56 protein-coding genes and 2 riboswitches (1 of these 58 cut by a window edge) are annotated in these 57,671 nt (G+C 52.2%); of the genes, 7 read left to right on the top strand and 49 right to left on the bottom strand.

Annotated features, from left to right (window positions below; translation table 11 throughout):
* The 34 genes from fhuB to BM200_RS26660 form a co-directional block, all read right to left on the bottom strand.
* Nucleotides 1-480: the start of a Fe(3+)-hydroxamate ABC transporter permease FhuB gene (fhuB, locus tag BM200_RS26825; RefSeq protein WP_091189929.1), read on the bottom strand. The gene continues 1,572 nt to the left of window position 1, outside the view; 480 of the gene's 2,052 nt are visible here — the first part of the coding sequence; it begins with the start codon at nucleotides 478-480; its stop codon lies off the left edge, out of view.
* Nucleotides 480-1,523 carry an ABC transporter substrate-binding protein gene (locus BM200_RS26820; protein WP_091189927.1) on the bottom strand — a complete coding sequence of 348 codons (1,044 nt, stop codon included), beginning with the start codon at nucleotides 1,521-1,523 and terminating at the stop codon, nucleotides 480-482. Before BM200_RS26820 ends, fhuB begins: the two co-directional genes overlap by 1 nt.
* A gap of 175 nt (nucleotides 1,524-1,698) precedes the next feature.
* Nucleotides 1,699-2,487, bottom strand: a complete 789-nt coding sequence (locus BM200_RS26815; RefSeq protein ID WP_091189926.1) for a tyrosine-protein phosphatase — start codon at nucleotides 2,485-2,487, stop codon at nucleotides 1,699-1,701.
* Nucleotides 2,488-2,636: 149 nt separating this feature from the next.
* Nucleotides 2,637-3,035: a F0F1 ATP synthase subunit epsilon gene (locus tag BM200_RS26810; RefSeq protein ID WP_091189924.1), complete on the bottom strand. Its 399-nt coding sequence runs from the start codon at nucleotides 3,033-3,035 to the stop codon at nucleotides 2,637-2,639.
* A 24-nt stretch (nucleotides 3,036-3,059) separates the two neighbouring features.
* The gene (gene atpD, locus BM200_RS26805; protein WP_091189922.1) at nucleotides 3,060-4,463 is read right to left on the bottom strand and encodes a F0F1 ATP synthase subunit beta; all 1,404 of its coding nucleotides are present in this window, start codon (nucleotides 4,461-4,463) and stop codon (nucleotides 3,060-3,062) included.
* A gap of 39 nt (nucleotides 4,464-4,502) precedes the next feature.
* Complete coding sequence (gene atpG / locus BM200_RS26800; protein WP_091189920.1) at nucleotides 4,503-5,363, bottom strand: ATP synthase F1 subunit gamma; 861 nt, start codon at nucleotides 5,361-5,363, stop codon at nucleotides 4,503-4,505.
* Nucleotides 5,364-5,621: 258 nt separating this feature from the next.
* Nucleotides 5,622-7,136 carry a F0F1 ATP synthase subunit alpha gene (gene atpA / locus BM200_RS26795; protein ID WP_091189918.1) on the bottom strand — a complete coding sequence of 505 codons (1,515 nt, stop codon included), beginning with the start codon at nucleotides 7,134-7,136 and terminating at the stop codon, nucleotides 5,622-5,624.
* A 23-nt stretch (nucleotides 7,137-7,159) separates the two neighbouring features.
* The gene (locus BM200_RS26790; RefSeq protein ID WP_091189917.1) at nucleotides 7,160-7,699 is read right to left on the bottom strand and encodes a F0F1 ATP synthase subunit delta; all 540 of its coding nucleotides are present in this window, start codon (nucleotides 7,697-7,699) and stop codon (nucleotides 7,160-7,162) included.
* A complete protein-coding gene (gene atpF / locus BM200_RS26785) occupies nucleotides 7,696-8,178 on the bottom strand; it encodes a F0F1 ATP synthase subunit B (protein WP_091189915.1) in 483 nt (160 codons plus the stop codon). Before atpF ends, BM200_RS26790 begins: the two co-directional genes overlap by 4 nt.
* An 89-nt stretch (nucleotides 8,179-8,267) precedes the next feature.
* Complete coding sequence (gene atpE / locus BM200_RS26780; RefSeq protein WP_091189914.1) at nucleotides 8,268-8,483, bottom strand: F0F1 ATP synthase subunit C; 216 nt, start codon at nucleotides 8,481-8,483, stop codon at nucleotides 8,268-8,270.
* Nucleotides 8,484-8,567: 84 nt separating this feature from the next.
* Nucleotides 8,568-9,326 carry a F0F1 ATP synthase subunit A gene (gene atpB, locus BM200_RS26775; RefSeq protein ID WP_091189912.1) on the bottom strand — a complete coding sequence of 253 codons (759 nt, stop codon included), beginning with the start codon at nucleotides 9,324-9,326 and terminating at the stop codon, nucleotides 8,568-8,570.
* A 22-nt stretch (nucleotides 9,327-9,348) separates the two neighbouring features.
* On the bottom strand, nucleotides 9,349-9,717 hold the full coding sequence (locus tag BM200_RS26770; RefSeq protein WP_091189910.1) for an ATP synthase subunit I: 369 nt from the start codon (nucleotides 9,715-9,717) through the stop codon (nucleotides 9,349-9,351).
* Nucleotides 9,710-9,949, bottom strand: coding sequence for an AtpZ/AtpI family protein (locus tag BM200_RS26765; protein WP_245773163.1), 240 nt, complete (start codon nucleotides 9,947-9,949; stop codon nucleotides 9,710-9,712). Before BM200_RS26765 ends, BM200_RS26770 begins: the two co-directional genes overlap by 8 nt.
* 182 nt (nucleotides 9,950-10,131) lie before the next feature.
* Nucleotides 10,132-11,280 carry a non-hydrolyzing UDP-N-acetylglucosamine 2-epimerase gene (gene wecB / locus BM200_RS26760; RefSeq protein ID WP_091189907.1) on the bottom strand — a complete coding sequence of 383 codons (1,149 nt, stop codon included), beginning with the start codon at nucleotides 11,278-11,280 and terminating at the stop codon, nucleotides 10,132-10,134.
* A 378-nt stretch (nucleotides 11,281-11,658) separates the two neighbouring features.
* Nucleotides 11,659-12,288, bottom strand: coding sequence for a uracil phosphoribosyltransferase (gene upp, locus BM200_RS26755; RefSeq protein WP_091189906.1), 630 nt, complete (start codon nucleotides 12,286-12,288; stop codon nucleotides 11,659-11,661).
* A 170-nt stretch (nucleotides 12,289-12,458) separates the two neighbouring features.
* Complete coding sequence (locus BM200_RS26750; RefSeq protein ID WP_091189904.1) at nucleotides 12,459-13,421, bottom strand: ABC transporter ATP-binding protein; 963 nt, start codon at nucleotides 13,419-13,421, stop codon at nucleotides 12,459-12,461.
* On the bottom strand, nucleotides 13,418-14,425 hold the full coding sequence (locus BM200_RS26745; RefSeq protein ID WP_091189903.1) for an ABC transporter ATP-binding protein: 1,008 nt from the start codon (nucleotides 14,423-14,425) through the stop codon (nucleotides 13,418-13,420). Before BM200_RS26745 ends, BM200_RS26750 begins: the two co-directional genes overlap by 4 nt.
* An 11-nt stretch (nucleotides 14,426-14,436) precedes the next feature.
* Nucleotides 14,437-15,372, bottom strand: coding sequence for an ABC transporter permease (locus BM200_RS26740; protein WP_091189901.1), 936 nt, complete (start codon nucleotides 15,370-15,372; stop codon nucleotides 14,437-14,439).
* Between the two features lie 3 nt (nucleotides 15,373-15,375).
* Nucleotides 15,376-16,305 (bottom strand): ABC transporter permease, encoded by a 930-nt coding sequence (locus BM200_RS26735; RefSeq protein ID WP_091189899.1) that lies wholly within the window; start codon nucleotides 16,303-16,305, stop codon nucleotides 15,376-15,378.
* 334 nt (nucleotides 16,306-16,639) lie between these two features.
* Nucleotides 16,640-18,286 (bottom strand): peptide ABC transporter substrate-binding protein, encoded by a 1,647-nt coding sequence (locus tag BM200_RS26730; protein ID WP_091189898.1) that lies wholly within the window; start codon nucleotides 18,284-18,286, stop codon nucleotides 16,640-16,642.
* A 392-nt stretch (nucleotides 18,287-18,678) separates the two neighbouring features.
* Entirely contained in the window at nucleotides 18,679-19,926 is a 1,248-nt protein-coding gene (locus BM200_RS26725; RefSeq protein WP_091189897.1) for a serine hydroxymethyltransferase, read from the bottom strand.
* 22 nt (nucleotides 19,927-19,948) lie between these two features.
* Nucleotides 19,949-20,542 (bottom strand): TIGR01440 family protein, encoded by a 594-nt coding sequence (locus tag BM200_RS26720; protein ID WP_091189895.1) that lies wholly within the window; start codon nucleotides 20,540-20,542, stop codon nucleotides 19,949-19,951.
* Nucleotides 20,543-20,575: 33 nt separating this feature from the next.
* On the bottom strand, nucleotides 20,576-21,034 hold the full coding sequence (gene rpiB / locus BM200_RS26715) for a ribose 5-phosphate isomerase B (protein WP_091189894.1): 459 nt from the start codon (nucleotides 21,032-21,034) through the stop codon (nucleotides 20,576-20,578).
* A 138-nt stretch (nucleotides 21,035-21,172) separates the two neighbouring features.
* Nucleotides 21,173-21,253, bottom strand: a riboswitch (ZMP/ZTP riboswitch).
* Nucleotides 21,254-21,339: 86 nt separating this feature from the next.
* Nucleotides 21,340-21,918 carry a low molecular weight protein arginine phosphatase gene (locus BM200_RS26710; protein WP_091189893.1) on the bottom strand — a complete coding sequence of 193 codons (579 nt, stop codon included), beginning with the start codon at nucleotides 21,916-21,918 and terminating at the stop codon, nucleotides 21,340-21,342.
* A 41-nt stretch (nucleotides 21,919-21,959) separates the two neighbouring features.
* On the bottom strand, nucleotides 21,960-22,472 hold the full coding sequence (locus BM200_RS26705; RefSeq protein ID WP_425434629.1) for a manganese efflux pump MntP: 513 nt from the start codon (nucleotides 22,470-22,472) through the stop codon (nucleotides 21,960-21,962).
* Nucleotides 22,473-22,587: 115 nt separating this feature from the next.
* A complete protein-coding gene (locus tag BM200_RS26700) occupies nucleotides 22,588-23,661 on the bottom strand; it encodes an L-threonylcarbamoyladenylate synthase (protein WP_091189891.1) in 1,074 nt (357 codons plus the stop codon).
* Between the two features lie 125 nt (nucleotides 23,662-23,786).
* Nucleotides 23,787-24,533, bottom strand: a complete 747-nt coding sequence (gene spoIIR, locus BM200_RS26695) for a stage II sporulation protein R (protein WP_091189889.1) — start codon at nucleotides 24,531-24,533, stop codon at nucleotides 23,787-23,789.
* Nucleotides 24,534-24,750: 217 nt separating this feature from the next.
* Nucleotides 24,751-25,704: a peptide chain release factor N(5)-glutamine methyltransferase gene (prmC, locus tag BM200_RS26690; RefSeq protein WP_091189888.1), complete on the bottom strand. Its 954-nt coding sequence runs from the start codon at nucleotides 25,702-25,704 to the stop codon at nucleotides 24,751-24,753.
* A gap of 48 nt (nucleotides 25,705-25,752) precedes the next feature.
* Nucleotides 25,753-26,823 (bottom strand): peptide chain release factor 1, encoded by a 1,071-nt coding sequence (prfA, locus tag BM200_RS26685; RefSeq protein WP_091189887.1) that lies wholly within the window; start codon nucleotides 26,821-26,823, stop codon nucleotides 25,753-25,755.
* A gap of 146 nt (nucleotides 26,824-26,969) precedes the next feature.
* Nucleotides 26,970-27,608, bottom strand: a complete 639-nt coding sequence (locus BM200_RS26680; protein WP_091189886.1) for a YcnI family copper-binding membrane protein — start codon at nucleotides 27,606-27,608, stop codon at nucleotides 26,970-26,972.
* Nucleotides 27,609-27,731: 123 nt separating this feature from the next.
* Nucleotides 27,732-29,348 carry a copper resistance CopC/CopD family protein gene (locus BM200_RS26675; protein ID WP_091189884.1) on the bottom strand — a complete coding sequence of 539 codons (1,617 nt, stop codon included), beginning with the start codon at nucleotides 29,346-29,348 and terminating at the stop codon, nucleotides 27,732-27,734.
* Nucleotides 29,349-29,511: 163 nt separating this feature from the next.
* Nucleotides 29,512-30,612 (bottom strand): redox-regulated ATPase YchF, encoded by a 1,101-nt coding sequence (gene ychF, locus BM200_RS26670; RefSeq protein WP_091189883.1) that lies wholly within the window; start codon nucleotides 30,610-30,612, stop codon nucleotides 29,512-29,514.
* Nucleotides 30,613-30,744: 132 nt separating this feature from the next.
* Nucleotides 30,745-33,045, bottom strand: a complete 2,301-nt coding sequence (locus tag BM200_RS26665; protein ID WP_091189882.1) for a methyltransferase domain-containing protein — start codon at nucleotides 33,043-33,045, stop codon at nucleotides 30,745-30,747.
* A 90-nt stretch (nucleotides 33,046-33,135) separates the two neighbouring features.
* A complete protein-coding gene (locus tag BM200_RS26660) occupies nucleotides 33,136-33,546 on the bottom strand; it encodes a hypothetical protein (protein ID WP_091189880.1) in 411 nt (136 codons plus the stop codon).
* Nucleotides 33,547-33,637: 91 nt separating this feature from the next.
* Here BM200_RS26660 and BM200_RS30155 point away from each other — a divergent pair, with 91 nt between their 5' ends.
* On the top strand, nucleotides 33,638-33,781 hold the full coding sequence (locus tag BM200_RS30155; RefSeq protein WP_015847389.1) for a hypothetical protein: 144 nt from the start codon (nucleotides 33,638-33,640) through the stop codon (nucleotides 33,779-33,781).
* Nucleotides 33,782-33,869: 88 nt separating this feature from the next.
* Here the strand turns inward: BM200_RS30155 and BM200_RS26655 are convergent, their stop codons facing one another.
* The 4 genes from BM200_RS26655 to BM200_RS26640 all read right to left on the bottom strand — a co-directional run bounded on the left by BM200_RS26655 (nucleotide 33,870) and on the right by BM200_RS26640 (nucleotide 38,215).
* Entirely contained in the window at nucleotides 33,870-36,221 is a 2,352-nt protein-coding gene (locus BM200_RS26655) for an S-layer homology domain-containing protein (RefSeq protein WP_175533039.1), read from the bottom strand.
* 206 nt (nucleotides 36,222-36,427) lie between these two features.
* Nucleotides 36,428-36,739, bottom strand: coding sequence for a thioredoxin (gene trxA, locus BM200_RS26650; protein WP_091189877.1), 312 nt, complete (start codon nucleotides 36,737-36,739; stop codon nucleotides 36,428-36,430).
* 64 nt (nucleotides 36,740-36,803) lie between these two features.
* On the bottom strand, nucleotides 36,804-37,229 hold the full coding sequence (locus tag BM200_RS26645; RefSeq protein WP_091189876.1) for an RrF2 family transcriptional regulator: 426 nt from the start codon (nucleotides 37,227-37,229) through the stop codon (nucleotides 36,804-36,806).
* A gap of 134 nt (nucleotides 37,230-37,363) precedes the next feature.
* Nucleotides 37,364-38,215, bottom strand: coding sequence for an aldo/keto reductase (locus tag BM200_RS26640; protein ID WP_091189874.1), 852 nt, complete (start codon nucleotides 38,213-38,215; stop codon nucleotides 37,364-37,366).
* Nucleotides 38,216-38,389: 174 nt separating this feature from the next.
* Between BM200_RS26640 and BM200_RS26635 the strand changes: the two genes are divergently transcribed.
* The 3 genes from BM200_RS26635 (at nucleotide 38,390) to BM200_RS26625 (ending at nucleotide 39,590) form a co-directional block, all read left to right on the top strand.
* Nucleotides 38,390-38,602 carry a hypothetical protein gene (locus BM200_RS26635; RefSeq protein ID WP_091189873.1) on the top strand — a complete coding sequence of 71 codons (213 nt, stop codon included), beginning with the start codon at nucleotides 38,390-38,392 and terminating at the stop codon, nucleotides 38,600-38,602.
* Nucleotides 38,603-38,739: 137 nt separating this feature from the next.
* Nucleotides 38,740-38,843, top strand: a riboswitch (guanidine-I (ykkC/yxkD leader).
* A gap of 79 nt (nucleotides 38,844-38,922) precedes the next feature.
* Nucleotides 38,923-39,276 (top strand): DMT family transporter, encoded by a 354-nt coding sequence (locus BM200_RS26630; protein WP_091189871.1) that lies wholly within the window; start codon nucleotides 38,923-38,925, stop codon nucleotides 39,274-39,276.
* A complete protein-coding gene (locus BM200_RS26625; protein ID WP_091189870.1) occupies nucleotides 39,276-39,590 on the top strand; it encodes a DMT family transporter in 315 nt (104 codons plus the stop codon). The genes BM200_RS26630 and BM200_RS26625 overlap by 1 nt, the downstream gene beginning before the upstream one ends.
* Nucleotides 39,591-39,726: 136 nt before the next feature.
* On the opposite strand, the gene BM200_RS26620 is transcribed toward BM200_RS26625, so the two are convergent.
* The 7 genes from BM200_RS26620 to BM200_RS26590 form a co-directional block, all read right to left on the bottom strand.
* A complete protein-coding gene (locus tag BM200_RS26620; protein WP_091189868.1) occupies nucleotides 39,727-41,406 on the bottom strand; it encodes a ribonuclease J in 1,680 nt (559 codons plus the stop codon).
* Between the two features lie 366 nt (nucleotides 41,407-41,772).
* Nucleotides 41,773-42,195, bottom strand: a complete 423-nt coding sequence (locus tag BM200_RS26615; RefSeq protein ID WP_091189867.1) for a hypothetical protein — start codon at nucleotides 42,193-42,195, stop codon at nucleotides 41,773-41,775.
* A complete protein-coding gene (hisC, locus tag BM200_RS26610; RefSeq protein WP_091189865.1) occupies nucleotides 42,195-43,259 on the bottom strand; it encodes a histidinol-phosphate transaminase in 1,065 nt (354 codons plus the stop codon). Before hisC ends, BM200_RS26615 begins: the two co-directional genes overlap by 1 nt.
* 79 nt (nucleotides 43,260-43,338) lie before the next feature.
* Nucleotides 43,339-43,839 carry a GNAT family N-acetyltransferase gene (locus BM200_RS26605; RefSeq protein WP_091189864.1) on the bottom strand — a complete coding sequence of 167 codons (501 nt, stop codon included), beginning with the start codon at nucleotides 43,837-43,839 and terminating at the stop codon, nucleotides 43,339-43,341.
* 198 nt (nucleotides 43,840-44,037) lie between these two features.
* The gene (locus BM200_RS26600; RefSeq protein WP_091189862.1) at nucleotides 44,038-44,445 is read right to left on the bottom strand and encodes an RDD family protein; all 408 of its coding nucleotides are present in this window, start codon (nucleotides 44,443-44,445) and stop codon (nucleotides 44,038-44,040) included.
* Nucleotides 44,446-44,667: 222 nt separating this feature from the next.
* Entirely contained in the window at nucleotides 44,668-46,329 is a 1,662-nt protein-coding gene (locus tag BM200_RS26595; protein WP_091190142.1) for a glutamine--tRNA ligase/YqeY domain fusion protein, read from the bottom strand.
* A gap of 102 nt (nucleotides 46,330-46,431) precedes the next feature.
* Nucleotides 46,432-47,799: a sodium-dependent transporter gene (locus BM200_RS26590; protein WP_091189860.1), complete on the bottom strand. Its 1,368-nt coding sequence runs from the start codon at nucleotides 47,797-47,799 to the stop codon at nucleotides 46,432-46,434.
* A 152-nt stretch (nucleotides 47,800-47,951) separates the two neighbouring features.
* Between BM200_RS26590 and BM200_RS26585 the strand changes: the two genes are divergently transcribed.
* The 3 genes from BM200_RS26585 to BM200_RS26575 are packed head-to-tail and all read left to right on the top strand — an operon-like array spanning nucleotide 47,952 to nucleotide 51,056.
* Nucleotides 47,952-49,151 (top strand): tetratricopeptide repeat protein, encoded by a 1,200-nt coding sequence (locus BM200_RS26585; RefSeq protein WP_091189859.1) that lies wholly within the window; start codon nucleotides 47,952-47,954, stop codon nucleotides 49,149-49,151.
* A 2-nt stretch (nucleotides 49,152-49,153) separates the two neighbouring features.
* Nucleotides 49,154-49,906, top strand: a complete 753-nt coding sequence (locus BM200_RS26580; RefSeq protein ID WP_091189857.1) for a glycosyltransferase — start codon at nucleotides 49,154-49,156, stop codon at nucleotides 49,904-49,906.
* Nucleotides 49,896-51,056 carry a glycosyltransferase family 4 protein gene (locus BM200_RS26575; protein WP_091189856.1) on the top strand — a complete coding sequence of 387 codons (1,161 nt, stop codon included), beginning with the start codon at nucleotides 49,896-49,898 and terminating at the stop codon, nucleotides 51,054-51,056. The genes BM200_RS26580 and BM200_RS26575 overlap by 11 nt, the downstream gene beginning before the upstream one ends.
* A 612-nt stretch (nucleotides 51,057-51,668) precedes the next feature.
* Here BM200_RS26575 and BM200_RS26570 read toward each other — a convergent pair.
* The 4 genes from BM200_RS26570 to BM200_RS26555 all read right to left on the bottom strand — a co-directional run bounded on the left by BM200_RS26570 (nucleotide 51,669) and on the right by BM200_RS26555 (nucleotide 57,581).
* Nucleotides 51,669-51,881 (bottom strand): hypothetical protein, encoded by a 213-nt coding sequence (locus BM200_RS26570; RefSeq protein WP_139230843.1) that lies wholly within the window; start codon nucleotides 51,879-51,881, stop codon nucleotides 51,669-51,671.
* A 157-nt stretch (nucleotides 51,882-52,038) separates the two neighbouring features.
* Nucleotides 52,039-53,961 (bottom strand): tetratricopeptide repeat-containing glycosyltransferase family 2 protein, encoded by a 1,923-nt coding sequence (locus tag BM200_RS26565; protein ID WP_091189853.1) that lies wholly within the window; start codon nucleotides 53,959-53,961, stop codon nucleotides 52,039-52,041.
* A 13-nt stretch (nucleotides 53,962-53,974) separates the two neighbouring features.
* Nucleotides 53,975-55,483 carry a tetratricopeptide repeat-containing glycosyltransferase family 2 protein gene (locus tag BM200_RS26560; RefSeq protein WP_091190140.1) on the bottom strand — a complete coding sequence of 503 codons (1,509 nt, stop codon included), beginning with the start codon at nucleotides 55,481-55,483 and terminating at the stop codon, nucleotides 53,975-53,977.
* Nucleotides 55,440-57,581, bottom strand: a complete 2,142-nt coding sequence (locus BM200_RS26555) for a glycosyltransferase (protein ID WP_091189852.1) — start codon at nucleotides 57,579-57,581, stop codon at nucleotides 55,440-55,442. Before BM200_RS26555 ends, BM200_RS26560 begins: the two co-directional genes overlap by 44 nt.
* Nucleotides 57,582-57,671: the final 90 nt, after the last annotated feature.

The raw sequence follows: 57,671 nt of genomic DNA, 5'->3' as shown, positions 1-57,671 counted from the left end.
TAAAGCGAGACGTACCGGTGAAGCCTTTGCTCCTCCAGCCATGACGAAGGCAGCACTGGCAGCTGCAATTGCTCCAATGAAAGTAAGCAGCAGCGGAAAGCCCATCGCAAGCCCGGGGAACATGATTGTTCCCACCGTAAGTGCAAGGAATGCACCCGCGTTAATACCCAGCGTACCCGCAGATGCCAACGGATTACGCGTCACATTCTGAAACAATGCGCCAGCCACTGCCAACGCTCCGCCTGTCAGAATACCAATAACGGTACGGGGCAGCCTGACTGTCCACAATATTTGATGCTCCAGCACAGGAGTGGATTCAAAGATAGCGCGCCATACCGTCTCTACAGGCATAACCGCTTCGCCAAGGGTCAGGTGATAAGAAGCTAAACCAAGGAGCAGCAGAAGACCCGCCGCTGATAACAGCAGCGGGCTCCAGTTGCCCTTACTCGTTTCCTTTGTTGTTTGTAGATTCGTATTCATTAGCCGAGAGCTTCAAGCGTGCGTTCTACAAGCAGTTTGGCAGACAACGGACCGCCAAACGGCCAAATGCCTTTCATATCGTACACGCGGTTTTCTTTTGCAAAATTAAGATTCTTGTAGACTTCATTATTAGGAAGCAGCTCGCTGAATACCGTATCCGTTGCGCTTGTTGTGTACAGTACGCTTGCATTTGGAGTTTTGGTCAAGCCTTCGATATCCGTCTCGGAGTAGCCGTACTGTTGGAACGCACTGTCCTGATGGGCGTTCTTCAGACCAACTTTAGCCAGGATCGCCATCGCCATCGAGTTGTCTGTGAACAGACGGAAAGTAGCTACGCCTTCATTTGTCCAAGCTTGCGTAAATACAATCTCTTGACCTTCTTTACCGGCACTTGCAAGCTTCGCTTTCGAGTCATCATAGAAGGTATGCAGATCAGCCAGTACTTTCTCGCCATCGGCTTTTTTGCCAAGTGCATCAGCAATCGCCGTGAAGGTTTGTTCCATCTCGCTGTATTGATCAAGTCCGCCCTCTTCAGGGTAAGGGTTAAAGATCAAGGTTGGAGCAATAGCGGACAGCTGGTCGTAGATCGCTTCATGACGGAAGCTTACGCCAATGATCAGATCCGGATCAAGGCTTGTGATTGTCTCGATGCTTGGCTCTTGGCGGGTGCCTACATCAACAACCGCAGCATCCAGCTTAGGGTCGATCGCGCCGTACCATTCGCCGTAGCCTTTTACATCAGCCACACCTGCCGGCTGTACGCCAAGTGCGATCAGATCTTCGGCATATGTCCATTCCAGAACAACCACTTTTTTCGGTGTTCCGGTGATTTTGGTCTCACCAAGGGCATGCTTAATGGAACGTTCTGCCGTATCCTCAGAAGCTGTATTTGTACTGGCATTCGCATTTGCATTTGTGCTCGCTTGCTCCGAAGCTTCCTTGTTGTTGCCTCCATTATTGGAGTTGTTGCCGCCACCGCACGCAGCCAGGAATACCATCATCGCTGCAAGAATCAAACCTGTCCATTTCATCTGTTTCTTCATCGTTAAACCCCCACAAAATGATTATCATTCTCAATAACTTTGATCTCAATGATAAGGATTATCAACATTCAAGTCAATAGAAATAAGATAACTTTTCCCACAAAATAAATAACCTGTCACAACATGATCATAATTTCCATCATGTGTAACAGGCCGCTTCGTATCTTGTTATGCCTTACTTGCCGAATAACGCTTTGATCTTGCCCCAGCCTGCAGCTTTCGCTGTCTGCTGTATAAGAGTAGGCTGATCCGTCAAATCTCTCCCGTCCCAGATCGCCTGTGCGTTGCGCTCAAAATACCGTCTCCAAGCCGGACCAAGCTCAGCCTCCACCCGCTCATAAGCATCCTTCATCCGAAAGCCCCGCCATTCCAGATGATGGGCATCGGAAGCGACAATGTGGATAAGTCCACGCCGGCATAAGGTCCACGAAGCCTTCTCAATCCCTCTGCCGAAGCCGCCAAGCAAGGAATGGGTTGTAACCTGTGCATATGCCCCAAGCTCCACCAGCTCGGCCAAACGGTCAGGATTCTGTACGACTTCTGCATTGCGCTCTGGATGCGCTATAACCGTGCTTACGCCCAACAGCCGCAGCTCGTACACAATCTGCTCCATTGACTTTGGGATTTGGGAGGAGGGCATCTCTATAAGGACATAAGAGGAATCGCCCATCGGCAGCAGCTTTCCGCTCTGCCAGTTGGACAGAAACTCGGAATGAACGCGGATCTCCTGCCCGGTCTGAATCTTCAGCGGAATATCCAGCTCGGTCAATTTGTTGTTTAACTCTGTAGTCAGCTCTCTTACCGTATTCGCATCATTGCTATATTTGCCATCGTAGTGATGTGGCGTTGCTACAATACCGGTTATCCCTTCGGCTGCAGCAGCGCGCGCCAGCTTGATAGAATAATCCCAGTCCGCAGCACCGTCATCAATCCCGGGCAAGATATGCGTGTGGATATCGATCATCGCCTACGCCCCCTTCTCTTGCGCTCATCTATTTAACCTCATTGTGAGAGATTGTTATATTGAAGTCAATGAGACACAAGTCGGCTTTATGATGAAAATATGAAAAAGCCGTTCAAATCTCTTTAGGCGAGATCTGAACGGCTTTGGTTTTAACGCTCTGTTACGTTGATGCGGTTCGTTGCACGCTGCAGAGCAAGCTCTGCACGCTTGAAATCGATCTCGCTCTGCTTCGCTGCCAGGCGCTCTTCAGCACGCTGTTTCGCAGCTTGCGCACGGTTCACATCGATTTCGGAAGCCATCTCCGCGCTTTCAGCAAGGATAACCACTTTGTCCTTACGGACTTCAATGAATCCTCCGCCTACAGCAAGAACATCAACTTTACCGTCACGCTTAATGGTTACCGGTGCAATACGCAGCGGTGTGACCAGCGGAATGTGGTTCGGCAAAATACCAAGTTCGCCTTCGACCCCTTTTACGCTGACCATATTCGCCGTCTCCGCATAAACCTTGCGCTCCGGAGTTACGATTTCAACCAGAAAAGTACTCATGTGGATTCCTCCCGCCTTTCGCTATTACAGCGTTTTGGCTTTCTCCACGGCCTCTTCAATCACACCTACATATCGGAAAGCTTCTTCCGGAAGGTCGTCATGTTTGCCCTCGAGAATTTCTTTGAAGCTGCGAACGGATTCTTTAACAGGTACGTATTTACCTTTGATACCTGTGAACGGTTCAGCAACGTGGAACGGTTGGGACAGGAACAATTGAATGCGGCGCGCACGCGATACAGTCAGCTTGTCTTCCTCTGTCAACTCGTCCATACCAAGGATTGCGATGATATCTTGAAGCTCTTTATAGCGCTGCAGAATTTTCTTAACGCCTTGAGCTACGTTGTAATGCTCTTCACCCAGAATTTCCGGGTTCAGGATACGGGACGACGAAGCAAGTGGATCTACGGCTGGGAAGATACCCATCTCGGAGATTTTACGCTCCAAGTTTGTCGTAGCGTCCAAGTGAGCAAACGTCGTTGCAGGAGCCGGGTCAGTGTAGTCATCGGCAGGTACATAGATCGCTTGGATCGAAGTTACCGAACCTTTTTTCGTCGACGTGATACGCTCTTGCAATTGACCCATTTCAGTTGCCAGCGTTGGCTGGTAACCTACCGCGGATGGCATACGGCCAAGAAGGGCCGAAACCTCGGAACCTGCTTGCGTGAAGCGGAAGATGTTGTCGACGAACAGAAGTACGTCTTTGCCTTCCGAATCACGGAAATATTCAGCCATGGTCAGACCCGTCAAAGCAACACGTTGACGTGCGCCTGGAGGCTCGTTCATTTGTCCGAATACCATTGCCGTTTTGCTCAGTACGCCGGAATCTTTCATCTCGTGGTAAAGGTCATTACCTTCACGAGTACGCTCGCCTACGCCAGCGAATACCGAGATACCGCCATGCTCTTGAGCGATGTTGTTGATCAGCTCTTGAATCGTTACCGTTTTACCTACACCCGCGCCGCCAAACAGACCGATTTTACCGCCTTTTGCGTAAGGAGCGAGCAAGTCGATAACTTTGATGCCTGTTTCGAGAATTTCCGATTGCGTGGACAATTCATCAAATGCAGGAGCTTGACGGTGAATCGGAAGGTTAATTTCCGATACTGCTTCACCAGCTTGGTCGATTGGTTCGCCCAATACGTTAAATACACGGCCGAGTGTTGGTGCACCAACCGGAATTGTGATTGGAGCTCCTGTGTCTACAGCTTCCATGCCGCGGACCAGACCGTCAGTTGTGCTCATCGCAACAGCACGAACCAGGTTATCACCCAGATGAACTGCTACTTCAAGCGTCAGATTAATATCGATGCCGCCCGCTGGTGCCTGTTGAACGATTTTGACGGCGTTCAAGATTTCCGGCAGGTTACCGCGTTCGAACTCCAAGTCGACGACCGGACCCATGACGGATACAACGCGTCCTTTTTTCATGGTTTTCCCTCCTGGTTCTTTCTAATACTTCTATATTCCTTATGCCTGTGCGTTTGCACCTGCAACGATCTCCGAGATCTCTTGCGTGATCGCCGCTTGACGTGCCCGGTTGTAGGTCAGGGTCAATTGGTTGATCATTTTGTTAGCATTTTTCGTCGCGCTGCCCATGGCAGTCATACGAGCGCCTTGCTCACTTGCTTTACCGTCAAGCACCGCACTGTAAATAAGCGTCTCCGCATATTTAGGCAGCAGTACTTCCAGAACACCTTCCGGGGACGGCTCGTACTCATACGAGGTTACCGGACCTTTGCCGCCTACTTCCTGCAACGGAAGCAAACGTAGTTCTGTTGGAATTTGAGTGATCGCGTTTACGAACTGGTTGTAGCAGATGTACAACTCGTCATATGCGCCTTCGGAGAACATTTTGACCGCATTGTAAGCGATCGACTTGATGTCCGCGAAGGTAGGCGAATCGGACAAACCGATTACTTCCTCGACGATCGGCATATTGCGGCGGCGGAAATAATCCCGGCCTTTCCGTCCAATGACGAACAATACGTAATCATCACTTGATTTATGCTTCTCGCGAATCGTTTGCGTCACTTTACGAAGCACGTTGGCGTTGTAGCCCCCTGCCAGACCACGATCGGATGTGATCACGAGATAACCCGTTTTCTTCACCGGACGCGTCTCTAACATCGGGTGCTTCACGTCTTTCGTACCTGCCGCGATGCTCGCTACAACTTCCTTCAGCTTATCCGAGTAAGGACGGGCTTTCGTCGAAGCTTCTTGTGCTCTTCTGAGCTTGGAAGCCGCAACCATCTCCATCGCTTTCGTGATTTGCTTCATGTTTTGTTTACTTTTGATTTCGCGCTTAATATCGCGCATGCCTTTAGCCATTGCATTGTCACCCGCCTTTGATGCTCTGTTGTCCGGTGGTATTGGACCGCTACCAGGCTTATTGTTACAGGAATCACCTCGCGGTGAGGATACAGATCCAAAGCGGAACGTAAACTCTGCGGCTTACGCAGTTCCTTTCACAAACGCCAAGCGCTCGATTCCAACAGCCATAGGACGAACAAAGCCTGGTGTTGGTAGGAGTAAGCGTCTCACGCCCGTTCTATAGGACGGGCGTTGGACATTTATTCATTAGGACGATTAAGCCGTTACAGAAAAGCTTTTCTTGAACTTCGTAATCGCGTCAACAAGCGCCTTCTCGTTGTCTGCAACGAGGTCTTTTGTTGTGCGAATGGACTCGCCGATTTCCGGATGGTTGGAATCCAGGAATGCCAGGAATTCTCTCTCGAAGCGCAGAATGTCCGCAACTGGAATTTCATCCAGATGACCTTTAACCGCAGAGTAGATCGAGATAACTTGCTTCTCAACCGGCATCGGCTGGTTAACGCCTTGCTTCAGAATTTCCATCGTACGAGCACCACGGTTCAGACGGGCAAGCGTCGATTTATCAAGATCGGAGCCGAACTGCGAGAATGCTTGAAGCTCACGATAAGCCGCAAGGTCGAGACGCAGAGTACCGGCAACCTTTTTCATTGCTTTAATTTGAGCGGCACCACCTACACGGGATACCGAGATACCTACGTTTACTGCCGGACGTTGGCCGGAGTAGAAGAGGTCTGCTTCGAGGAAGATCTGGCCGTCAGTGATCGAGATTACGTTCGTAGGAATGTAAGCCGATACGTCGGATGCTTGAGTCTCGATGAACGGAAGAGCCGTCAGCGAGCCGCCGCCGAGTGCGTCACTAAGTTTAGCGGCGCGTTCCAGCAAACGGGAATGCAAGTAGAATACGTCGCCTGGGTATGCTTCCCGACCCGGTGGGCGGCGGAGCAACAGGGACAATTCGCGGTATGCAGCCGCTTGTTTCGACAAGTCGTCATAAATAACGAGAACGTGCTCGCCTTTGTACATGAAGTACTCGCCCATCGAGCAACCCGCATAAGGAGCCAGGAAGAGCAATGGAGCTGGTTCGGATGCGCCTGCTGTTACGACGATCGTGTATTCAAGAGCACCGTGTTTGCGAAGGGTTTCAACAACGCCTGCAACAGTGGATTGCTTTTGACCAACGGCAACATAGATACATTTAACGCCGTTGCCTTTTTGGTTGATGATTGCATCGATTGCAATCGCAGTTTTACCGGTTTGGCGGTCACCGATAATGAGCTCACGTTGACCACGGCCAACTGGTACCATCGCGTCGATCGCTTTGATGCCCGTTTGCATTGGCTCATGAACGGATTTACGGTCGATTACGCCTGGAGCAGGCGACTCGATCGCGCGGAAATGAGTCGTGTTGATTGGTCCTTTGCCGTCAAGCGGCTGACCAAGCGGGTTTACTACGCGGCCCAAAAGTTCTTCGCCGACTGGAACTTCCATGATGCGTCCAGTACGCTTAACTTGGTCGCCTTCTTTAATGTCCGTGTATGGTCCGAGGATAACGACACCAACGTTGCTTTCCTCAAGGTTCAATGCCATGCCGACAACACCGTTAGCGAATTCGAGCAACTCGCCTTGCATCGCATTCTCCAAACCGTGTACGCGGGCGATACCGTCACCGACATTGATTACAGTGCCGACGTCTACGACTTGAATTTCGGATTTATAGTTTTCGATCTGCTGTTTAATCAGCGTGCTGATTTCATCAGGTCTGATACTCAATTCGTTCACCCCTATCTACTGCATTAGATTTTAAACGATTTTTGTAAACGATCCAGTTTGCCGGACAAGCTTCCGTCGTACAGACGGTCGCCGATGCGCACTTGTACGCCGCCGAGCAAAGCAGGCTCTACGATTTGCTGTGCAATAATTTTTTTGCCGGTCAATTGGCTGAACTGAGCAACAACCTCTTCGAGTTCAGCAGCAGACAATTGAGTCGCGGCATATACAGTTGCGTGTGCTTGGCCAAGAACCTCGCCCGCAATTTTTTTGAAGGAATCATATACTTCCGCAATAACATCCTGACGGCCGCGAACCACAATCAACTCAAGGGTATTCATCACAAGGGAAGAAATACGGTCACCGAACGCCGATTTAAGAACCTCAATCTTGTTCGCAGGATCAATGCTTGGTAAAGAAAGAAACTTAACGGCTTCTGCGTTTTGCTCGAGCGTCTCAACGATCAGCTTAAGCTGGCCTTCAACCTCGGCGATAATGCCGTCTTGTTGCGCGAGCTCGAACAATGCTTTAGCGTAGCGCTTCGCTACGACTGCGTCGCGGCTCATTTGCTTCCTACTTCTTTCAGGTATTGATTAACCAACTGCTCCTGAGATTGCTCATCGATTTGCTTCTCGATGATTTTCGACGCGATTTTAACGGAGATTCCGCCCACTTCGGTACGAAGCGCGGCGATCGCTTTGTTCTTCTCGCTCTCGATATCTTTCAAAGCATCGTCCTTCAGGCGAGTCGCTTCCGCTTTTGCCGTTTGAACAATGTCATCAGCTGTTTTCGTGCTCGTCGTTCTCGCTTGTTCAATAATGCTGTAAGCCTCTTTGCGCGCTTGATCAAGCGCTGCTTTTTGCTCAGCCATTTGCGCTTCAGCCTGTTTGCGGCTCGATTCCGCCGTATTCATCTGCTCAAGCACCAATTGTCTGCGCTGCTCCATAATGCTGAACAATGGTCCAAACGCATATTTGTTCAACAGGAAGTACAAAATTCCGAATGCTACCATCGCGATTACTGTGGATTCCCACTGCCAAGCCATTGCTGCCACTCCTTCCTCAACACAGAATTGTCTAAATCATAACGAAGGCGAAGAGGGCTAGGCCTTCCCCGCCAGTTGCGAATGTTCAATTAAGCGCTGAAGAACGCCAGGAAGCCGATAACTACGCCGATGATAGGCACAACTTCGACGATACCTACGCCGATAAACATTGTTGTTTGAAGTTTGCCTTGCAGTTCTGGTTGACGAGCGATGCCCTCAACTGTTTTGCTTACGATCATACCGTTACCCACGCCTGCGCCAACCGCGCCCAAACCTACTGCCAATGCTGCTGCCAAGATTTCCATTTGTAAATCCTCCTCGTAAATTGTGGTTTTTTTTGTATAACTTAACCCACGCATTAGAGCGCGGGGGTCAAACGTAAATCATAATTAATGATGCTCTTCGTCGTGAATCGCTGCTTGCGAGATGTAAACCATCGTAAGCATTGTGAACAGGAACGCTTGGATTGCGCCAACGAAAATACTGAAGCCTTGCCAAGCAACCAGGAACGGCGTACCGATCCAGCCCAGCATCAGGATCGTGCTGATCAGCACTTCCCCTGCGTAGATGTTTGCGAACAACCGCAGTGCCAATGTTACCGGTTTCGAAACTGTCTCGATCAAGTTAATCGGGAAGAAGACCGGATACGGCTGGAAGTAGTGCTTGAGATAATGCTTGCGGTTCAGTCGAAGTCCAAGGATATGGACGATGAAGAACACAATAATCGCAAGCCCCGCTGTTACCGAGATATCGGCAGTCGGCGATTTCCACCAAGCTAGAGCTACGTGCTCTTCTCCGTGCAGCATTTCTTCTGTAATCCCCAAGCTTGGAATAGCGTGATGCGGTTCGGTTACGATACCGAACGGCAAGCCCAGCAAGTTGGAAATGAAGATGAACATAATCAGTGACATACCGAGCGATATAAACGGTTTCACACGATTAAGCGGCATGGCGCTCGCGATCAGATTATGAACAAATTCAATGACCCACTCCAGGAAGTTCTGAAGCTTGGACGGGTTGTCCACCGAAAGGTTTCGAACAGCCAGTCTGGCCAACACGAAAGTGATGATTCCTGACACCAATATCGCGATTAACATGGACAAGTCAATGTTAAATGGTCCAACCTGCAGTATCGGAAATTCATGCATGTAAAATTCTCACCCCTTTCCGCTATGATTGTCTTTTATTGTAAATATATGCTGCTACCAAAAGAATAAACGGCATTACCATACAACCAGCCAAGGCGGCAGGCATGCTGAATTTCTCCGGAAAGCGATAGGCGAGCATGGCAACCAGCAATACCGTAGCAATGCGGCTTCCAAGTCCAAGTCCCATCCGGCGGGCGCCACCCCCTGCAGCACCGAGCGCAACGAGCTCCACTCTGCGCTTTAATAAAAACGCATTCATGTAACTTGCTAGCAATCCCAGAAGCAGACCGAGAGTAATCGTACGCCATTCCGGTACGATAGCCCAAACAAACAGACTAGCTGCGGTTACCAAGAGAAGCGTCCGTACTGCCGTTGTCATTATTTTATCCATCGGCTTCCTCCATAACCTTCTTCACAAGCAGAATGGCTGAGAGTAAACCGACAGCCAGACCGACCAGTATGCCTCCGATGGTCCATCCCTTCTCTTCACCGAAACGGTGTCCGAGGGAAGAGCCGATCCAATAGCCTAAAAAGATACATACAGCGACTTGAAGTCCGAGTGCGCCTACCAAGCCTGCAGCGAACATCGGATTGTCCCTTCTGCTCTTTTTATTCATCATCATACCCCTGTCAATCCTCACTTATTTTATCGAAGCGGCGCAAGGTTTGTCAATTGATTAAACTGCGAACAATTTGTTCAAAAATCGCCAAAAGCCTTGGAAAATCAGGCCTTCAGAGCGAGCAAAACCGTACAGTACCACTGTATGCTGTATATTGCTTAGCTAGCAGCGGTACTCTTCTGAAACTATGAACGTTGTGTGAACGGCTCTGGGCGCTCGTTTGTTCTTCCAAAATGATGCAAAATCGCCTGCACGATCCGCATGGAAGCCTGTCCGTCGCCATAAGGATTGGCAGATTTGCTCATTCTTTCGTACAAGGCAGCATCATTCAGAAGGGCGCGTGCGCGGCTGTATACTTTCTCTTCGTCGGTACCAACCAGTTCAAGCGTTCCTGCTTCAATGCCTTCCGGACGTTCTGTTGTATCACGCAGGACAAGCGTAGGCACGCCAAAGGAAGGCGCTTCTTCCTGCAAGCCGCCGGAATCGGTCAAAATCATATACGCATGCGGGTAGAAATTATGGAACTCAAATACATCAAGCGGCTCGATTAATTGAATGCGCGGATGATTGCCAAGAATTTCATTAGCCGGTTCTCTTACTGCCGGGTTCGGATGCACCGCATAGACAATTGCTACATCTTCATGCTCATCGGCAATCCGTTTGACCGCGCGGAAAATGTTGCGGTGCGGCTCGCCCAGCGCTTCACGACGGTGTGCCGTCATCAGAATCATACGTTTGCCTTTCGCCCACTCAATAACAGGATGGGAGAACGACGGATCAACCGTATATTGGAAGACGTCCGTAGCGGTATTGCCCGTTACATAGATGGAAGCTTCCGATTTGTTCTCCTTGCGGAGATTGCCGGCCGACCATTCGGTTGGCGCAAAATGCACATCCGACAGGACGCCTGCCAGCTGGCGATTCATCTCTTCCGGATATGGCGACAGCTTGTTCCACGTACGAAGACCGGCTTCGACATGGCCTACTTGAATCTGCTTCAGGAAGGACGCGTAGCTGGCCAGGAAGGTCGTCTGCGTATCGCCATGCACAAGCACGATATCCGGCTTAGCTTCCGCCAGCACCGGGTCCAGGCCTTCCAGAACGCGTACTGTCGTCTCGGTCAGCGTCTGGCGGTCTTTCATCACATTCAGGTCATAATTCGGCTGGATTTCAAAGAAATCAAGCACCTGATCGAGCATTTGGCGGTGCTGCGCCGTTACGCATACGATCGATTCGATCTGATCGGCATGCTTGTTCAATTCCAGCACGAGCGGAGCCATCTTTACAGCTTCCGGACGTGTACCAAAAATCGTCATTACTTTCAGTTTGGACAAAACATTTCACTCCTAAAATGAATGGTTACCTAATGAGCTCGAATAGAGCAAGTTGTGACATTCATACTTCGTAAGCATACGCCTAAAATGAATGGTTACCTAATGAGCTCAAATAGAGCGAGTTGTGACATTCATACTTCGTAAGCATACGCAAATGAATGGTTACCTAATGAGCTCGAATAGAGCGAGTTGTGACATTCATACTTCGTAAGCATACGCCTAAAATGAATGGTTACCTAATGAGCTCGGATAGTGCGAGTTGTGACATTCATACTTCGTAAGCATACGACTAAAATGAATGGTTACCTAATGAGCTCGGATAGTGCGAGTTGTGACATTCATACTTCGTAAGCATACGACTATATTTGCACGCTTTAGTTAGTTCGTTCCGAACAGACGGTCGCCGGCATCGCCGAGACCCGGCACGATATAGCCCTTCTCGTTCAAGGCATCGTCCAGTGCTGCGAGGTAAATATCAATCTCCGGATGTGCATCCTGCACCGCTTTAACCCCTTCCGGAGCGGCAATAAGGCACATCAGCCTGATCTGGTCGCAGCCGCGTTTCTTCAACGAGTTGATTGCCGCGATCGCCGAGCCGCCTGTTGCCAGCATCGGATCGATGACAATCAGTTGGCGGTTAGCCGCATCTGTTGGCAGATTAATGTAGTATTCGGTCGGCTGGAGTGTTTCGTGGTCGCGGACAAGTCCGATATGACCGACTTTAGCAGCCGGAATCAGCTTCAGCATTCCTTCCACCATACCAAGTCCCGCCCGCAGAATCGGAATCAGCCCGAGCATGCGTCCGGACACTACCTTCGATTCTGTGGTTGCGACAGGCGTCTCCACCGTAATGGTATCAAGAGGAACGTCTCTTGTAATTTCGTAAGCCATCAGAGTGGCTACCTCGTCAACCAGTTCACGAAAGTCCTTCGTATTGGTCTCTTTGTTTCTAATAAAGGTCAGCTTATGCTGAATCAATGGATGGTCGCATATAACCACTTTGCTCATGGAGCGTAATTCCTCCTGTGTGAATAAGTTATTCCTATAGTCTTGGACACAATCCCGTTTATTATATCATTCTGCCCCCTCTGATGCATCCTGAGTTTTATGGCTATATAAAGGCGGATTTCCATAAAAAAAGGACGAAACAGATGTAATCTCTGCTTCGTCCTCCCTTATTATACCGATGCGTAGTGACAGGAGGCATAATGCCCCTTTCTCACCTCTACCAGCTTAGGTTCTACCGTCTTGCATTTATCCGTTGCCATCGGGCAGCGGGTATGGAATTGACAGCCTGAAGGCGGATTAATCGGGCTCGGCAAATCGCCGGCCAATACGATACGCTCGCGCGTTGCTTCAATCTCCGGATCGGGAATCGGGTTCGCGGACAACAGAGCGCGCGTATACGGATGCGCAGGACTGCCGTACAGCTCGCTGCTTTCCGCAAGCTCAACGATTTTGCCCAGATACATAACGGCAACACGGTCACTGATATGCTTGACCATCGACAAGTCATGGGCGATGAACAGGTAAGTCAGCCCCATTTTGCGCTGCAAATCCTGCATCAGGTTTACGACCTGTGCCTGAATCGATACGTCGAGCGCCGAGATCGGCTCATCGGCAATAATAAACTTCGGATCAACCGCCAAAGCGCGGGCAATACCGATACGCTGACGCTGGCCGCCCGAGAACTCATGCGGATAACGGGTAGCATGGTCAGGATTCAGGCCAACCAGATCAAGAAGATCCTCAACCCTGCGTTTACGCTCTGCACGGCTGCCTACCAGGCCATGAATATCAAGCGCCTCACCGATGACATCCGTGATCGTCATCCGCGGGTTAAGCGATGCATATGGATCCTGGAAGATCATCTGCATATCGCGGCGCATCTGCTTGAGCTTAGCGCCCTTCAGCTTGTAGATATCTTCCCCGTTAAACGTGACATTACCGCTCGTAGGCTCGTACAGACGCAAAATCGTACGACCAGCCGTCGATTTGCCGCAGCCGGATTCGCCAACGACGCCAACGGTCTCGCCTCTGGCGATAGAGAAGTCGATCTCGTTGACCGCCTTCAGAACATTGCCTCCGCCCAGGTTGAAGAACTTGCGCAGATTATTAACCTTAACTAACGGCTCGCTCATACGGATACCTCCTTTTTCGCGGGTTTCGCGTAAGGATGTGCCATCCAGCAGGCCGAAGTATGCGACTCATTGCCGTCTACCGGCAGGAGCGCAGGATCATTGTCAACGCAGACGCGCATCGCTTCATCACAACGCGCGCAGAAGCTGCAGCCAGCCGGAGGCTTGATCAGATCCGGCGGCGTGCCGAAGATCGGAATCAGCGGCTCGTCTTTTTTCTGGTCAAGACGAGGCACGGAACGAAGCAGACCTTTTGTATACGGATGCTTCGGATTTTTGAAAATTTCCCATTTCGTGCCGCTCTCTACAACCTTGCCTGCATACATAACGATAACGCGGTCGCACATATCCGCTACAACGCCAAGGTCATGCGTAATCAGGATAATCGACGTACCCATACGCTCTTGCAGATCCTTCATGACACGCAGAATTTGCGCCTGAATCGTTACGTCGAGCGCCGTAGTCGGCTCATCGGCAATAAGAAGCGAAGGATTACAAGCCAGAGCAATCGCGATCATCGCACGTTGACGCATACCGCCGGAGAACTCATGCGGATATTGGTTAAAGCGCGCTGCAGGGTTTGGAATACCTACGAGGCTCAACATCTCTATTGCACGGGCACGAGCTGCGGAAGCACTCATGTTCTGATGCTTGACGAGGCCTTCCGTAATTTGACGGCCAATCGTAAGCGTCGGGTTAAGCGAGGTCATCGGATCCTGGAAGATCATGCCCATCTCTTTACCGCGGATGTTCTCCATCTCTTTTGGCGTCTTGGACAAGATCTCTTGCCCTTTGAACATGATCGAGCCGCTGGTCATCGCCGGCGGGCTTGGAATGAGGCGCATCAGCGTTTGTGCTGTTACGGATTTACCGCAGCCGGACTCACCAACGATTGCCACGGCTTCGCCTTTATTTATATGAAAGTTGACGCCGCGTACCGCTTGTACAGTACCGCCGCGAACTTTGAAATTAACACGAAGATCATTCACTTCGAGCAAACGTTCCATTGTTGCACCTCCTACTTTTTCATTTTCGGATCAAGTGCGTCGCGCAGGCCATCACCGAAAATATTAAAGCAAAGCATGGTCAAGCTAAGCAGCGTTGCCGGGTACAGCATACGCCATGGATATACAGTCATCGCCTTAATAGCGTCATTAATCAAAGTACCAAGAGATGCGGCCGGCGATTGAACGCCAAGACCAAGGAAGCTCAGGAAAGCTTCCGCGAAGATCGCATTTGGCACCGTCATCGTAATCGTAACGATAATCGGGCCCATAGCATTCGGAATAAGATGCTTGAACATAATGCGAACCGGGTTTGCGCCCAGAGCGCGAGCAGCAAGAACATACTCCTGATTCTTGAGCTGCATGATTTGACCGCGAACGATCCAGGCCATGTTAATCCAGCCTGTAATACTCAAAGCTACGATAATGGTAAACATGCTTGGTTCCATAACGACAATGAGCAGGATAACGACAAGAAGGCTCGGAATGGAATATAAAATTTCGCAGAAACGGTTCAGAACTTCATCGACTTTGCCGCCGAAGTAACCCATAATTCCGCCCATAATAACGCCAACGATCAAGTCGACAATTGCTGCATATATACCAACCTGAAGCGATATGCCTGCCCCCATCCATGTCCTTGTGAACATGTCGCGGCCCAAGCCGTCCGTACCGAACCAGTGATCGGCAGAAGGAGCCATGTTGGTTGCTTTCAGGTCATTGGTTGAAAAATCATTGCCGGTAAAATAGTGAGCGATAGGCCGGCCTAGGATCGCCATCAGGACGATAAGGGCTAATATCCAGAGACTGATCATCGCCATGCGATTGGTTTTGAGGCGGAACCAGGCATCCTTCCAAGCAGAGATACTTTCACGGACAACCGTCTCGCCCTGCTTCTCGTCGTGGTTCAGCTTTACAAAATCATTAGGCTCCAGTGTATGTTCCTTCATTTATTAGCCCCCCTTCCTGCTTAATTTAATACGCGGATCTACAAAGCCGTAAGCGATATCCGTCATGAAACGCGCCAGCATCAGGATAACCGCATAGAACAGCGTGAGACCCATAATAAGCGTGTAATCACGGTTCGTAATGCTGTTAACGAAGAATTTGCCAAGTCCGCCGATACCGAAAATCTGCTCGATAACAACAGAACCGGTAATGATATTTGCCGTCATCGGCCCAATATACGTGACAACTGGCAGAATAGCGTTCCGCAAGGCGTGACGTACAAGGATAACACGGCCGGACAACCCCTTGGCGCGCGCGGTTTTCATGTAATCGGCACTCAGAACCTCAAGCATGCTGGAGCGTACAAGACGTGCAATAAATGCGGCAGGCAGGAAAGACAACGCCAGGACCGGCATAATAAAGTCAGTTGGGTCATTTAATCCGGCTACGTCGAACCAGCGCAATTTGACGCCAAATACATACTGCAAGCCCGTAGCGACAACGAAGTTCGGTATCGATACACCAAGTACTGCGAGCAAAATCGTAAAGCCGTCAAGAAACTTGCGGTGGTTAAGCGCAGCAATCAAACCGAACAGCACCCCTGCTGCGACCGCCAGAATAATGGCGAAAATCCCGATTTGAAGCGAGTAAACAAAACCTGTCTTAATAATATCAACTACAGTAACGTACTGTTGTTTCATGGACATGCCGAGGTTAAAGTGAACCAGGTTGTTCAAATAATGCAAATATTGAACGCCCAGCGGATCGTTTAATCCATACTCTTCATTCAAACGCTCTTGAATGGCAGCAGGAATGTTCTTCTCACTTTGGAACGGGTTGCCTGGAATAGCCTTCATCAGAAAAAAAGTGGCCGAAGCCAGCACGAAGATCGAAACGAGCATGAACAACAGCTTTTGAAGCACATAGCGAACCAAACGTCATGGCACCTCCTAAAAAGAATTATCATACAAATTGCCATTGCCATGGCTATTTGTGATGATTCTTACATCGTAAGCATGGACTTTAAAAGAATGAATCACACAAACTGCCATTGCCATGGTTATTTGTGATGATTCTTGCATCGTAAGCATGGACCTAAAATGAATGATCACCCAAACAGCCATGCTTAGAGCCATTGTGATGATTCATTACTGCGAAAGCTTAAGCTTTCAAAAGTTAAAAACTTTAAACTTACGAAAGTAAAAAAGTGAAAGGGGATATATGCAGACATCAATGGCCGCATATATCCCTCAATCCGTGACGAGCTAATTATTCCGCTTCGTAGTAGCCGCGATTATAATCGATGTCGCCTTTGTAGTCGATAAAGATGCCTTTGAAACCAGGCTTAATCATATATACCGTGCTGTAGTAGTAGATCGGCATAATCGCACGCGTACCGATTACCAGCTCTTCCGCTTTGGACATAGCAGCCATACGTTTTGCTTGGTCGTCTGTGCTGTATGCTTCTTTGATCAGAGCGTCATACTCAGGGTTTGCAAAGCCTGTATTGTTGTTGCCGGATTTGGACGAGAACAGGTCAATGAACGTCATTGGATCATCATAGTCAGCGCCCCAGCCGCCGCGTGCCACATCATAGTTCAGGTGGTTACGGTTGTCGAGGAAGACGCCCCATTCTTGCTTGCTAACTTCGGTTTTGATGCCGAGGTTTTTGCTCCACATTTCGGCAATTGCTTCAGCAACCGCTTGGTGCAGTTCGTTCGTGTTGTAAGTCAGCTTAACAGTAGGCATTGCAGTCAGACCTTCTTCTTTCAAACCATCAGCAAGCAATTGCTTAGCTTGTTCGATATCTTCCTTGAAGTAAGTGTCCGGATGCTCGGTACGGAAGTCGTCTTTTTCCCCTTTGATACCTGGAGGAACAACGCCGTAAGCCGGTTTTTGTTCGCCTTTTGTTACGTTGTCTACGATATCTTGACGGCTGATCGCCATCGAAAGCGCTTGACGCACTTTTTCATTGCTGTAAGGTTTTTGCGTTGTATTGAACAGGTAGTAGTAGATCGATGCGCTGCCTTGAATTTTGAACTCGTCCGGATTGTTTTGTTTCAACGTCGGGAATTGTTCGTTAGGAATCAAGCCAGTAGGCATGCCTGCATAATCCAGTTCGCCGGTTTGGTACATGCTCAGCTCTGTGTTCGAATCGTTAACTTCAGAGAAGACAACCTTCGTAAGCTTCACATCGTCTTTTGCATAATAGTTATCGTCCTTAACGATTGTAATGGAGTTGTTCTTTTTCCATTCGCTCATCTTGAACGGTCCGTTTGTAATCATTGTCGAAACGTCAGTTGCCCAAGCTTCGTTTTCTTTAACCGATTGGTGAACCGGGTAGAAAACGGTAAAGGACATCAGACCGAGGAAGTAAGGAGTTGGCGAGTTCAGCTCAACTTGCAGCGTATGCTCGTCAATCGCTTTAACACCTACATCGTCAACCTTTACGCCGTCAGCAGCAGTGTTGTAAGCTTCTGCATTCTTGATGTAGTACAACTGGTAAGCATAAGCAGAAACCGCCGGTTTCAGGTTCGGATCCAGAGCACGCTTCCAAGCGTATTCGAAATCGTTTGCCGTTACTGCATCACCATTGCTCCATTTTGCGTCGTCGCGAATAGTGAAGGTGTACGTCTTGCCGTCATCGGAGATTTTCCATTCTTTCGCTATACCTGGAACAACTTCGCCCTTCTCGTCTTTACGAGTAAGACCTTCATACAAACCATTAACAACAGTTGCAGACACTTGGTCTTGTACTTGAGCCGGGTCAAGAGACGGCGGTTCAGTTGCAAGGTTCATGCGGAATACAGGTGCTTCACTGCTTCCGGACTCTTCCTTAGGTGTACAGCCGACCGCTACGAGAGCTAGTGCTAGCAGTACGGAAACCAATGTAAAGCCATACTTCTTCTTCGACATAAAATATCCTCCCCTGGTTTCTTTCCTCTTGCCTTTATGTTGTAAAAATTTGACATTACATAATTTAAACAATGTGAAAAATAATACGGAACATTGAATAATTATCAATGAACGTTTGTTCATTCACCTTGTTTTACATATGTTCAGGCCAAATTAGTACAAAATTAATGCTAAATTAATATACCGTAAGTAAATATACAATTTTTATAATGATTTGTCACGCCCCAGAAATTACATTTCTAAAATTGTCGATTTTTGACGAGTTGTGTAGAATCGTGAAAGCGCCTTTTATAGCATGCTGCAATCCCTTTCGCTTAATTCACAACGAAAAAAAGAGGCCGCCCCACTGGTCGTATGACCATTGGGACAGCCTCTCTTCTGCAATGCAAGAATTAGTATTTCATGTTAGGGTAAAGCGGATATTGAGCCGTCAAATCGCGAACCATGCCGGTAGCTTTCGCAAGCACCGCTTCGTCTTTCGGATTTTTCAGCGTCATGGCAATAATCTCGCCGATTGTCTTCATTGCTTTCTCATCCATGCCGCGGGAAGTAGCAGCCGGTGTGCCAAGACGAATACCGCTTGTTACAAACGGGCTGGTCGGGTCGAATGGAATGGCGTTTTTGTTCGCTGTGATACCGACCGAGTCAAGGACATGCTCAGCATCTTTGCCCGTAATGTTCAGGCTGCGAGTATCGACCAGCATCAGATGGTTGTCCGTGCCGCCGGACACGATGTTAATGCCTTCAGCGATCAGTGTCTCGGACAATACTTTTGCGTTGTTCACGACTTTTTGTGCATATTCCTTGAAGGATGGTTGAAGCGCTTCGCCAAATGCTACAGCTTTCGCTGCAATAATGTGCATCAGAGGGCCGCCTTGCGAACCAGGGAATACCGCTTTATCAATCGCTGCAGCCCAAGGCTTACGGCAAAGAATCATGCCGCCGCGAGGACCACGAAGCGTTTTGTGAGTTGTTGTTGTAACAAAGTGAGCGTGCGGCACAGGGTTCGGATGCAGACCTGCTGCAACAAGACCTGCGATATGCGCCATATCCACCATGAACAAAGCGCCTACGTCTTGCGCGATTTGGCCAAGCTTCTCGAAATCGATTGTGCGCGGGTATGCGCTGGCGCCGGCAACGATTAGACGCGGACGGTGTTTGAAGGCTGCTTTGCGAACTTCGTCATAGTTGATTGTGAAGGTATCTTCGTCTACGCCATAAGCAACGAAGTTGTACAGGAGACCGGATGCGTTAACCGGGCTGCCGTGCGTCAAGTGGCCGCCGTGCGCCAGGTTCATGCCAAGAACGGTGTCGCCTGGTTTGAGGACAGCAAGGTATACCGCCATGTTTGCTTGTGCACCGGAGTGAGGCTGTACGTTCGCGTGCTCAGCGCCGAAAATTTCTTTCGCGCGTTCACGTGCGATGTCTTCCACAATGTCTACATGCTCGCAGCCGCCGTAGAAGCGTTTGCCAGGGTAGCCTTCTGCATATTTATTCGTCAGTACCGAACCCATTGCTTCAAGAACGGCTTCGCTGACGATGTTCTCGGATGCGATCAGCTCGATGTTGTCGCGTTGGCGCTGCAGCTCAAGGCCCATTGCCTTTAATACTTCAGGATCTTGGTTACGTAAGTTTTCCATTGTGAAAAGCCTCCTAATAAGATTATTCGCATGTTCCTGACGTCTGCTCTGACGCCAGGCCGCTGTCTTCCAAGGTGTACACGGCGCGTGTGCCGCCAATCAGCTTAGGTCTTGTAAAAGCCATCGTCACATGGGCTGCACCAATCGACCGGATAGACGGTCTGACCGGCACGGCAACCCGCCGGAGATGCATGCCGATAAAAGTGTCGCCGATATCAATACCGGCATGGGCTTCCACGGTTTCAACCAGGCAGGCATCGGGCAAATGCCGGTAAGCATATGCAGCCATCGACCCGCCCGCCTTCGGAACGGGAACGGCGGCAACTTCTTCAAGGCCGTACTTTTCCGCTGCTTCGCGGGGAAGCACCAGCGCCCGGTTCAAATGCTCACAGCACTGATAGACCGGATAAAAACCGATCTCCTTCCGTACCGCTTCGACACCCGCGTAGATCTGTGCGGCTGTCTCGACAGTTCCGGATGTGCCAATCCGGTGACCCAATACTTCGCTTGTGCTTGTACCAATGACCAAAAGCTGCCCTGCCTTGAGACCGCCCGCGGAAGCAAGCTCCCGGACAATCGTCTCGACATCTGATGCAATAACTTCGTGATTGCTCATGCTGCACGCTCCTTTGCCAGAACCTTAGAGACCTTAGGGATGTACCGTATACTGCTGCTCGATCTGCGTCACTTTCTGAACACGGCCCACGTGGCGTTCGCCATTCGAGAATGGCGTATCCAACCAGATGCGGACGATCTCTTGCGCAAGACCGGGGCCAATAATACGCTCGCCCAAAGCAAGTACGTTTGTATCGTTATGCTCGCGAGTCGCCTGTGCCGAAAACATATCATGTACAAGCGCGCAGCGGATGCCCGGCACTTTGTTTGCCGCGATTGACATGCCAATACCCGTGCCGCAAATCAGGATGCCGCGGTCAGCTTGGCCGCTTGCCACTTTATCTGCTACAGGCAGTGCATAATCGGGATAGTCCACCGACTGGCTGCAGTCGCAGCCCAAGTCTTCAATCTCATGACCAAGCGATAAAAGAAACGGAACAATTTCATCTTTCAAACGGTAACCCGCATGATCTGCACCAATTGCAATTTTCAACGTAAACCCTCCTGCTATTTTGCTGCAACCATGTAGTCGGCAAAATAAGTATATGTTTGTCGAATCATACGGACTTATTATACCTAAATTCCGTTAAAAAGACGAAAAAAGAGCATGACATGCTGAAGATAGCATGCTGCTCTTTGCCCAGGCGACCGGCCGTATGTTCCGATGCTCCACCGTGGTTACCCACTTCCGTCGCCAGTTACATCGGAAACCGTCTTTGTTACCTTCATGATAGCTTATTCAAACGTGAAAATCAATCGGGGAAATGAATGAATCGAGCCTATTTCCGGCATGGAATTTCATCCCTTTTGAAGGATGCCAAGCAAGGCTTTCAGGCTCTCTTCGATTTCCGAAGCGCAGCTTTCATACATGCTTAGCGTCCCGCCGAACGGATCCGCAATATCAAAGCTTGGAATCCGGCGTTCCAGCTCCAAGAGGCGCGTGCGTTCCGCCGTCGACAGCTGCTGACCCAGTGCCTGCTTCATATGCATCTCGGTGTACAGACGCTCCAGCTCTTCAATATCCGACTGTACAGCCGTATCCTGATTCACGTATTCCTTAAGCGTATAAGCTTTGTCCACCGCTTCAGGGAAATAATGAAGCAGTCCTCGTTTGTGCGAGGCTGTCATGGTCAGAATAAGATCCGCCCAAGCAACGGCTTCCCCGCTTAAAGCGCGTGACGAGCCTTGGTGCTCAACCGATTTGCCGCGCAGCGCAGTAGCTGCATGTCCCGAAATCGGCAAACCGTCGATCGTGGATACTCCTGCAGAGCGGACTTCAAGCGAAATTCCCGTTTGCCTCGCCATCGTCCTCAGCATAGCTTCGGCCATCGGTGAACGGCATGTATTGCCGGTACAAACGAACAAGATGCGTGTCATGCTGCATTCCCCTTTCTGGTAAGGCTGAATATGTCATTATCTTAGAATATAAATAACAGTCCGAAAATGAGCAAGATCGCTCCGCCAAGCGCTTCCCCGTAGCCGCCCAGGTTCTCGCTGACCCGGCGTCCGAGAAGCAGCCCGAGTACGGACATCAAGCCGCCGAAAAAACCAAACAGCAGGACGGTAAGCAAGATATCGGCCTCGAACATGCCAAGCGTCACGCCAACGGAAAAAGAATCGATGCTGACGCTAAACGCAAATAAAAACGTTCCGACCGAGGAACGGTAGTCGATCGATTGAACAGATTCTCCCTTGAGCGAGCTGTATATCATATGCCCGCCAAGCAGAAGAAGCAATACACCTGCCGCCATTGTAGCAACATGTCCCAGCAGACCGCTCACAAAATGGCCGGCATATATACCGCCAAGCGGCATGATTACATGGAATACCGCGATGATTGTGCTTAATCGCAGCACATCTCGCAGGCGGATTCCCTTCAGTCCAATTCCGATCCCCAACGAAAAAGCATCCATGCCAAGCGCAACTGCCATAATGAGCAGTGTCGCGAATTGTCCGGCATGTAAAGTTGCATCAGTCACGCTATCGCCCCCATGTCCACATCCATTCTTAACCAAGATATGCGGACAAGGGGACAAACATACTACTCTAAATCCGGACGATTTGATGCCCCGCGGCTTTCGCAAGACGATTCATCAGAGCAAGGCCGATTCCTTCTTCGGAGCAGCCCTCCGCCCATATGAGCTGCACGCCCTCGGCGTCAAAACGGCGGAGGGCCGCATACAGTCTGTGTGCGGCCTGCTCCAGATGCAGCTCGCTGCCGTAAGTGAGGACCAGATCGGCATCATAAGCGGTACGTCTTTCATCAAAGACCAGAACGCCCGTCTTCAGACGCGATGCTTTTGTTGCATTTACCTGCTCTTGAATGTATAGGGTTACCTCAGATGGATCATGACCTTGCACAATCGTGAGGTCGCCTTCAGGAGCATAATGCGTATATTTCATTCCTGGTGAACGAGGCGCTTCCGTTATTTCGGACTTGGCTGATGCCGGAGCGTCTATGGTTGCTTCCGGAGCTGCGCTTTGCAGCTGTTCGGCAGTGATGCCGCCCGGCCTTAGAATACGGATCGTATCCGAATCCGGCAGCTCAATGACTGTCGATTCCAGTCCGACACCGGTTGCTCCGCCGTCTACAACGCCGCTGATTTTTCCGTCCAGATCCTCCAGCACATGCTCTGCGAGCGTAGGGCTCGGACGGCCCGAGCGGTTAGCGCTTGGAGCAGCTACCGGACAGCCGGATTGCCGGATGAGGGCAAGCGCGGCAGGATGATCCGGCATTCGGACACCAACGGTGGAAAGCCCTGCCGTAACCAGCGGCGACACTGCTTCTGGACGCACAGGCAGTACAATCGTAAGAGGACCCGGCCACAGCTCTTTCATCAGCCGTCGGGCAAGCTCCGGATAAGGGAGCACAAGCTCACCCAGCTGTCGTTCATCTGCGATATGCACGATAAGCGGATTGTCCGACGGTCTGCCTTTTGCCCGGAAGATGCCTTCAACCGCCTTCGTATTACGGGCATCGGCACCAAGACCGTACACCGTTTCCGTCGGAAACGCGACAAGGTGCCCCTCACTTAGCAGCGCTGCCGCTTCCTCCAATTGTCCGGCCAGCACGGCAGCATCGCCATCCACTGCTGCCCGCCAAACCTTCGTTATTGTCATCTCTATCCTTCAATCCCTGCTATTATAAGTTCATCTGACTGCCCCCATTATAGCATATACGGTCTCAATTGCAGAGCGGCGGCCCCGCTGTGCTGCCATGCAGCCGGGACCGCCGTCATTGCCGATTAGGAGAACAGGCCTTTCAGCCAGTGGATGAACTGTTGAATCATTTCCCACAGGAAAAATTTTGCTTCAGGCGCTTCGCCTTGCTTATTGTCCTCCCCGGCTTTTTGTACGGAAGCCTCGGACTTGCTGTCTGTTGCTTTTTCTGCCTTTGCAGTGTCTTTGCCGTCAGCGGAAGCTGTCTTTACCGTTTCTGCTTTTGCCGCGTCGGAGTCCGGATCAGCGGCTGCGGCTTCGCCTGTTGCAGCGTCGATGAAGCAAAGCGGCGGGAACAATACGCACCACCAGTTTTGACCTTGACCCTCGCCAAGCGTAATCAGAAGAGCTTCATAGTCACCTGCTGGATATACTTCACTGCTGTACATTTTGGTAGGGAACTGCACCATGCCAAGCTCCGCCTTATACGAGTAATCAAACCCGCGGCTTACCAGCACATCGGCAACGATCTCCTCGATTTCACCCATATGATCATGCACCGTTTGGCGCGCTTCTTCAATTGTTTGCGGACCGGTTACCCAACCGTCCATTGCTTTCACGACGGCATCACGGACGACGCGTTTCACCGCTTGATCAGCAGGCGCATCCGAATTAGCCAGAATACGAAGACGAATCGAATCCTGCGGAATAAGCGTCTCTACCATTGCCGCGTCTGTACGCTGCTGCTCCCAGCTCATCACCAGAACAAATAATGCGATAATCAACAAGCCATAGGATTTACGGAAATAAAAAAGGGAATTAGTGCGGTTCATATGACACAAGCTCCTCTCGATCGCACCCGTCAGTGCGTCAGCTTGCGTTCCGGAACGTATCTATCCGTCATTATGTCCGCGATCCCGTCTCTATAAACCTAGCAGCAAAAATGAAAATGATAGAGTTGTTTTCATAAATGAAGCCATCACTTCTGCACTGCAAATAAAAACCCCCGGCAGGCGTCTTTAGACGCCTGCCGGGGGTGAGTTGATTCATTTACGTATTGCCGGTTGTACGGACAGCGATGACATGGCGTTCGATGCCGCCATAGTCGGTAATGATGCGGATGTCGTCCCATTGGCCGACATCCCGCAGCAGCGCGGCGACGTCATGGGCTTGGCCCATGCCAAGCTCGAAGGCGACAATACGCGGCAGCTGCACGAGCGACGGCAGCTGCTCCACCATGCGGCGGTACGGATCCAGCCCGTCCGCTCCGCCGTCCAGCGCGAGGCGCGGCTCGTAATCGCGCACCTCGGGCTGGAGGCCCGCAAGATCATCCGCCGGGATATACGGCGGATTGGACACCAGCACGTCGATGCGGACGCCCTCCGCATCGAGTGCCCCTGCGGCGCCGCGCTTCGCAAACGGCGCCAGCAGGTCGCCCTGCACGAATGCCATGCGTCCCGCCGCCTCATGGCGGGCCGCATTCGTGCGGGCGACCTCCAGCGCGTCCGGCGACAGATCGGACGCGCATACGCGCCAGCGCGGACGCTGCGAAGCAAGCGTCACGCCGATGGCGCCGGTGCCTGTGCCGACGTCAACAACCGTCGGCCCAACAGCCCCGTCAGGCGGCCACAGCTGATCGGCCGCCTCAAGCACGGCCTCGACGAGCAGCTCCGTCTCGGGCCGCGGAATAAGCGTAGCCGGCGTCACCGTAAACGGCCGGCCGTAGAACCATTCCTCGCCGATGATATACTGCACCGGCTCGCCCGCCGCCTTGCGGCGGATGAGCTCGACCCATTCCGCGGCATGTTCTGCCGGGAACGGCTCCGCGAAATCGCGCAGCATCGTTGACCGCTCGATGCCAAGCAGATGCATAAGCAGCCGCTCTACATTAGAGCGCGGCTCCATCACGCCAAGCCCCTCCAAAAACGAAGAAGCCTGCACGCAGGCTTCCCTAATGGTAAACGACGACTCAAAAAACACCCGTTCGTCCTTATGATCAATCATCTCTCTAGCATCCCTTCTCGAGGGTCTTAAAGACATTTGCAAAATGCCTTAGTTCAGCTCTCTCTCCATCAATTCCGCCTGCTCGGCAATCGTCAGCGAGGACACGATCTCCTCCATATCGCCGTTCATAACGGAATCAAGCTTATGCAGTGTAAGACCAATACGATGGTCCGTCACGCGGCTTTGCGGGAAGTTGTACGTACGAATACGTTCGCTTCGGTCGCCCGTACCCACTTTGAGCTTCCGCTCGCCTGCATATTTCGCCTCTTCTTCTTGACGGCGAACATCGGAGATCCGGGCACGAAGTACTTGAAGCGCCTTCGCCTTGTTCTCGTTCTGCGATTTGCCGTCTTGGCAAGTCGCCATGATACCAGTCGGCACGTGAAGAACGCGAACCGCCGATTTCGTTGTATTAACGGACTGACCGCCTGCGCCGCTGGAGCAGAACGTATCGATCCGAATATCTTTATCGAGAATCTCAACCTCGACTTCTTCAACCTCCGGCATAACCGAAACGGTAGAAGTCGACGTATGAATACGGCCGCCGGATTCCGTTACCGGAATACGCTGCACGCGGTGTGCGCCGCTCTCATATTTCATCTTGCTGTATGCGCCTTTGCCGGTAATCATGAAGATGACCTCTTTAAAGCCGCCCAAATCATTCTCGTTCAAATCCATCAGCTCACAACGCCAGCCTTGCGCATCCGCAAACTTCGTGTACATCCGATAAAGCTCGTATGCGAACAAAGCAGCTTCGTCTCCGCCTGCGGCGCCGCGGATCTCAACGATAACGTTCTTGTCATCGTTAGGGTCTTTCGGCAGGAGAACGATGCGAATCTTCTCATCCAATTCGGCCTTGCGCGCGGAAAGCTCATCGATCTCCATCTTCACCATTTCGCGCATTTCGTCGTCGAGCTTCTCGCCTTGCATAATCTTGGCGTCCTCGAGCTGCTCCGACACTTGCTTATATTCTGTGAAGGCTTCATAAGCCTCTTGTAAATCCGATTGCTCCTTGGAATACTCCCGCAGGCGCTTCGGATCACTTGCTACATCCGGATCGCACAACAGTTCACTTAACTTCTCGTAACGGTCTGCGAGCGCTTGTAAACGGTCCAACACAATGATTCACCTCTATAAATTCCTTTTTGACTTGTATCACCCATTATAGCACACAAGGCCTGCTTTTTCGACTGGTGTATTTGCCTAAGTCGCCTTGAAAGAGGCCCCGTATATTCCCTAAGGAAAACGGAGCCCCTTCATGCTTCTTATTTCTTATTTTTTCTTGCCGCCAGGACGAGTGCTGCAGCACCCAGTGCCACCGCGATAATCGACAGGGTCAGCGGAAGCGCCGAATCGGAGTCCGAGTCCTTCGCATCGCTTGCTTCTGCGGCAGCGCCCGTATCATGGCCATGCCCGTCGCCTTCAGCCGTTGCCGCGGTTACCGTAGTCACGGAAGCCGGCTTATCCGAGCCGTCCGCTCCTACCCACTCGACAACTTTATTGTCGCTGTAAGTCTGGTAAGCTTTCCACACCAGCTGGGCCGCATCTTCATTCACCTTGCCGCTCATGCGGAATTCCGTGAACTCCGTTTCGCTAAGACCGCCGCCTTCCGCGGCTGTCCAGGTAATGCTTGTTACAGCACCGTCTGCATCCTTCTCCAGCTCGCTGGTCCAGCCCGGCTTTGGCTCCACGCGGGAAATGACAGCACCTTCCGCAACCTTAACCTGAACCTTCACGGTGCTAACGCCTTTCTCTTCGCTTGGCACGCGAACCGCGAATACCTGATACGAGTTAGCCGGCACGCTTGGCGGTTGAACCGTTACATGGGCGCTTGCCACGCCCGCGAACATCATCAGGCATACCGCCATCGCTGCCGCAATTGTCCATTTTTTTATCTGTTTCATATACATCTCCCTTTCCAGTCATAAGCGTATCACCGCTAATCTTCCATCAGTATATAGCTACGCATCACGCCTGACATGACTCGAAAGGGCTACCCGGATATGACTATTATGTGTCGGGCCGCGTTAATAATTCCGGAACTGCGTTTCCCGCACAAGCTCATTATCGTCCTGATCCATGACTCTGATCTCTGCTGTCCATTTGTCCGCATACGGCAGGAACGGACCTGTCGCTTCAAAGGATGCTCTGACGTATCCAGGGAAAGAATCGCTTGGCTCATCATTGTTCTGGACGAGCGGAATATCGATCGGCGCATCTTCCCTGCTGTCTGAACGCAGACGGAGAATGACCGACTTGGGCGCTCCCGACGCCTCCGGCAGCCATACATGGAGGGCGATCGTATTATCTCCTCCCGGCACGTTAGGCGATACGTTAAACGTCACATGCATATCCTCGCCCATCTGATGGTAGTTATACGGTTCGTTGGCCGGCAGAGGACTCATATACGTGAATACGGCGGCAATCGCAACGATACATGCCATCATAATGGCATCCGCCTTCAGCAGAGTGCCGGCAGGAAAGCCGCTCTTCCGCATCCGAAGGCGAAGCAAGGTGCCCGTCACCAGTACAGCAATGACGAGAACAATTTTAACCGTCAGCAGGCCGCCCCAGGTCGTCAGCCACAAATACGACAGCTTCGGCAGGAACAGCATCGTCATGAACACCCCGCTGATGACCAGCACGGCAAGAGAGATCAAAGCCCCTTGCGAGAAGATTGCGCCAAAGCGCCCCGCTTCCTTCCGGTCGGCATACCAGACATACAGGAGCACGGCCAGACCGCCTGCCCATACGGCGGACGCGAGCAAGTGAACAAAGTCGAAGGCAATCGTCAGCACCTTCAGATCATTTGCTGCCGGATGGCCGATAAGGCTTTCCACCCCAAGCAGCAGGACAACCCACAGGAGGCTGACAAATTTCTCGTTAAAGCGCAGGGCGACAAAACCAAGCAGCACCAGAACAATCAGCTCCAGCCATGCCCGGCCGGTTGTTGTATCCGTAAACAGACTGCCCCACGCGGAGAGAGGCTGCCCCTTCATCAAGTCGTTCACCTGCAGGAAAATATGAAGCAGGACGGTCAAGAGAAGCGCCCGCATCCCGATCACGGACAAACGTTTAAAGGTCGACTGCAGCGATTCGCTTGGCTTCCTCACAAAGACTGACCATAATGCGATGCCGGCTGCCAGCAGCAGCGCTGCATAGTAGAGTACCCGCACAATATAAAGCAGATTTTGCTGCATTCCTTTTGAAGAATTCGCGGTTGAAGCAAACGTCTCCGCATCTTTCCAGTTCGGGGGGTTGCCTACAACAAACACATAAGAGCCGCTGACCGGATGGCCATCCTCCGAAATCACATGGTAGGAGACCGTATAAACGCCGTCCCCCAGCGTCGGAAGAGGCAGCTTCAGCGTTGCCCCTCCGTTCTCGAGCACAGCATCCTCTGTTTTGATCTTATTCGACTGGGAATCGACCACCTCAAGTGAGCCTGCTCCGGGCTCAACCGCTTCGTTAAACGCAAGCTCCACATAGGGAGGCGCTTGATCCAGCTTTGCATTAGCAGCCGGAACCGTCTTCTCCAGCGTGGCATGCGCAAAAGCCTGCGGAGAAAGAGCAAGCAGGAATACAACAAGCAGCATGGCAGCTGCCAGAATACGTTTGGAAAAAGGATGTTGATTTGCTGTCATAACACCATACTCCTATTCTTTAGCTTCCCTCCATTGTACGCCTGCGAGCCGCTCTACGCATGACTCGTTAGAGCTAGACAGAACAGAGGGCAGAATCCGTTTGAACAGAGCAAAACGGTATTGCTCTCTGATCCAGAGAACAATACCGTTTCTTCTGCTGCTATTAAACGTTGAAGCGGAAGTGCATAACGTCGCCGTCCTGCACCACATACTCTTTGCCTTCGAGGCGCAGCTGTCCTCTTTCTTTCGCTACGTTCATCGTACCGGCAGCAGCCAGGTCCTCGAACGATACAACCTCGGCACGAATGAAGCCGCGCTCGAAGTCGGTATGAATAACGCCGGCAGCTTGAGGCGCCTTCATGCCTTTGCGGATGGTCCAGGCACGAACCTCCTGCACGCCAGCCGTGAAATACGTATACAGGCCAAGCAGCTTGTAAGCCGCGTTGATCAAACGGTTAAGACCGGATTCCTGCAGTCCCAGCTCTTCGAGGAACATAGCCTTGTCTTCGCCTTCCAGCTCGGCGATCTCTTCTTCCACCTTCGCGCTGATTGGCACCACTTGCGCGCCTTCGGCAGCTGCGAATTCACGCACCACTTGTACGAACTTGTTATTATCCGTATCGACAACTTCCGACTCAGCTACGTTAGCCGCATACAGCACCGGCTTCATGGTGAGCAGATGAAGATCGCGGATAATCAGCTTCTCGTCATCCGACAGCTCAACGCTGCGCGCTGGCTGGTCGTTATAGAGAGCTTCCTTGACGCGTTCCAGCACTTCCACTTCGAGGGCGATTTTTTTGTCGCCGCCTTTCAGGTTTTTGCGGGAACGGTCGATTTTCTTCTCAACGGACTCGATATCCGCCAGAATCAGCTCAAGGTTGATCGTCTGGATATCGCCCAGAGGATCCACTTTGCCGTTCACGTGCGTAATATTCTCGTCTTCGAAGCAGCGGACAACGTGAACGATCGCGTCTACTTCGCGGATATGCGCCAGAAATTTGTTGCCCAGGCCTTCGCCCTTGCTTGCGCCTGCCACAAGACCGGCAATATCTACGAATTCAAAGGCAGTCGGAACCGTCTTGTTCGGCTGCACGAGCTCTGTCAGTTTGTCCAGACGGTAGTCCGGCACTTCTACAACGCCCACGTTTGGGTCAATCGTACAGAACGGATAGTTTGCGGACTCCGCTCCTGCTTGCGTTATTGCATTAAATAAAGTGGACTTGCCAACGTTCGGCAGACCCACGACACCAGCTTTCAAAGCCATGAAATAAGACACCCCATTTTCCGAAGTAACAATCTCACGTCATTATACCCGATGGCCGCTTACAATAAAAGCCCTAGTACAAGTCAGACCGTTCTTCCAAAAATGGGGCAGTGCCGCATGATCCGAGTTATGTTAACCTGACTTTTTGCGGCAAACCGCAATGACATACATCGGATCGCAGCTCTTGAACCTTGCCAGCGGAAGCGGCTCATGCCCATCCGCCTTGAGCAGGTGCTGCGCCGCTCTGCCCAGCGGCAGCCCGACCTTTTCCCGCAGCCAGTTCATGGACAGATGCCTCGAATCATCAATCGGATTTTGCCCGAACATCGCTTCAATGTCGTAGCAGGTGAGCAGCTCGCCCGCAAGCTCCGATATACGGTATTCAAAACGGTGATATTCGTTAAACGGCTGCTCTTCAAAATATAACGGCGGATTGGTCACGGAACGGTTGGGCGTCGATACGATAAAGAGCCCGCCAGGCTTAAGGACGCGGGCCGACTCGCGGATCCATGCCGCCCCTTCCTCTACATGCTCGATCGTCTCGAAGGAAATGACCGCGTCGAAGGACTCATCGGCAAAAGGAAGCTTCAGCACGTCACCCGTCTCAAAGCGTATGCCTTCCTCGCCGTAATCCCGCTCCGCAAGCGTGACAGCTGCGGCATCCACATCAACGCCAACAACCTCCGAAGCGCCGGAACGCTTCAAGAACGCCGAACCGTAGCCCGCCCCGCAGGCGGCATCGAGCACCCGAAGCCCCCGGACATAACGACCGGCGAGTTCATAGCGGTATAGATGCTCCTCATAGACATCGGCATACTGCTCCTTCACCTGCCGGTTAATCACGAGCCGTTCGCCGCTGAAGACCACATCATTCTGCTCCTTCAGCAGTTGATCAGGCACTGCCGGCCTAACCGCCTCAGCCTCTGTCTCCGGCAGCGGCGGGGACAACTCCTCCGTGACGGCCGCTACAGCAGTAAGCTCTTCCTGCACCGCCTCGGCAGCAGCTCCCGGCAGCGCTTCATCCATCGGCGCCGACAGTTCCGGACTTTTGCTTAAGCCCAAAGTAATGATGCTGCTCGACGTCAGCCGCCCCTTCACCGGATGATTCCCGTTTGCCATTCTCTCCAGGAGACTGAAATCTTCGGCGCTAATATCCGTGCCGGGACGTCCATCCTTCCCGTCATCGATCAAGAGGGTCGACACGGAAACAAAACCGGCCTCCGCATAAAGCTTCCTCACCTGCTCAATGGAATACAGGCAGGAAGACTGATGCTGGGCATGATCATTATCCGGCTGCAAATACCGGAGCATAAACGGATAGTAATGCCGGTTCAGGAACGTTCCAATCAGCCAGCCGCCAGGCTTCAGCAGCTGCTTCAGCTTTTGCATGACCTCTGGCGACCCGCATATATGCGCATCCCCGACAAGGATGCCGTTAAGCGATCCGGCCTCCAATCCCCAATGCTCCGGATCCTCGGAGGTAAAAATCCGGATACCAGCCGCTACCGATACTTTGGCGGCATGCTCATTTTTTTCAACTCCGTACAATACCGCACCTGGATATCTGTGCTTCAAGCTGAGAAGGGTTGCCCCGCAGCCGCAGCCGATATTCAGAAACTTCAGGCCGCCTGCTCCGCTGCCCGTTAAGGAAACTTCCTGGTCCAGCAGTCCCAGCATGTCGGAGTGAATCGTAAGCGCCTCGGAGGAAGCAAATCCCCACTTCTCGCGGAACAGCTGGTTGTTGCGGGTGAACAGCTGCAAATACATCGCCGAATCCGCCCGGAAGCTGACACTTCCGTAGTGATGAATAAACGTATCCCGGCACAGCATCAGCTTATAGCCGAGAAGCCGCAGGCGCAGCGACAGATCATCATCCTCATAATTGCCGATGCCAAACTGCTCATCCATTCCGCCGGCTGCTTCATAAGCTTCCCGCCGCAGCAGCATGCAGAAGCCAATCAGCTTCAGCCTCTCTTCCATCGGTTGGCTTCCGGCAGACAGTCGGACCGATTCGGAGAACCTTTCGAGCTCTTCCACCGTTGTATAATGGCTTGCGATTTGCGTCCAGTAATGGGCCGAATTGGTTACCGGTCCTACTGCCCCGATTGAAGGATCGCTAAGCAGACTCCGCTGCAGGCTGTCCAGCCAGCCCGGCGTCACAAGCGTATCGTTGTTCAGCAGCAGCAGCAGTTCGCCGGAAGCAGCAGCTGCCCCTTGATTGCAGCCTTTAGGGAATCCGGCATTATAGCCGTTCTCGATCAGAACGATATCCGGTTCCGCTTTCGCCCAATCGACTGTCCCATCCTCCGACCCGTTATCGACAAGGATCAGCTCATAGCTTCCAGCTGCCGTATGCCGCCTGATGCTTTCTATGCATGATCTCGTATAATCAAGCCCATCCTTGGTTACCAGGATAATGCTCGCAAGTCCCATCTTTCCACCGCCCGGCACATAGGTTCATGCCATCAGCATATGTAGAAGGAGCCCGGATCGTAAGCGCTGTTCGCCTATCGGGCATTCGCGTTATTTTTTATAAAAGGATAAACCGAATAAATAACCCGCAAGAACATTAATAATGGCTTCATTCTTATCATCAAGAACGATGCGGATGAACGTTTCGACCGTACCTTCCGCATTCGTATACAACTTGCCGTAATTTACGGCCGCCACATAATTCAGAACTACAAGAACAATCGACAACATAAGCGTAAATTGCGTTTCCTTCAATCGGAAGCCGAACTCGCCCTTGCCGATCAGATGAAGACTGGCGCCAAAGCCAAATGTAATAGCAAATAAAACAAACAGGAATTTGGTTGTCGTTTCCGGATCGCCGTTACGGATCAACACTTCATTACTCGCAAAAACAACAAGCATGGTGAACAGGAGAAACAGGATGAACACCACATACTTGTATACTGCCGCCTTCTTAACCATTTTCTGCACCCCTTATGTTGTATAACACCATTGCATGCCAAACCATTCCCACGCCCATACTAACAAGGAGCAGGGAGGTGAAACACACACGATGGAAAATCAAAGCCACAAAGGCAATTATAAAGGGACAACGGCCATGAAGGCAAAGAACCAAGATATGGCATTTGTAAACGACACGATTGAGGATGCGAAGTCCGTAACCAACTTCTCCTCCAAGAACAAAAAAACGGACTAATCTCAACATAAAGCCCCCGTGGGGCAAGCGGCCTTCCTGATTGGAAGTAACAGCTTTACCCGAACGGGGGCTTCTTATGTGCTTTACCTCAGTTGCGCAGCGGAGCTTCTTGAAGCTCGGCTCTTGTCTGCAGGAAGCGGAAGAACGCTGCAGAAGCTTCGGCTCTCGACACTTGCTTCTCCGGCTGGAAGCTGCCGCCCGACAGCGTCATGATCTTGAGACCAACCACGATAGCGGCCTGGCCTTTCTTCTCCATCTTGCCCGCATCCTTGAAGCTGATGTTGAACAGATCCTCATAATTGGCGAGGGAGTTGTAGCCAAGGGCACGTACAATCAGCTCCGCCATCTCTTCACGATCAACCTTGCCGTCCGGATTAAACGAACCGTCGCCGATGTCGATCAGGTTTTGCTGCAGCGCGCTCTCAATATATACATAATATTGGTTTTTCGTACCGACATCCTTAAACGATGTCGATGCCGCCGCATCTTCTGACGCACCGTACAATATCGGCGAACGGCCGCTGTTCATCGCCAGCACGAGCATCTTGATCAGCTCGCCGCGGGTCACGATTTGGTTCGGGCGGACCTTGCCGTCCTTCACATCCAGCGCTTTGTAGGCAACCATCAGCTCCAGCTGGCGCTGTGCCCAGTGGCCGTCAATATCGGTTGCTTTTGGCTTCTCGAGCTGGGTAACGTCACCCGTCTCGCGGTTCTTCCATTCGCCCGATGCCGCATCAAGGAAGATCGATTCATCCAGCTGGCGCGGCACCAAGCGGTAGATCAGCTGCGCATCGGTATTATATTCAACATCCGTTGGCTGGATTTCTCCCGCAGCCATCATCACTTTAAATTTTTCGACCGGAATCGGCTGTCCCTGATACACATAATTTTGCGTCAAATAGTAGGTCAGCTCCGTCCGGTAGTACGTCATCCATTTCTCAATCGCCTGCGCCGGCGTAATGACCTTCGGAGCTGCCTCCGGATATTTGTACGGGTTGATGCTGGCATCATAGCTGCGCACCTCGCCCGTATTTGCATCAATGGTAACGTTCACATTGTCATAATCGGCCGTTGCGCCGTTAATCTTGTGTACGAAGTTGAAGTAATACGAGTCGATATGCGGTACTTTGTCCGGATCATACTGCGACTTGTCGCGCTTCACGATATACAGCTCATCAGCTATCCAAGGAAGCTGCTTCTTAACAGCGTCGACCGCTTTGGCTTCCGCCTGGTCATACGACAGGGCCGGCTTTGCGCTGACGGCTTGGTTATTGTACGGATAAGAATAGAAGCTGCTGATCAACCCGGTCCGGCTGTTAATCGTTGCCGAAGCGGAGCCTACCGTTTCCTTACCGTTCTTCAGCTCCCAGTCAAGCCTCCAGTTCGCAACGGTTGCACCGGAAGACTCATCGGTATTCTCATAATAGCTGGAGCCGCTGAACACAGCGCTGGACGGAATCGGGAAAGCCGCCAGAACAGCCTTTTTCGCCTGATCCTCGGTTAAATTAACCGCAGCCGGAGCTTCGCCCAATGGTTTATCCGCTACCGGCGTCTCCGATACCAGACTCGGATTGATGTATCCGCTCTGCACCTCTTTGCCGGTTACCGCATCAATGGCAAAGGCGCCCATGTCATAGCTCAGCACCGGCTTGCTTGGCGCTTGAGCATTGTAAGGAAGGATGTACCTGAGTTCCGGCTTCGCCTGCTCAATCAGCTTCTTCTTCGCCTCATCAGCCGTCAGCTTCGCATCTACCTTCGGGAATTTAATCGTATCATCCCACTGCAAGGAATAGCGGAGCACATGTCCTTCGCTGTCCACATCCAGCTCAATATAGTTATCCACGTAAGGAATATCGTTAACGATCCGGTCGAACCGCAGCGTATGGCGCACCTCGCCAGTCAGAGGAGGCAGCTGCTGCGCGCCGTATTCCGGATTGAATTTCACTTGATCCTTGTAGGTTGGCGCAATGTCCGACAAGAAGGAATAAGCAATCTGCTGCGCTTTCTCCCGCTCAACCTTAAGAGGATAAGTAGGCTTGGCACTTGGGTTATCCAGGTAGGTGCTGTAATCAAGAAGCTGGCCGTTATCTGCATTCAGCCGTACATAGATGCTGCCCTTGTTCTTGCCGTTTACTTTGTAAACAAAATCAAGGCCCCAAACACTGCGTTTGCCGCCTGCCAAAGCATCAGCCGAAAGTGATGCGCCCTGCAGCGTATACTCTTTTGGAATCTTTACCATTTGCCGGGCAAGCGACTCCGCTTTCTCCTTCGATACCTTCACAGCAGCAGGTACATCCATGCCTCCATCCGATACGGCAGCATCTCCGGACGCTGCGGCAGCTGCCGGTATGTTAGCGCTTTCGGCAAACGCCGCTGCAGGCAAGCTGCTCGTCAGCATAACGGCAGCCGCGAGAGCAACCAGCTTCTTACGATGATTCATCACCATAATTAACCTCCCATGCTTTTCCATTCTTATTATTCAGCTAAATAGACGCAGCCGATACACCAAAAGTTGCGTCCTAGTCCAAATATTTCAAATGGGCATTCCCCCATCCTCCAAAAGCATTCCGCTCCACTAGGAAGTAAAAAAAGCCAGGAGCCTGCGCTGTACGCAGGCTCCTGGCTTTAATTATATTCGGCCGAATCTTACAGTTGGCCGGAAATTTTTGCTTTCAGAGCGTCTTTGCTTTGAACGCCTACCATTTTGTCAACCGGTTGGCCGTCTTTGAACAGGATCAGCGTAGGAATACTCATTACGCCGAATTGCGAAGCCAGTTCAGGCTCTTCGTCAACGTTGATTTTTGCGATTGTTGCTTGGCCTTCCAGTTCTGTTGCAAGCTCCTCCACGATAGGAAGCTGCATTTTGCAAGGTCCGCACCAAGGTGCCCAGAAGTCTACCAAAGAAACGCCGTTTTGTACGCTAGTTGTAAAGTTATCTTTTGTCAATGCTACTGCCATTGTCAATCATCCTCTCCATTTGGTGTATGATAAGGGAATTCCGCCACGTACCGTTTCATATAGCCTAATCGCAGCCACAAGCATGAATCTGCTTCAGTACATCGGAAATCGTGATGCCGCTGAAGTAGCCTTCCAGCTGCTTCTCGGCTGTACAGAAGATCCCAAACATCACCTGGTTCATATTCGAGCCAACGACGCAATCCATGCCCGGATCACCCGAGCACCAGCTTGGGATAAAAGAGCCTTGCGCCATGACGCGATATACATCGCCAAGCGTAACGACATTAGGATCAATTGTAAGCCTGTAGCCGCCTCCAGCGCCTTCTCTTGTATCGACAAAGCCGCTTTTGCGCAATCCGCTCATGACTTTGCGGACGCGCGCGGAGTGCGTGCCTACGTTGTCGGCGATCATCTCACTGCTTGCCATCCGCTCGGGCAGATAGGCTAAATAAACGAGACTGTGTACGGCAATCGTAAATTCGCTGTTCAATGTGAACGGCCTCCCTGTTTAGTACTGTAATAATATCAATTACAGTTAACTTTGTCAATAGCAAGGCCGCCCGATTTTCCGCCACAGTCATAGGGTGCGACGGCGACATCCCCCTTATTCGCCAAGCATCATGGCTAGAAATTGAAATTCATGGGGTCCGAGCCAAAGCGCCGGTTTTTATTTAAGCCGTTGATGGAAGCCATCTCTTCATCCGTTAATTCAAAGTTGAAAATATCCGCATTCTCGATAATCCGGCTTTTTGTAACGGATTTTGGAATGGTGACGACTCCGCTTTGCAAATCCCAGCGCAAAATAACTTGAGCCGCCGATTTGCCGTGGGCCTGTCCAATCTCTTGCAGGAGCGGCACGTCCAGATTGCCTTGAAGCAACGGACTCCAGGCTTCAAGCTGAATACCGCGGTCCTTGCAATAGCTTTGCAGGTCAGGCTGGGTCAGGAACGGCTGGAACTCCACCTGATTAACGGCAGGTACGACTTCACAGCTGCCAAGCAGATCATCCAGATGAGGAATCAGGAAGTTGCTGACGCCGATTGCCCGTACATGACCTTCCTTGTACAGCTTCTCCAACGCGCGATATGTATCTTTATATTTACCGGCCACCGGCCAGTGAACAAGATACAAATCGATTACCTCAAGCTTCAGCTTGCGCCGGCTTTCCTCGAACGCCTTGAGCGTGCTCTCGTAGCCTTGGTTGCTGTTCCATACTTTTGTCGTAATAAACAGCTCCTCGCGCTTGAGGCCGCTTGCTGCCACCGCTCTGCCTACGCCCTCTTCGTTACCGTAGATGGCTGCCGTATCAATACTGCGGTAGCCCGCCTCCAGCGCATCCGCAATCGCTTGCTCCACCTGCGCGCCTTCCTGCGTCTTGAACACGCCAAAGCCCAGCCAAGGCATCAGGACGCCATTGTTTAATGCCGTGTTTTGCGTAATGGATGTAAATCTGCTCACAACTTTCTCCTCCTTCATTTTCAAATGCTGCTTCTCAGCTACACCATTTTACCATTGATTGTCTGCCGTGAACAATTAAGCCGCTATAGAATAATTAGCGGGGCATTCCTCATAAACCTGTCATGATGGCGGGAGATGCGCGAATACATATGTACGGAATGGCGAATCAGCAGGTTAAGGAGGTGTGTTGGAATGGCGTGGTGGAACCGGTGGGTCGCCTTCCGGACCGAAGGTGGTTCCAGGGCAGATGAAATCGACAGGCTGCAAGCGTATTTTAAGTCAAACGGGTTGAAATCAAAGATCACCCTGGAGGGCAACGCCTTGAAACGTCTTCATGTACGCAGTAAGGATGAGGAACGCGCCAAGGAACTTGCGGCTGCATTCGACGCCGAGCACTCCCTATAAGCTTTGATTCAGCCGGGCAATCCGCAGTTTCTTTTCGGCCGGCAACCGGATTTTAAGGCATGCCTTTATCCGGTTGCCGCCACTTTTTGTTCTAGTCTAAAGCCTTGATCTTCGGGGGGATATGTGTATAATACAGGTTAGTGGTTTTCTAGGGTTCCGCCAAGCTTCAAAGCCTGGGTCTGGTCCGAGGGAAAACGCACAGCAATAGCTGTGATCACGGAAGGATAAAAACCTGGGAGTCGCCTGCGATAGCAGTGTACTCCCGGGTTTTATTTTGCCATTTTTTAATCTGACATCTTATGTAAGGGGGAATATATTTCATGAAAAAGCAATGGCTTCAAGTTTATATAGCTGCTGTATTCGAGGTACTGTGGGTTACCGGTCTCAAACATGCCGACCATATCTGGAGCTGGGCAGGCACGTTTATTGCTATTATTCTTAGTTTCGTATTGCTTATTAAAGCAAGCAGCGAGCTTCCTGTCGGCACCGTCTATGCCGTATTTGTAGGACTTGGCACCACGGGCACCGTCATATCCGAATCCGTCTTCTTCGGTCATCCGCTGCATGCGGCTAAATTATTGTTCATTGCCCTTCTCCTGATTGGCATCATCGGCCTCAAAATGATTACGCCGGAGCATGCAAATGCGGGCGAGAAGAAAGGAGCATCCTCATAATGAACTGGTTATCTCTTATCTGTGCGGGCTTATTCGAAATGCTTGGCGTTGTTATGATGAACAAGGTGAATGAGAATCGGAGCGTGAAAAACGTCTCCCTCCTTCTCGTCGGCTTCGGCATGAGCTTTGTCTGCCTGTCTTATGCCATGCAAACCCTCGAGATGAGTATCGCTTATGCGATCTGGACGGGGATTGGCGCCACTGGCGGTGCCGTCCTTGGCATGGTCCTCTATGGCGAGCCGAAGAATATGCTCCGGATTTTCTTTATTACCCTGATCATCGGAGCTGTTGTTGGCCTTAAGCTGGTTGCCTAAGCGCAAAGTCAGCTCCGTCCATAGAGGAGCATACGCCTGCGCTATAAAATGCAGCAAGGGGCTGTCCCAATGGGACAGCCCCTTTGTGTATATATCGGCTCACTAAACAAAAAGAAGTGGACTGGTTAGGCGCCGATTACACTTCCATGATGATAGGAAGGATCATCGGCTTTCTTTTCGTTTGTTCATATAAGAATCGTCCGAGCGAGTCTTTCACGTTTGATTTTAGTGTTGTCCATTGGTTCACGTTATCGCTGATGGATTTCGTAATTGTTCTTGTCACAATTCTGCCTGCTTCCTCAAGCAGTCCTTCCGACTCGCGTACATAAACGAAACCACGGGAGATAATGTCCGGTCCCGATTTGATGGTTTTGTCCTGCTTGCTGATCGTTACAACAACGACAAGAATGCCGTCTTGGGACAAATGCTTGCGGTCGCGAAGCACGATATTGCCGACATCGCCGATACCAAGTCCGTCGATATACGTATTGCCTGCCGGCACTTTGCCGGATTTGCGTGCATCACCGTTTACGATTTCTACAATTTCGCCGTTATCGACGATAAAGGTATGGCCTTGCTTAACGCCAACCGCTTCAGCCAGCTTCTTGTGATGGAGCTGCATCCGGTATTCCCCGTGAATCGGGATGAAATATTTCGGTGCCATCAATTGAAGCATCAGCTTCAGCTCTTCCTGGCTGCCGTGGCCAGATACGTGCATGCCTGTCTGTGTGCCGGAGCCGTAAATTACATTCGCTCCGAGACGGAACAGCTCGTCCACCGTACGTCCGATGCTGCGTTCATTACCCGGGATTGGTGTCGCCGAGATAATAACCGTATCACCTTCGAGAATCTCTACCTGACGGTGATTGGAACGGGCCATCCGCGTTAATGCGGACATTGGCTCGCCCTGGCTGCCTGTGCAAAGAATAACGACTTGATTATCCGCATAACGGTTCACTTCGTTCGTCTCAATCAGCATGCCGTCCGGGATATCGAGATATCCAAGCTCCGAAGCAATGGTAATCATGTTGACCATACTGCGTCCGATAATCGCCAGCTTCCGTCCCGATGCTGCCGCCGCATCAACAACCTGCTGCAGACGGTGAACGTTCGAGGCGAAGGTAGAGACGATTACGCGGCGCTCCGCTTTGCGGAAAGCATCGATAAAGTTCGCGCCGACAATCCGTTCCGATGGCGTAAAGCCTGGACGTTCGGCGTTAGTGCTCTCCGACAGCAAAGCGAGGACGCCTTTTTTCCCAATTTCGGCCATCCGGTGAATGTCTGCGTGATAGTCGCCTACCGGTGTTTGGTCGAACTTGAAGTCGCCCGTATGGACAACGACGCCTTCCGGTGTATCCAGCACGACACCGAGGGAATCCGGAATACTGTGGTTTGTCTTGAAGAACGACGCCTTCATGGAACCCAGCTTGATCTCGGAATCGGAATGAATCAGATGCCGCTCTGTCGATCCAAGAAGCCCGGCTTCCTTCAGTTTTCCTTCGATCAATCCCATCGTCAATCGGCTTGCATAGACCGGCATGCTCAGCTGCTTCAAGATATAAGGCAAGCCGCCAATATGATCCTCGTGTCCGTGCGTGATGAGCAAAGCTCTGACTTTGTCCTTATTCTCGATGAGGTACGTAATATCCGGTACGATAATGTCGATACCGAGAAGCTCCTCATCCGGGAATTTGGAACCGCAATCAATTACAATAATATCGTTCGCGTATTGCACCGCGTACATATTTTTACCAATTTCACCTACGCCGCCCAAGGCAAAAATGGTTAGTTTCTTTTCTGTTTTATGGTTATTCAAAAATAATCCTCCTATTTATAAGACTGACGACGATTGTTATACTTCAAACTTAAAAATCCGAACCAGTCACTTGCCACCATTATAGCACGAAAAAATAACAAAATGGAAATAGGCTGTTTAGCCTTTTTATAACCCCAATAGAATTTATTAACTTCGAGTTTCGGAAGTCGAAATTCTATTCGGCGATAAAACCCATCTCTAAACGCGGTCGCCCATCTTCGAACAGCCTCGATAGAGGTTTTCTCAATATAAGAAAGTATAGGTTTTCTCTATACCATGCTTATATTTCATTCGCGATACGTATGCTGCCCCCTAAAGAATTGCTCATGCTCTTTGTCGCAATTCTTTGAGGTGCATCCGTTTTCGCTAGTCCCTGCTGAACTTCCTCCAAGCCGCAATCGCCGCATTCACGGTTAATCCAAGCGCCACGCCAATTATTACCGCCCCCAAATTCAGTCCGTGTACGAACAAGAGCAGCATGCCGCCGCCCAAATCATCCTCCGGAAGCGGAAAAAGAAGACCCATCAGATAGCCGGTAACAACCAGCATCGGCACCCAGATAACAGGGATAAACAGAGCAAAATACCAATATCTACGGCGGAACCATACGATAACGGGCAACGCATATACTGCCGATGTTACTGCAAAAACGATGTAAGCCTCATCTATAGCGGCACTATAGCGATAGGCCAGTTGAAAAAAAGTATTCCCGATTACCGCGTAAATAACGCTTACCATCACAACGAAAAATGCAGCCCGGCTGTAGCCTGCTTTTGCCGATGGCTTCATTATCGCTTAATGATCTCCTTCAAGGCCTCCGTAAAGGCCGACATTTCTTCATCCGTGCCTACCGTCACGCGCAAATATTGATCGATACGCGGCTGTTTGAAATAGCGGACAAGAACCCCGCGCTCACGCAGCTGCTGGAACAACTGCTCCGCTGCATGATCCGGATGGGAGATGAAGACAAAGTTCGCTGCAGAATCGGTCACGGTAAAGCCAAGCTCTTTCAATTCCTTCGTTACAGCTTCGCGGGTTGTGATTACCTTCGCCGTTGTCTCGAGGAAATAAGCTTCATCCTCAAACGCAGCAACCGCGCCCGCAAGCGCAAGACGGTCAAGCGTATAGGAGTTGAACGAATTTTTGACGCGGTTAAGCCCGTCGATCAGCTCTTCGCTGCCCAGCGCCCAGCCTACCCGCAGTCCTGCCAGCGAGCGGGACTTCGAGAGTGTCTGAACAACAAGCAGATTCGGATACTCCTTCACCAGCTTCGCCGCCGACTCGCCGCCAAAATCTATATACGCCTCATCGATCAGAACAACCTGGTCCGGGTTCTGGACAAGCAAAGTGCGGATATCATCAAGCGAGATCAGCATCGCGGTAGGCGCATTTGGATTCGGGATGACAATCCCTCCGGAATCGCGGCGGCTGAATTCATCAAGCGGCAGCTTGAACTGCTCGTCCAACGGAATAATATCCGCCTTCAGCTGATAAAACTCCGCATACACCTTATAGAAGCTGTATGTAATGTCGGCGAAGACTACGGGCCTTGCCGGATTGAAGAAGGCTGCAAAAGCGAAAGCCAGCACTTCATCAGAGCCGTTGCCTACAAATACCTGATTCGGAGCAACGTCGAAATATCCAGCGATCTTCCGAACAAGCGCGTCGCAGGTTGGATCCGGATAAAGCCTTAAATCATCATTGGTTACCGACCGGATTGCCTCCAGTACTTTTGGCGAAGGCGGGTACGGGTTTTCGTTGGTGTTCAGCTTAATATATTTTTTGTCCTTCGGCTGTTCCCCTGGTACATAAGGAACTAATGAAGCCGTAAGCGGACTCCAAAACTTACTCACTATTCATTCTCCCCTGTCATCTTATCATCCTATTGCTTCCAGCATAAATCATTTTGGCACGGAGCACCACTGGCAGGACCTATACTTTGCGGCCGACAATAATCAAATCCCGTTCTACACCGTCAAGCTCGGCTACCTGCGGCAGGTTTGCCCACTCTTCAAAGCCGTATTTCCGGAGAAGCGCGAGGCTTGGCTCATTATGACCAAACACAAATCCGAGCAGCGTACGAAGGCCAAGCCCCGGGCTTGCTTCGAGCGCCTTCTGAATCAGGAACGAACCGATGCCGCGCGCGCGGTGTTCTTGGTCGATATAAATACTGATTTCAGCAGTCGCATTATACGCCGGCCGTCCATAAAACGACTGGAAGCTCAGCCAAGCGATGATTGTCCCCTTATCCTCAAGCACCCATAGCGGACGAAAATCCGGTGAATGCTCGTTATACCAACGCACCCTGCTATCCACCGATACAGGCTCCAAATCTGCCGTTACCTGACGGGATGCAATGGTTGAGTTGTATATTTCAACGATGCGGGGCAAATCTTCCAGGCCGGCATCTCGGATCGTAAAATTATTGTTCATAAATAGTTCTCTCCTTAACCCTTTGTATCCTTTTATTTGATTGTACAGCGAGCGCAAAATTTGCGCACGCGCAATTAAATGAACCGCGGGTCTATTTTCTTTTAGTATAGCCCTTCTTGAAGCCAAAAAAGGAACTCCCCCTTACAATCATCCATGATGACGTTGGGAAAGCTCCTTAATCACTTTGGTACTATCCTGTTACTCTTCGCCGTCATGCACAACGACAGTGCCCGCGATAAAATCGTGAATGGCCCGTTTGTCTTCTCTCAGACCAACCATAAAGGCGCTGACGATCAGGGCAATGCCGAAAGTAAAGCCATAGATCAGACCGCCTACCAATTGGCGAAGCAGCATGGTGCCGATGCCAATTGGCATGCCGTCGAGCCGTTTGATCTTGATCCCGCATATCTTCTTCCCGATCGTATAACCATTCCAAACAATCGGAATAAGCAGGGAATACAGGAAGGAGACGATATTCGTAAACAGGGTGTCTCCTTTGCCAAATATAATTAACGAAATGATAGCAAGCGGTATGCCTATAATTAATCCGTCCAATATTGCAGCACCGAAACGTCTCCAGAATCCTGCATGGTAATGGGTATTCATGTTATTCCTCCCTATTTTCTCTGTTGGCTGCTTCTTACTCCATTTAGCCTATTACAGGCTGTTTTAGCTTATGACTTTCACAACGGCAGCCCGGAAGATGATTAACATGGAAATTCGCCACCATTCTACAAATTCCTTCTATTTTACCATATTTTATAAGACGAACAAAAACCGGGCCATCCTCTTGGGACAGCCCGGTCTGCGCACCCCCAGGTGCCTCTATTAAGCTTTCGACGGATCAAACGAGCTCTTCAGCGAGACGATCCGGTTAAATACGAGTTTCTGATCGGTAGAATCCTTAGGATCCACATTGAAGTAGCCGTGGCGGAAGAACTGGAACTTGTCATGCCCCTTCGCGCCCTTCATGTTTGGCTCTACAAAGCCTTTCAGCACTTGCTCATTGTTCGGATTGATGCATTCGAGGAACGGCTTGCCTTCCTCTTCCGCTTCATTCGTAATAAGCGGCTCATACAGACGGAAGTCTGCCGGCACCGCTTGCGAAGCCTCTACCCAATGAATCGTGCCTTTTACTTTGCGGGCATTAAAGCCCGAACCGCTCTTCGTCGCTGGATCATACGTACAGCGCAGCTCGATGACATTGCCGTCCGCATCCTTGATCACTTCCTGGCAAGTAATGAAGTAAGCGTGCTTCAGACGCACTTCGTTGCCAGGGAACAGACGGAAATATTTCGCGGGAGGATTCTCCATGAAATCGTCTTGCTCAATGTAAATCTCGCGGGAGAACGGAATTTGGCGCGTGCCCATTTCCTCGTTCTCGGCATTGTTCTCGGCTTCGAGCATCTCCGTTTGGCCTTCCGGATAGTTCGTAATAACAACCTTGAGCGGCTGCAGAACAGCCATCGTGCGAAGCGCCTTCAGCTTCAGGTCTTCCCGGATAAAATGCTCCAGCATCCGTTCATCGACGGTGCTGTTTGCTTTCGCTACGCCAATCTCGCGGCAGAACGCGCGGATTGCTTCCGCTGTATAGCCTTTGCGGCGAAGGCCGCTGATCGTTGGCATGCGAGGGTCATCCCACGCGGTTACGACACCTTCGTCAACAAGAAGCTTCAGCTTTCTTTTGCTCATCACGGTATTCGTAACGTTCAGGCGGGCAAATTCGTATTGCTTCGGTACGTCAGCCATCTCGCATTCCGCGATTGTCCAGTCATAGAGCGGACGGTGGTCAGCAAATTCAAGCGTGCAGATCGAGTGCGTAATGCCCTCAATCGCATCGCTAATCGGATGCGCATAGTCATACATCGGGTAGATGCACCATGCATCGCCGGTCCGGTGATGATGAGCATGGGCAATCCGGTACAATACAGGATCGCGGAAATTGATATTAGGCGAAGCCATATCGATCTTCGCGCGCAGTACTTTCTCGCCGTCTTTGAACTCGCCTGCCCGCATTCTAGCGAACAGATCGAGATTTTCTTCGACGCTGCGGTTACGGTAGGGGCTGTCTTGACCCGGCTGCGTCAGCGTACCGCGGGTCTCGCGGATTTGCTCGGCGGTCAAATCGCACACATAAGCTTTTCCTTTGCGGATCAGCAGAACGGCGCGATTATATAACTCTTCGAAATAGTCGGATGCAAAGCGAAGATCATCCCAGTCAAATCCGAGCCAGCGGACATCCTCTTTGATCGATTCGACATATTCCGTATCTTCCTTGACCGGATTCGTATCATCGAAGCGCAGATTTGTCCGTCCTTTGAATTCATCGGCAAGCTCGAAGTTTAGACAGATCGACTTGGCGTGTCCGATGTGCAAATATCCGTTAGGCTCCGGCGGAAAGCGGGTCACGATTTCCTGCACGTGGCCTTCTTTCAAATCTTCGACGACGATGTTTTTAATAAAGTTAGAGGATGATACCTTGTTCTCCACTGTGTTTTCCACGGCGACCAACCTTTCCCGTAAATAATTATCTTCCTATCATACACAAATTTACGAGAAAATACACTGTCAACTGCCGATGGAGACTGCCCTCTAAAACAAAAAGTCCAGAGCGCCCGCCGAGTACAGCAGAACCAGCACAACCAGGATTGGCGCAATATAACGAACCATAAAGATCCAAATCCGGAACCAGCTCGAAGTAAGGCCCGCTTCATCCCCGGCATGCTTCCATACATACCCGACAAAGATCGTTACAATCAGCCCCCCGAGCGGCAGCATGATGTTCGAGCAGATGAAATCCACCCAGTCGAAGAATGTCTTCTCTCCGAATTGCAATCCGCCCACAGCTCCGCCGACCGAAACCGCGGAAGGTATGCCGAGCAGGAAGAGGAGCAGGGTAATGACAATAACCGAGAGGCCGCGGCTCCAGCCGAACCGTTCACGGACGAAGGCAACCGGTACTTCAAGCAAGCCAACGGTTGAAGTCAATGCGGCAAACGCAAGCAGGATAAAGAATAATCCGCCGAACAGACTGCCGAGCGGCATCGCTGCAAACGCAGCCGGCAAGGCAACAAATACAAGCCCCGGACCTTCACCCGGCTCAATGCCAAAAGCAAACGACGTCGGGAAAATAATCAAGCCCGCAAGAAAGGCATACAAAAGGTCGCCGAGACCAATCGCCATCGTTCCGATGCCAAGCGACTGTCTTTTGTCTACATAAGCACCGTAAGTAATCATCGTCCCCATGCCAAGGGATAAGGAGAAGAAAGCATGTCCAAGCGCAACCAAGGCCGATTCGGCTGTCAGCTTGCTGAAATCCGGACTGAGGAAGAACGATACGCCCTCTCCTGCCCCATCCAGTGTCAAGGAGCGGACTACCAGGATCAGGAGCAAAACAACAAGGCCCGGAATGAGAATTTTATTAAACTTCTCGATCCCCGCCGACACGCCTTTTATAATAACCACTGCTGTTAATACCAGCGCAAGGAGCATCCACCATACCGGCTGCCAGCTTCCGATAAAGGCACTGAACTGGCCGGAATAATCCGAATTCGAAAACAGCTGCCCGGAAAACGAGCGTACCGCATAATATATGGTCCAGCCTGCAACAACCGAATAAAAAGATAAGATCAGAAAAGGCGCCAGAATCATGAGGAACCCAAGCGCACCCCAGCCTTTTTGCTTGCTTAGCCGGCTGAAGGAAGCTGAAACGCTGCCACGGCCGCCGCGGCCGATTGCAAGCTCCGCCATCAAGACGGGCAAACCGACTGCCAGCAAACAAATAACGAACATGAGGAAAAATGCCGCTCCGCCGTATTTGCCGGTAATGTAAGGAAATTTCCACATGTTCCCGAGACCAACCGCACTGCCGATCGCCGCGAAAATAAATCCGGATTTCGAGAACCGTTCCTCCCCATCCGCAAGCGATGGAGCTGACGTACTCTTGTTTTGATCAACCATCTTACAAACCTACCTCTTTCCTTGTGTCTTCACCTGATGTTGTTAAAGCCTATTATTTACTTCCAGCCCGAGAAAAAACCGGAATGGTTATCGTACTATTTTTCATACGTTCATACAAGAACCAAAAGATGAAACGGATGGTGAACGCGCCTATGGCAGCAGAACCGATTGTCGTCTTCCCAAGCGGCGGCTGGCACGGCATTCCGCCCGGCCAGCGAAGCTGGCTGGAGGAGTTCGCCCGGAAACGAAGGCTGCTTGCAGTAGCCGATGATGCCCCAGCTCCAATTGAGCAGCTCTCTTTGGAACAACTGAGCAGCGTCGAATGGACCAGCGCCTCCGCTATTGTGATGCATCCTGCGTGGGTGCATATTGCAGTGCCTTTGAAGCCCCGCTGCCTCATAGCGATGCTGCCTCCGCCCGAGCAGGCGGAAGAAGCGCTTTGGACGAAATGCCGCACCTGGCTGTGTGCCTATGCCACGCTTGTGGTCACCGGTTCGGAGGCTTTTTATCTGGAGCAATCATTCCGCCGGGGCAGTGTCTTTCTCATGGACGGCTTGGATGAAACCTCTGATCTGTTCGCGAGACAGGCGGCAGAATGGCATATTGACGGCTTTGAATCCGATACGCTCATCCGGCTGCAGCAGCGGCATCGGGCGAACTGGCGGAATGAGCTGCTGCAAAAGCAGGAGCATGCGGCTGATGCGGCTGCTAACGGTTACGCCGACGGCCTCTTCTATCATTCGGTCTACCGGTACCTGATCGGTGAAGCCGAGTATTCGCGTAAGCTGCTGCTCATTTCCTTCGAACAGATGCTGCTGGAAGGCCGAGGGAATACGCTTCAGAACGTCTACCGCTTCCTGTCGGCTATCGAGCTGGAGCTCGGACATCTCCAGGATGCCGTCCGAACCTACGGCTATACCGCTGGTGGGGACGCGGAGTGGCGTTACGCCGAGCAATTAACGAAGTGGCTTGCCGGCGGGAAGCGGGAGCTGGTCAAAGCCCAGCTGTACCGGCTGAATGACGATTACCGCAAAGCGGCAGCTCTTCTGGAGCCTGTTGCGGATGATCCCGAAGCCAGGACACTGCTTATCGAAATCTATATCCAGATGGGCAGGCTGCATAGTGCTCTCACTCTCGGGGAAGCCGAGCATCGGCAATCGGCGGGCGACCGCCGCCAATGGCAGCATCTGCAAGGGACTGCGCTGCTGCTGGAAGGCAAGCGGCATGAGGCGATCCACTGCTTCCTGTCGGCAGGAGAGAACAGGCAGGAGGATTTAAACGGGATGATCGAACTGGCAGTAATGGATGAAGTCGCGCGAGAGCTAACACGGGGAAATAAGGAGGCCAACTGAGGATGGCTAACGGTCTCGGAAAGGGCGGCAGGAAAAAAACGGGCAACAAACTGACCGCCATGATGCAGGTTCGTAATGAAGCCGGACGTTATCTGGAAGCGGTGCTTGCGGATCTGTCCGGCTTTGTAGACGAGATTGTTATCGTGGATGATGCAAGCACCGACGATACGCCCGAGCTTGCCGCATCCTTCGAAAAGGTTGTGAAGCTGGTACGGAATAAGGAATCGCTGTTCCATAAGGAATGGCTGCTGCGCGAGCAGCTGTGGCGGGCTGCCGAGGAGACCTCGCCGGACTGGCTGCTGGCGGTGGATGCGGATGAATTTTACGAGGAGTATACTAAGGGGACTTTGCGCGAGCTTATCAATCAGGATGAGTACGATACGGTCTCATTCCGGATGTATGATTTCTGGGACTCCGTCACCCATTATCGCGAGGATGAATGGTGGAATCTTCATCAGCGCCCCATGATGACGCTTGTCCGGTATCTGCCCGGTTATCATTACGCTTATCCGAAGCGGGCGCATCACGCGACGCGGCTTCCTTTTACGTACAGCGCCTTTCCGGGCCTCGATACCGAGCTTCGGATCAAGCACTTCGGCTGGGCAGGAAGCGCCGAGGAGCGGCGGGCGAAATACGACCGCTATATGAAGCTGGACCCGCTTGGTCAATGGGGAAATCTCGGCCATTACGCCTCTATTCTGGAGCCAAATCCAAGGCTGATCCGCTGGCAGGAAAGAGACCGGCATGATGAATAAGACCAAGGGGAATGCGGGAAGGACGGTAACGGTATTAACCCATAGCTATTTGAACGGCTACGGGCAGGATTACACGCGGCCGTTCGGAGGCGGACTGGAGCGCTATGTCGATTTGTTATGCCGTGCCGTCAAGGAGCTTGGACTAACTCCGGTTGTCTATCAGCTTACGTATTACGAGTCTTTTGACACGGTGTATGAGGGTGTCCGGGTTCGCGGCTGGCCGTTTGAAGCGGGCCATATTACGGAGGCATTCGAGCAGATGGCCGAGTCTGCGGAAGGCCTTCTTATCTATGCCAGCTGCATCTGGCATCCGATCCGCTACCGCCCGGGAAGCATCGGCATCTGCCACGGCATTAACTGGGACACTCCCTTTCTTGCCGCGGAGACGAAGACAGCGATCAGCCAGCATATTAACCGGGCGCTGCGGCAGCTTGACCGCATCGTGTCGGTAGATTCGCATTTTCAAACCTACTGCCGGGCCGTTTGCGAGTTTGAAGATCCTGCTTCTATTACCCTGCTGCCTAATCCGGTAGATACTTCCTGCTTTGTTCCGCGATCGGGCATTTCTTCGACTGCCGGCAGCGTACATGTGCTTTATCCGAGAAGACTAAGCTTTGAACGCGGCCTTGTGACAATGATGCTGTCCGCGGATGAGCTGCTCCGCCGTTATCCGGGCATGACCGTCGAATTCGCCGGCGAGCTGGTCGACGGATCGATGATGGCAGCTGTGTTTCACCTATGGCATGAGGCGCATCCTTACCGGGACCGCATTCTTCACCGGACTTACACATTCGAGACTATCCGGGAAGCCTACCATCAGGCAGACATTGCAGTCATCCCGACGTTGTACTCGGAAGGAACCTCGCTCTCCTGTCTGGAGGCGATGAGCTGCGGCCTGCCTGTCGTTGCGACCAACGTCGGCGGCCTGAATGACCTTATTATCGACGGCGTGAACGGCCGCCTGGCTCCGCCTTCGGCAGAAGCCGTCACGCCCGCCATCATTGAACTGATCGAGCAGCCCCGGCTGCGGCGCAGAATGGGTACGGCCGCACGGCGGGCGGCGCTCACATTCGATCAGACACGCTGGTTTGCTGAGTGGAAATCGATTATTACCTCTCAGCTGGCGAAGCTGGATGGGGTTAGGCGGTAACCTATGCTTTGTAGTTACCAGTCAACCGCCTGCCTGTCCCCCAGCTGCTTCGAGCTCATTGACTAACTCCCCTGCCTGCCCGGCCAACATTGCACGTTGTGCAGGATATTTCCCTAAAAAGACTAGTCACAGGGAGTATGCTGCGCGTTGTGCAGGATATTTCGCTGAATAGGCTGTTTGCAGGGAGTTACGTTGCACGGTGTGCAAGATATTTCGCTGGGTCGGCCCTTTGCAGGGAGTCATGCTGCACGGTGTGCAGGATATTTCGCCGGATAGGCCCTTTGCAGGGAGTTATGCTGCACGGTGTGCAGGATATTTCGCTAAATAGGCCCTTTGCAGGGAGTTATGTTGCACGTTGTGCAGGATATTTCGCTAAATAGACTATTTACTGGGAGTTACGCTGCACGTTGTGCAGGATATTTCGCTGAATAGGCTGTTTGCAGGGAGTTATGTTGCACGTTGTGCAGGATATTTCGCTAAATAGACTATTTACAGGGAGTTATGCTGCACGGTGTGCAGGATATTTAGCTAAATAGCTATTTACAGGGAATTATGTTGCACATTGTGCAGGATATTTCGCCGATATAGGCTCATTTAACACAATCGCTGGCTTTATCCTGCATAACGTGCAGGATAAAGCCAGCAGCTGCGATGGCAGGCAGCATTATGCTGCACATCGTGCAGGATAAATGGCGAGCATAGGATCTGGAGCAGCTGTATCGCAAGAGTTCTCAGCCTTCCGCTGGCTGCCCGCGAGCTTGATTGGATTTCATCCATCCTAACTTGGCTCAGACACAGACTGCCCTGCGCTAGGTTGGATTTCATCCAGCAACTTTCACCTAAATAGCTCCTTTTCGTCCCGATGAGCTCATTAGGCCGGATGAAATCCAATGTAGCTTTGTTTACCGGATCTTTGTGCCTCCTTATGATGGATGAAATACAACGTAGGCGGCCCGCCAAGCTACAAAGTGGCGGTTCATGCTTAAAGGCCATGCAGAGCGGAGGTGACGCGCAGCAGCAGCTCCCGCTCGCAGAGCAGCGGCGCTGCGAGCGCTGCCTCCGGCGCGGCGCGGCGGGCGCGCGCCGCGAACGCTGCCGCGAGCCCCGATGCGGCGGCTCGCGAGACCCATGGCTGCGCCGCTGCTTCGCGCGCAGCCGCAAACTGCTCCGCCGCGGCGGGCCATTCGCCCGCGGCGGTGAAGAGCGCGCCCGCGGCCAGCCGCGCGGGCGCCTCGGGCTGCGCTGCCGCGCGCAGCCACCGTGCCGCGGCCAGCGCGGGCACAGGCGTCGCTGCGCCTAGCAGCGCGCACCACTGCAGCGGCGCGGGTGCCGGCGCCGCCGCATACGCTGGCGCGGCCGGGCAAAGCCGCAGCCACGCGGACCAGGCGCGCACGCGGATAAGCGCGTGCGCAAGCGCTGCTGCGGGCGGCGGCTCAGCCCGCCCGCCGCCCAGCCAGGCAAGGGCGGCGAGATACTCGCCTTTGCCCGGGTACTCCTCCGGCAGCTGCGCCCACCGCTGCCGGCCAGCAGCCAGATCGCCCTGCTGCACAGCCAGCAGGCCGCTCCAAAAATCCCCGCCCACAGCAAGGCTCCCGATCAGCCTGCTGCTCACGGCCGGATCAAGCTGCAGTCCGGCGTCAGCAAGCAGCTCCAGCATGGACCGGCAAAGCTTGTGATTTCCGCTCGCAGCCGCACGGTCCGCAGCCCCCCTCCAACAGCCCCTTAAGTCCGAATCAAGCGTGCCAAGCATGAGCAGCCTTTCCCAAGCAGGCCGATAAGCGGGATTCATTTCAAGTGCAGACGCATAAGCATCCGCCGCCCGCTCCCAGTCATAGCCTCGTTCGGCAGCATAGCCCGCAGCGTATTGCGTCCGGAAGCTTCCCGAGCCGGAAGCCGAGGAATAGGTCGAAGGAGAGCGTCCGGTCAAGAGAGCCTGCTGCAACGACTGCGCTGCTTCAGCGGGGCGGTCCATCTCCAGCAGCACAACCGCATAAGCTTCGTGCAGATCAGGAAAGTCGCCATACCGCTCCAGTCCGCTCCCGGCATACCTCTCCGCTTCCGTCAGCCTGCCCAGCGCCCGCAGTGCATGCACCAGCTTCAGCCACACATCGGACAAATACCCGTTATCCTCACAATGCTCCTGACTGTTCAGGACCGGCTCCAGCCATCGGACCGCCTGCTCCCAGTTGCCATAAGTAAAATATTCCGTGCCCATCGCATACTGCAGCACCGGATTATCCGGATCACGCTGCAACGCGGCGAGCAGTATCCGTTTATTCCTTTCATTTTTCCTGCGCTTCAGCATCACCGCATTCCGGTAACCCTCATGAAGCACTTTGACCGGAGCATGACGCAGCGCTCCCGTTCCGCAGGCCGCAACCGCCGTTGCAGCTTCCTCATGGATAGCCCCGGTGAACCGGATGCGGGAATCATTGCGAAAAAGACGGCAGACCGCGTCTGACACCTCTTCATCTCCACCCCGTCCATCTACCCGGCTTCTGATCTGAATCAGGTAGCCGTAGCAGTCTTGCTCCGCCAACAGCTTTCTCCATTCCTCCACCGGAAACGGAAGGAGCCTCTCGTCGGCATCCAGTACCAGAATCCACGGCTGGGTCGCAAGTTCAACAGCCGCATTACGTGCCGCCGCAAAATCATCCTGCCAGCTGACCCGAAGCACCTTCGCTCCGCACGCCTCCGCTATAGCAACCGTCTGATCCGTTGAGCCCGTGTCTGCCACGATGATTTCCGAGCAATAAGGAGCCGCCGAGGCCAGACAAGACGGCAGGAACAGCTCCTCGTCGCGGACAATCATGCAAAGTGACAAAGGGAGCCGCCCCGCGGAACCTATTCCTGCTTCCTGCCGCTCTGCCCTGCCGTCCAGCCCGCCGCGGGCGCCTTCCACCATCTGCCCCGCCTCCTTACCAGCCTTCAAAACCGGGCATTAACAAGCGGATGCTTTGAATAGCCTGCTTCTCAACAATCTGTTCCTTCTGCTGCTGAACCCGCTCCAAATAATACTCCGCACGCTCCCGCCAATGCGCCGCCGGAGACAGCATATCTTCCACTTCATCCTTGCCGCTGTAACCCGCAAACGGCAGCCGGCTGAAATCTCCTTCAAGCAAAGCATTGGCATGCGAAGCAAGGGAATTCCTCAAGGCCGGTTCTTTATACAGCTCAGCCTGCCATTCCAAATAGGCGATGGCGCTGTCCGGGCAGCCGCTCGCAACCATCACGCCAGCAAGCTTGAGCATTGCTGCTTCATCCGGACAGGTAATCCGCCTTGCCATTAAGGCGGCAAGCTGGCCTTCGCGCCCGGCGGCACGCATATATTTGCAAAGGCGGAACAATGGCGGGAGGAGACTGGGCTTAAACCGCAAAGCCGTAATATAGGCATGAACGATACCTTGCTCGTCATGCATGGCTTCATAAATACGCCCCTGCAAATAAGCGGTCCGGAAAGTGCCCATTCCGTCTTCGGTATGGTACCGGGCGGGCGCAGCCCCCATCTCCAGTGCTTTTTCCGCTGCTTCCATAGCCGCCTTGTACTGTCCGGTACTCGCTGAGCAAAACGCGATATAATGCCACAGATCCGTATAATCGGGAAACACCGCCGCCCCTTCCCTTGCCGTGGCCGCAGCCTCCTCCCATCTGCCAAGCAATTGAAGGCTGAGCGATTCGTATTTGAGCACCAGATGCGCATAGGACAGCTGTTCAAATCCGGCTGACCGCCGTGCGGTCCGGAACGCTTCGAGTGCATCCGCCGCCCGGTTATTTCTCAAGTATTCAACCCCGATATTATAGCGGTGGAACGCATTGTCCGGATCTTCCGCAAGCGCAAGCTCGAGCAGCTCCATATTGCGCTGAAGCTTATTTTTCTCCGCCACTACCTGGGTCCGGTAGCCATAATGATGAATGATGACATCTGTCAGATGGAAACGGGCCGAAGGGTTTTTCCGCAAAATCGAGAATGAAATCTGTTCATGAATACGTCCCTCGAACCTGTGGGCGGGGTCGCTCCTGAACATCCGCAGCACGGGGTGGATTGTCGAGCCCTGATCATGATCCGGCCCGATCTGATTTCGGATCTGGAGAAGCAGCGCAGACAGATCGGCGTGGCGGGCATATTCGAGCAGCTGCGGCTTTGTCGCCTCATCCAGCTGTTCATCCGCATCAAGGAATAGAATCCACTCCCCTGATGCCTTCTCCACCCCCTTGTTACGAGCCTTGGCAAAATCATGCTCCCACCCGCTCCGGATCACAATCGCCCCGTAACTCTCCGCAATGGCAATCGTCTCATCCGTCGAACCGGTATCGACTATAATGATCTCGCCCACAATCCCCTGCACGCTGTCCAGACAGCCGGGCAAATGCTTCTCCTCATTTTTAACGATCATGCATAAGGAAATCCGCTTCCGCAGCTCCGCCATTCACGCGCCTCCTTTGCCGTCCGTTCCAGTTCGTCTGCCAGCCCATCCATTCAACCCGCAAGAGCGCTTCCTGCAGCTTCATCCGGTCAGGCTCGGACCAGCTCCCATCCCAATTGCGGGATCCGCTGTATTCATCCGGCTGCAGCGCTTCAATCGCCAGTTGCAGACAGGCTGCCGATGCCCCTAGCAGCGCTCTCTCCGCATAAGCGCCGCTGTTACCGCTGCCCGCCACACTCTCGAATAGCGATAGAGCCTCGCTGCGCAGCTTTTTCAGATACAGCAGTTCTCCCAATCGGAACGACTGCTCTCCTGTCAGCTTGCCGTCCTTCTCGAAGCGGTCCAGCATCAGCTCTGCCGCTGCTTCTACGTACCCGTGATCATAAAGAAGTGTTTCAAAATGCGGGCGAAGACCATATATTCCGCCAGCCAGCTTATGCGCGAGGCGAAGCATCCCATGGCCTACGGCCGCATCCAGCCACCGGACGGCCGAAGCAAGCTCCTGCTCCTTCGCGATTTTGTTCCTTGTTTCGTGTGTCATCGGCAGCCAGTTATTAAATAGCTCCGTTTCTCTGGCCAGCTGGCTGCTGCCTCCAAGAACCACCGCAAGCTCCTCCCGGCTGATTCGCTGCCCTTCATTCCAGCGGCATAACGCCCAGGCCATGCCCAGCCGGATCGTCTTTTTCCGAGGCTCGGCTTCTGCATACGGCTTTACTGCCTGCAGCCATGTCCGGATTTGGGAGGCTGCCTCCATGTATTGACCGGTACCGATCAGACAATCGGCGAACCAGCGCATATCGGAAAAGGTGAGCTGTGCGGGGGCCGCTGCATTTGTATTTGCAGCAGCCTGAATCACCTCTCTCCACAGCGGCAAGGCTGCGCTGTACGCCCCAATGCGGCTCAGGATCCGGGCCAACAGCTTATGCTGTTCCGCTCCCTCTTCTCCGGCATAAGAACTTAGCTTCTGGCGAATATCCTGATCGGGTATTCCTAATTGATGAAGATAGTCCGCCCAGGCCGACAATGCGTCATCCCATCCCGGCATCCTGCCGAGCAAGGATTCATACCTCATCTGAACGGCTTCTGCTTCTCCGATCCGCTGCAGCACGGCTGCCAGACGAAGCTCCGCCTGATAGCTGCCGGCACCATTTTCCGAAATATAAGAATGGGGTCTTGCGCCTGACTCTATAGCGGCCTCATATGCCGCTTTGGCCTCCAGCATCATGCCCGTGGCCGCGAAGCTATTACCTAGCAGCATAAAAAGATCCGGGTAGTCAGGGTACCGGAGCGTTTCTCCCTTGAGCAGCTCGGCAGCTTCCGCGGGACGTGATAAAGCGAGCAGGACAGTCGCATAATCCCTGACCAGCGTTGGCCTGTATGGCGCGGATAAGGGCGTATAATCAAGCGACTTGCCGAAGGCTTCCGCCGCTTCTCCGGCTTTTCCAAGCTGGCATAACGTAACTCCATGATTATATAGACAAAAAGGGTCATTCGGCCGCCTGGTCAGCTGCCTGGAAATGACCCGTAAATTGCGCTCTGCTTTGGATTTGCGCTGCAGCACATCCGGCATATAACCGACATGTACAAGGTGCTGGCTCCCCGGGCATAGCGGACTGTCGATATCCATCATAATCGTTCCGTTCACCGTTTCGCTGATGCGGACGAGCTGCTCATGGATCTCCCCGTGATAGCGATAGCCGCGGTCCGCCCGGAATAGACGCACGGCTTCACTGCTCATGCTGCAGCTCGTATTGGAGGCATCCAGCAGATGCTCCATCCGCAGCCGATAAGCCGATGAGGCGGCTTTTCTCAGCTCGAGCCTCAGTGCCTGCCCATCACCTTTCAGCCGTTCATCTGCATCCAGGACCAACACCCAGACCGTACGCGCATGCTCTAATGCCAGATTGCGGACGAAGGAGAAATCATCCTTCCACTCCGCATTGATCACTCTTGCTCCATACCGCAAAGCAATGTCCACCGTTCCGTCCGTCGAACCCGTGTCGACAACGATGAGCTCATCGGCTATACCACGAATGCTGTCCAGGCATTCCGAGAGCATATCCTCTTCATTGCGTACGATGATGTGAACACCGAGCAGCATTTTATAACCCTCCTAAAAGAATTAGCGCGTTCTTTGCGATAATTCTTGCTTCGAAAGCATACGCCTAAAAGAATTAGCGCGTTCTTTGCG

This window comes from Paenibacillus catalpae (assembly GCF_900112695.1).
GTDB classification, from domain to species: Bacteria; Bacillota; Bacilli; order Paenibacillales; family Paenibacillaceae; genus Pristimantibacillus; species Pristimantibacillus catalpae.
This window is presented reverse-complemented; position numbering and strand designations above follow the sequence as displayed.

Coding starts and splice junctions, on each gene's coding strand:
- BM200_RS26590 (WP_091189860.1), bottom strand. CDS start 47,799: ATGGTTGATCAAAACAAGAGTACGTCAGCTCCATCGCTTGCGGATGGG.
- BM200_RS26565 (WP_091189853.1), bottom strand. CDS start 53,961: ATGGTGGAAGGCGCCCGCGGCGGGCTGGACGGCAGGGCAGAGCGGCAG.
- trxA (WP_091189877.1), bottom strand. CDS start 36,739: ATGGCAGTAGCATTGACAAAAGATAACTTTACAACTAGCGTACAAAAC.
- BM200_RS26710 (WP_091189893.1), bottom strand. CDS start 21,918: ATGACACGCATCTTGTTCGTTTGTACCGGCAATACATGCCGTTCACCG.
- BM200_RS26700 (WP_091189891.1), bottom strand. CDS start 23,661: ATGACAATAACGAAGGTTTGGCGGGCAGCAGTGGATGGCGATGCTGCC.
- BM200_RS26655 (WP_175533039.1), bottom strand. CDS start 36,221: ATGAATCATCGTAAGAAGCTGGTTGCTCTCGCGGCTGCCGTTATGCTG.
- BM200_RS30155 (WP_015847389.1), top strand. CDS start 33,638: ATGGAAAATCAAAGCCACAAAGGCAATTATAAAGGGACAACGGCCATG.
- upp (WP_091189906.1), bottom strand. CDS start 12,288: ATGAGCAAAGTGGTTATATGCGACCATCCATTGATTCAGCATAAGCTG.
- BM200_RS26745 (WP_091189903.1), bottom strand. CDS start 14,425: ATGGAACGTTTGCTCGAAGTGAATGATCTTCGTGTTAATTTCAAAGTT.
- spoIIR (WP_091189889.1), bottom strand. CDS start 24,533: ATGAACCGCACTAATTCCCTTTTTTATTTCCGTAAATCCTATGGCTTG.
- ychF (WP_091189883.1), bottom strand. CDS start 30,612: ATGGCTTTGAAAGCTGGTGTCGTGGGTCTGCCGAACGTTGGCAAGTCC.
- BM200_RS26625 (WP_091189870.1), top strand. CDS start 39,276: ATGAACTGGTTATCTCTTATCTGTGCGGGCTTATTCGAAATGCTTGGC.
- BM200_RS26600 (WP_091189862.1), bottom strand. CDS start 44,445: ATGAATACCCATTACCATGCAGGATTCTGGAGACGTTTCGGTGCTGCA.
- BM200_RS26605 (WP_091189864.1), bottom strand. CDS start 43,839: ATGAACAATAATTTTACGATCCGAGATGCCGGCCTGGAAGATTTGCCC.
- BM200_RS26750 (WP_091189904.1), bottom strand. CDS start 13,421: ATGAGCGAGCCGTTAGTTAAGGTTAATAATCTGCGCAAGTTCTTCAAC.
- atpD (WP_091189922.1), bottom strand. CDS start 4,463: ATGAAAAAAGGACGCGTTGTATCCGTCATGGGTCCGGTCGTCGACTTG.
- BM200_RS26820 (WP_091189927.1), bottom strand. CDS start 1,523: ATGAAGAAACAGATGAAATGGACAGGTTTGATTCTTGCAGCGATGATG.
- BM200_RS26730 (WP_091189898.1), bottom strand. CDS start 18,286: ATGTCGAAGAAGAAGTATGGCTTTACATTGGTTTCCGTACTGCTAGCA.
- BM200_RS26555 (WP_091189852.1), bottom strand. CDS start 57,581: ATGCTGCTCGGTGTTCACATCATCGTACGCAATGAAGAGGATATGCTC.
- BM200_RS26720 (WP_091189895.1), bottom strand. CDS start 20,542: ATGAGCAATCACGAAGTTATTGCATCAGATGTCGAGACGATTGTCCGG.
- BM200_RS26575 (WP_091189856.1), top strand. CDS start 49,896: ATGATGAATAAGACCAAGGGGAATGCGGGAAGGACGGTAACGGTATTA.
- BM200_RS26580 (WP_091189857.1), top strand. CDS start 49,154: ATGGCTAACGGTCTCGGAAAGGGCGGCAGGAAAAAAACGGGCAACAAA.
- atpG (WP_091189920.1), bottom strand. CDS start 5,363: ATGGCTAAAGGCATGCGCGATATTAAGCGCGAAATCAAAAGTAAACAA.
- BM200_RS26810 (WP_091189924.1), bottom strand. CDS start 3,035: ATGAGTACTTTTCTGGTTGAAATCGTAACTCCGGAGCGCAAGGTTTAT.
- BM200_RS26790 (WP_091189917.1), bottom strand. CDS start 7,699: ATGAGCCGCGACGCAGTCGTAGCGAAGCGCTACGCTAAAGCATTGTTC.
- BM200_RS26660 (WP_091189880.1), bottom strand. CDS start 33,546: ATGGTTAAGAAGGCGGCAGTATACAAGTATGTGGTGTTCATCCTGTTT.
- BM200_RS26640 (WP_091189874.1), bottom strand. CDS start 38,215: ATGAAGGAGGAGAAAGTTGTGAGCAGATTTACATCCATTACGCAAAAC.
- BM200_RS26635 (WP_091189873.1), top strand. CDS start 38,390: ATGGCGTGGTGGAACCGGTGGGTCGCCTTCCGGACCGAAGGTGGTTCC.
- atpF (WP_091189915.1), bottom strand. CDS start 8,178: ATGGCTTGGCAGTGGGAATCCACAGTAATCGCGATGGTAGCATTCGGA.
- BM200_RS26665 (WP_091189882.1), bottom strand. CDS start 33,045: ATGGGACTTGCGAGCATTATCCTGGTAACCAAGGATGGGCTTGATTAT.
- BM200_RS26680 (WP_091189886.1), bottom strand. CDS start 27,608: ATGAAACAGATAAAAAAATGGACAATTGCGGCAGCGATGGCGGTATGC.
- BM200_RS26615 (WP_091189867.1), bottom strand. CDS start 42,195: ATGAAGCCATCGGCAAAAGCAGGCTACAGCCGGGCTGCATTTTTCGTT.
- prmC (WP_091189888.1), bottom strand. CDS start 25,704: ATGATTGATCATAAGGACGAACGGGTGTTTTTTGAGTCGTCGTTTACC.
- atpE (WP_091189914.1), bottom strand. CDS start 8,483: ATGGAAATCTTGGCAGCAGCATTGGCAGTAGGTTTGGGCGCGGTTGGC.
- BM200_RS26770 (WP_091189910.1), bottom strand. CDS start 9,717: ATGGATAAAATAATGACAACGGCAGTACGGACGCTTCTCTTGGTAACC.
- BM200_RS26585 (WP_091189859.1), top strand. CDS start 47,952: ATGGCAGCAGAACCGATTGTCGTCTTCCCAAGCGGCGGCTGGCACGGC.
- BM200_RS26765 (WP_245773163.1), bottom strand. CDS start 9,949: ATGATGATGAATAAAAAGAGCAGAAGGGACAATCCGATGTTCGCTGCA.
- BM200_RS26560 (WP_091190140.1), bottom strand. CDS start 55,483: ATGGCGGAGCTGCGGAAGCGGATTTCCTTATGCATGATCGTTAAAAAT.
- BM200_RS26570 (WP_139230843.1), bottom strand. CDS start 51,881: ATGAAATCCAACCTAGCGCAGGGCAGTCTGTGTCTGAGCCAAGTTAGG.
- BM200_RS26675 (WP_091189884.1), bottom strand. CDS start 29,348: ATGACAGCAAATCAACATCCTTTTTCCAAACGTATTCTGGCAGCTGCC.
- atpB (WP_091189912.1), bottom strand. CDS start 9,326: ATGCATGAATTTCCGATACTGCAGGTTGGACCATTTAACATTGACTTG.
- BM200_RS26815 (WP_091189926.1), bottom strand. CDS start 2,487: ATGATCGATATCCACACGCATATCTTGCCCGGGATTGATGACGGTGCT.
- BM200_RS26630 (WP_091189871.1), top strand. CDS start 38,923: ATGAAAAAGCAATGGCTTCAAGTTTATATAGCTGCTGTATTCGAGGTA.
- BM200_RS26740 (WP_091189901.1), bottom strand. CDS start 15,372: ATGAAGGAACATACACTGGAGCCTAATGATTTTGTAAAGCTGAACCAC.
- BM200_RS26725 (WP_091189897.1), bottom strand. CDS start 19,926: ATGGAAAACTTACGTAACCAAGATCCTGAAGTATTAAAGGCAATGGGC.
- BM200_RS26705 (WP_425434629.1), bottom strand. CDS start 22,472: ATGGCAGTTGCGCTTGGCATGGATGCTTTTTCGTTGGGGATCGGAATT.